60 protein-coding genes and 5 pseudogenes are annotated in these 56,703 nt (G+C 40.7%); 14 read left to right on the forward strand and 51 right to left on the reverse strand.

The features are described 5' to 3' along the window. Positions 1–206 precede the first annotated feature (206 nt). Both ACFOU2_RS16985 and ACFOU2_RS16990 read left to right on the forward strand, forming a co-directional pair. Positions 207–1,466 (forward strand): Y-family DNA polymerase, encoded by a 1,260-nt coding sequence (locus tag ACFOU2_RS16985; protein ID WP_377917178.1) that lies wholly within the window; start codon positions 207–209, stop codon positions 1,464–1,466. Beyond that, positions 1,460–1,804 carry a YolD-like family protein gene (locus ACFOU2_RS16990; protein WP_377917180.1) on the forward strand — a complete coding sequence of 115 codons (345 nt, stop codon included), beginning with the start codon at positions 1,460–1,462 and terminating at the stop codon, positions 1,802–1,804. Before ACFOU2_RS16985 ends, ACFOU2_RS16990 begins: the two co-directional genes overlap by 7 nt. A 400-nt stretch (positions 1,805–2,204) precedes the next feature. Here ACFOU2_RS16990 and ACFOU2_RS16995 read toward each other — a convergent pair whose 3' ends face one another. The 8 genes from ACFOU2_RS16995 to selD all read right to left on the reverse strand — a co-directional run bounded on the left by ACFOU2_RS16995 (position 2,205) and on the right by selD (position 9,814). Continuing rightward, entirely contained in the window at positions 2,205–2,750 is a 546-nt protein-coding gene (locus ACFOU2_RS16995) for a hypothetical protein (RefSeq protein WP_377917182.1), read from the reverse strand. A gap of 154 nt (positions 2,751–2,904) precedes the next feature. Beyond that, on the reverse strand, positions 2,905–4,287 hold the full coding sequence (locus ACFOU2_RS17000) for a DJ-1/PfpI family protein (protein ID WP_377917184.1): 1,383 nt from the start codon (positions 4,285–4,287) through the stop codon (positions 2,905–2,907). A 74-nt stretch (positions 4,288–4,361) separates the two neighbouring features. Then, on the reverse strand, positions 4,362–4,727 hold the full coding sequence (locus ACFOU2_RS17005) for a hypothetical protein (RefSeq protein WP_377917186.1): 366 nt from the start codon (positions 4,725–4,727) through the stop codon (positions 4,362–4,364). Positions 4,728–4,975: 248 nt separating this feature from the next. After that, positions 4,976–6,226, reverse strand: coding sequence for a sensor histidine kinase (locus tag ACFOU2_RS17010; protein WP_377917188.1), 1,251 nt, complete (start codon positions 6,224–6,226; stop codon positions 4,976–4,978). A 106-nt stretch (positions 6,227–6,332) separates the two neighbouring features. Further along, positions 6,333–7,013 carry a response regulator transcription factor gene (locus ACFOU2_RS17015; protein ID WP_377917190.1) on the reverse strand — a complete coding sequence of 227 codons (681 nt, stop codon included), beginning with the start codon at positions 7,011–7,013 and terminating at the stop codon, positions 6,333–6,335. A gap of 172 nt (positions 7,014–7,185) precedes the next feature. Further along, positions 7,186–7,308 carry a hypothetical protein gene (locus tag ACFOU2_RS17020; protein WP_377917192.1) on the reverse strand — a complete coding sequence of 41 codons (123 nt, stop codon included), beginning with the start codon at positions 7,306–7,308 and terminating at the stop codon, positions 7,186–7,188. Between the two features lie 380 nt (positions 7,309–7,688). After that, positions 7,689–8,732: a tRNA 2-selenouridine(34) synthase MnmH gene (mnmH, locus tag ACFOU2_RS17025; RefSeq protein ID WP_377917194.1), complete on the reverse strand. Its 1,044-nt coding sequence runs from the start codon at positions 8,730–8,732 to the stop codon at positions 7,689–7,691. A gap of 32 nt (positions 8,733–8,764) precedes the next feature. Continuing rightward, complete coding sequence (gene selD / locus ACFOU2_RS17030) at positions 8,765–9,814, reverse strand: selenide, water dikinase SelD (RefSeq protein WP_377917196.1); 1,050 nt, start codon at positions 9,812–9,814, stop codon at positions 8,765–8,767. Between the two features lie 239 nt (positions 9,815–10,053). On the opposite strand from selD, the gene ACFOU2_RS17035 reads away from it, so the two are divergent. After that, complete coding sequence (locus ACFOU2_RS17035; RefSeq protein WP_377917198.1) at positions 10,054–11,124, forward strand: permease; 1,071 nt, start codon at positions 10,054–10,056, stop codon at positions 11,122–11,124. Positions 11,125–11,306: 182 nt separating this feature from the next. Here the strand turns inward: ACFOU2_RS17035 and ACFOU2_RS17040 are convergent, their stop codons facing one another. From ACFOU2_RS17040 to ACFOU2_RS17055, 4 genes and pseudogenes are all read right to left on the reverse strand, one after another. Next, a complete protein-coding gene (locus ACFOU2_RS17040; RefSeq protein WP_377917489.1) occupies positions 11,307–11,543 on the reverse strand; it encodes a transposase in 237 nt (78 codons plus the stop codon). A gap of 640 nt (positions 11,544–12,183) precedes the next feature. Next, a pseudogene (locus ACFOU2_RS17045) lies at positions 12,184–12,558 on the reverse strand (SET domain-containing protein); the annotation flags it as partial. Between the two features lie 146 nt (positions 12,559–12,704). Next, the gene (locus ACFOU2_RS17050) at positions 12,705–12,905 is read right to left on the reverse strand and encodes a cold-shock protein (RefSeq protein ID WP_028397784.1); all 201 of its coding nucleotides are present in this window, start codon (positions 12,903–12,905) and stop codon (positions 12,705–12,707) included. A 573-nt stretch (positions 12,906–13,478) separates the two neighbouring features. Further along, a complete protein-coding gene (locus ACFOU2_RS17055) occupies positions 13,479–14,486 on the reverse strand; it encodes a DUF3231 family protein (protein ID WP_377917200.1) in 1,008 nt (335 codons plus the stop codon). A 376-nt stretch (positions 14,487–14,862) separates the two neighbouring features. Here ACFOU2_RS17055 and ACFOU2_RS17060 point away from each other — a divergent pair, with 376 nt between their 5' ends. After that, entirely contained in the window at positions 14,863–15,063 is a 201-nt protein-coding gene (locus tag ACFOU2_RS17060) for an IDEAL domain-containing protein (RefSeq protein ID WP_377917202.1), read from the forward strand. Between the two features lie 370 nt (positions 15,064–15,433). Further along, positions 15,434–15,583 carry a hypothetical protein gene (locus ACFOU2_RS17065; protein WP_377917204.1) on the forward strand — a complete coding sequence of 50 codons (150 nt, stop codon included), beginning with the start codon at positions 15,434–15,436 and terminating at the stop codon, positions 15,581–15,583. Between the two features lie 204 nt (positions 15,584–15,787). Here ACFOU2_RS17065 and ACFOU2_RS17070 read toward each other — a convergent pair whose 3' ends face one another. The 4 genes from ACFOU2_RS17070 to ACFOU2_RS17085 all read right to left on the reverse strand — a co-directional run bounded on the left by ACFOU2_RS17070 (position 15,788) and on the right by ACFOU2_RS17085 (position 18,679). Beyond that, complete coding sequence (locus tag ACFOU2_RS17070) at positions 15,788–16,183, reverse strand: DUF2750 domain-containing protein (RefSeq protein WP_377917206.1); 396 nt, start codon at positions 16,181–16,183, stop codon at positions 15,788–15,790. Between the two features lie 219 nt (positions 16,184–16,402). Continuing rightward, positions 16,403–16,909 (reverse strand): GNAT family N-acetyltransferase, encoded by a 507-nt coding sequence (locus ACFOU2_RS17075; protein ID WP_377917208.1) that lies wholly within the window; start codon positions 16,907–16,909, stop codon positions 16,403–16,405. Positions 16,910–17,284: 375 nt separating this feature from the next. After that, on the reverse strand, positions 17,285–18,163 hold the full coding sequence (locus ACFOU2_RS17080; RefSeq protein ID WP_377917210.1) for an acyl-ACP desaturase: 879 nt from the start codon (positions 18,161–18,163) through the stop codon (positions 17,285–17,287). 315 nt (positions 18,164–18,478) lie between these two features. Then, positions 18,479–18,679: a cold-shock protein gene (locus ACFOU2_RS17085; RefSeq protein WP_377917212.1), complete on the reverse strand. Its 201-nt coding sequence runs from the start codon at positions 18,677–18,679 to the stop codon at positions 18,479–18,481. Between the two features lie 604 nt (positions 18,680–19,283). On the opposite strand from ACFOU2_RS17085, the gene ACFOU2_RS17090 reads away from it, so the two are divergent. After that, the gene (locus ACFOU2_RS17090) at positions 19,284–19,484 is read left to right on the forward strand and encodes a cold-shock protein (RefSeq protein WP_377917214.1); all 201 of its coding nucleotides are present in this window, start codon (positions 19,284–19,286) and stop codon (positions 19,482–19,484) included. Positions 19,485–19,639: 155 nt separating this feature from the next. Here ACFOU2_RS17090 and ACFOU2_RS17095 read toward each other — a convergent pair whose 3' ends face one another. Continuing rightward, positions 19,640–20,008, reverse strand: coding sequence for a hypothetical protein (locus ACFOU2_RS17095; protein ID WP_377917216.1), 369 nt, complete (start codon positions 20,006–20,008; stop codon positions 19,640–19,642). 308 nt (positions 20,009–20,316) lie between these two features. Here ACFOU2_RS17095 and ACFOU2_RS25715 point away from each other — a divergent pair. Then, positions 20,317–20,439 (forward strand): annotated as a pseudogene (locus ACFOU2_RS25715) (DDE-type integrase/transposase/recombinase); the annotation flags it as partial. A 144-nt stretch (positions 20,440–20,583) separates the two neighbouring features. On the opposite strand, the gene ACFOU2_RS17105 reads toward ACFOU2_RS25715, so the two are convergent. The 18 genes and pseudogenes from ACFOU2_RS17105 to ACFOU2_RS17190 form a co-directional block, all read right to left on the reverse strand. After that, positions 20,584–20,706, reverse strand: a complete 123-nt coding sequence (locus tag ACFOU2_RS17105; protein WP_377917218.1) for a hypothetical protein — start codon at positions 20,704–20,706, stop codon at positions 20,584–20,586. A 207-nt stretch (positions 20,707–20,913) separates the two neighbouring features. Continuing rightward, positions 20,914–21,018 (reverse strand): DUF3967 domain-containing protein, encoded by a 105-nt coding sequence (locus ACFOU2_RS17110; RefSeq protein WP_377911753.1) that lies wholly within the window; start codon positions 21,016–21,018, stop codon positions 20,914–20,916. A 767-nt stretch (positions 21,019–21,785) separates the two neighbouring features. Continuing rightward, on the reverse strand, positions 21,786–22,154 hold the full coding sequence (locus tag ACFOU2_RS17115) for a hypothetical protein (protein ID WP_377917220.1): 369 nt from the start codon (positions 22,152–22,154) through the stop codon (positions 21,786–21,788). An 895-nt stretch (positions 22,155–23,049) separates the two neighbouring features. Then, positions 23,050–23,241 (reverse strand): hypothetical protein, encoded by a 192-nt coding sequence (locus ACFOU2_RS17120; RefSeq protein ID WP_377917222.1) that lies wholly within the window; start codon positions 23,239–23,241, stop codon positions 23,050–23,052. Positions 23,242–23,535: 294 nt separating this feature from the next. After that, a pseudogene (locus ACFOU2_RS17125) lies at positions 23,536–24,793 on the reverse strand (molybdopterin cofactor-binding domain-containing protein); the annotation flags it as partial. A gap of 24 nt (positions 24,794–24,817) precedes the next feature. Next, positions 24,818–25,060 carry a hypothetical protein gene (locus ACFOU2_RS17130; protein WP_377917224.1) on the reverse strand — a complete coding sequence of 81 codons (243 nt, stop codon included), beginning with the start codon at positions 25,058–25,060 and terminating at the stop codon, positions 24,818–24,820. Then, positions 25,057–25,539 (reverse strand): hypothetical protein, encoded by a 483-nt coding sequence (locus tag ACFOU2_RS17135; RefSeq protein WP_377917226.1) that lies wholly within the window; start codon positions 25,537–25,539, stop codon positions 25,057–25,059. Before ACFOU2_RS17135 ends, ACFOU2_RS17130 begins: the two co-directional genes overlap by 4 nt. A 291-nt stretch (positions 25,540–25,830) precedes the next feature. After that, positions 25,831–27,213, reverse strand: coding sequence for an MFS transporter (locus ACFOU2_RS17140; protein WP_377917228.1), 1,383 nt, complete (start codon positions 27,211–27,213; stop codon positions 25,831–25,833). A gap of 421 nt (positions 27,214–27,634) precedes the next feature. After that, positions 27,635–28,162, reverse strand: a complete 528-nt coding sequence (locus ACFOU2_RS17145) for a 3-phenylpropionate/cinnamic acid dioxygenase subunit beta (RefSeq protein WP_377917230.1) — start codon at positions 28,160–28,162, stop codon at positions 27,635–27,637. Continuing rightward, the gene (locus ACFOU2_RS17150) at positions 28,162–29,511 is read right to left on the reverse strand and encodes an aromatic ring-hydroxylating oxygenase subunit alpha (protein ID WP_377917232.1); all 1,350 of its coding nucleotides are present in this window, start codon (positions 29,509–29,511) and stop codon (positions 28,162–28,164) included. The genes ACFOU2_RS17145 and ACFOU2_RS17150 overlap by 1 nt, the downstream gene beginning before the upstream one ends. A 548-nt stretch (positions 29,512–30,059) precedes the next feature. Further along, on the reverse strand, positions 30,060–30,833 hold the full coding sequence (locus ACFOU2_RS17155) for an IclR family transcriptional regulator (protein ID WP_377917233.1): 774 nt from the start codon (positions 30,831–30,833) through the stop codon (positions 30,060–30,062). A gap of 582 nt (positions 30,834–31,415) precedes the next feature. Then, the gene (locus tag ACFOU2_RS17160; protein ID WP_377917234.1) at positions 31,416–32,270 is read right to left on the reverse strand and encodes a DODA-type extradiol aromatic ring-opening family dioxygenase; all 855 of its coding nucleotides are present in this window, start codon (positions 32,268–32,270) and stop codon (positions 31,416–31,418) included. Positions 32,271–32,297: 27 nt separating this feature from the next. Next, complete coding sequence (locus ACFOU2_RS17165; protein ID WP_377917236.1) at positions 32,298–32,492, reverse strand: 4-oxalocrotonate tautomerase; 195 nt, start codon at positions 32,490–32,492, stop codon at positions 32,298–32,300. A 26-nt stretch (positions 32,493–32,518) separates the two neighbouring features. Further along, complete coding sequence (locus tag ACFOU2_RS17170) at positions 32,519–33,304, reverse strand: 2-keto-4-pentenoate hydratase (RefSeq protein ID WP_377917238.1); 786 nt, start codon at positions 33,302–33,304, stop codon at positions 32,519–32,521. A 15-nt stretch (positions 33,305–33,319) separates the two neighbouring features. Next, the gene (dmpG, locus tag ACFOU2_RS17175) at positions 33,320–34,348 is read right to left on the reverse strand and encodes a 4-hydroxy-2-oxovalerate aldolase (protein WP_377917240.1); all 1,029 of its coding nucleotides are present in this window, start codon (positions 34,346–34,348) and stop codon (positions 33,320–33,322) included. Positions 34,349–34,362: 14 nt separating this feature from the next. Then, positions 34,363–35,247: an acetaldehyde dehydrogenase (acetylating) gene (locus tag ACFOU2_RS17180; protein WP_377917242.1), complete on the reverse strand. Its 885-nt coding sequence runs from the start codon at positions 35,245–35,247 to the stop codon at positions 34,363–34,365. A 33-nt stretch (positions 35,248–35,280) separates the two neighbouring features. Next, positions 35,281–36,066: a 2-keto-4-pentenoate hydratase gene (locus ACFOU2_RS17185; RefSeq protein ID WP_377917493.1), complete on the reverse strand. Its 786-nt coding sequence runs from the start codon at positions 36,064–36,066 to the stop codon at positions 35,281–35,283. 27 nt (positions 36,067–36,093) lie between these two features. Continuing rightward, complete coding sequence (locus ACFOU2_RS17190; protein ID WP_377917244.1) at positions 36,094–37,569, reverse strand: aldehyde dehydrogenase; 1,476 nt, start codon at positions 37,567–37,569, stop codon at positions 36,094–36,096. A gap of 254 nt (positions 37,570–37,823) precedes the next feature. On the opposite strand from ACFOU2_RS17190, the gene ACFOU2_RS17195 reads away from it, so the two are divergent. Next, on the forward strand, positions 37,824–38,600 hold the full coding sequence (locus tag ACFOU2_RS17195; protein ID WP_377917246.1) for an IclR family transcriptional regulator: 777 nt from the start codon (positions 37,824–37,826) through the stop codon (positions 38,598–38,600). A gap of 30 nt (positions 38,601–38,630) precedes the next feature. After that, the gene (locus ACFOU2_RS17200; protein WP_377917248.1) at positions 38,631–39,587 is read left to right on the forward strand and encodes an amidohydrolase family protein; all 957 of its coding nucleotides are present in this window, start codon (positions 38,631–38,633) and stop codon (positions 39,585–39,587) included. 141 nt (positions 39,588–39,728) lie between these two features. On the opposite strand, the gene ACFOU2_RS17205 is transcribed toward ACFOU2_RS17200, so the two are convergent. Next, positions 39,729–40,502 carry an IclR family transcriptional regulator gene (locus ACFOU2_RS17205; protein ID WP_377917250.1) on the reverse strand — a complete coding sequence of 258 codons (774 nt, stop codon included), beginning with the start codon at positions 40,500–40,502 and terminating at the stop codon, positions 39,729–39,731. A gap of 18 nt (positions 40,503–40,520) precedes the next feature. Then, on the reverse strand, positions 40,521–41,315 hold the full coding sequence (locus ACFOU2_RS17210; RefSeq protein WP_377917252.1) for an IclR family transcriptional regulator: 795 nt from the start codon (positions 41,313–41,315) through the stop codon (positions 40,521–40,523). 262 nt (positions 41,316–41,577) lie between these two features. Here ACFOU2_RS17210 and pobA point away from each other — a divergent pair, with 262 nt between their 5' ends. Further along, entirely contained in the window at positions 41,578–42,792 is a 1,215-nt protein-coding gene (gene pobA, locus ACFOU2_RS17215; RefSeq protein ID WP_377917254.1) for a 4-hydroxybenzoate 3-monooxygenase, read from the forward strand. A 209-nt stretch (positions 42,793–43,001) separates the two neighbouring features. Here the strand turns inward: pobA and ACFOU2_RS17220 are convergent, their stop codons facing one another. The 3 genes from ACFOU2_RS17220 to ACFOU2_RS17230 all read right to left on the reverse strand — a co-directional run bounded on the left by ACFOU2_RS17220 (position 43,002) and on the right by ACFOU2_RS17230 (position 45,282). Then, positions 43,002–43,622, reverse strand: coding sequence for a DUF47 domain-containing protein (locus ACFOU2_RS17220; RefSeq protein WP_377917256.1), 621 nt, complete (start codon positions 43,620–43,622; stop codon positions 43,002–43,004). A gap of 616 nt (positions 43,623–44,238) precedes the next feature. After that, positions 44,239–44,412, reverse strand: coding sequence for a hypothetical protein (locus tag ACFOU2_RS17225; protein ID WP_377917258.1), 174 nt, complete (start codon positions 44,410–44,412; stop codon positions 44,239–44,241). A gap of 330 nt (positions 44,413–44,742) precedes the next feature. Further along, positions 44,743–45,282 (reverse strand): histidine phosphatase family protein, encoded by a 540-nt coding sequence (locus ACFOU2_RS17230; protein ID WP_377917260.1) that lies wholly within the window; start codon positions 45,280–45,282, stop codon positions 44,743–44,745. A gap of 843 nt (positions 45,283–46,125) precedes the next feature. On the opposite strand from ACFOU2_RS17230, the gene ACFOU2_RS17235 reads away from it, so the two are divergent. Continuing rightward, positions 46,126–46,425, forward strand: a complete 300-nt coding sequence (locus tag ACFOU2_RS17235; protein ID WP_377917262.1) for a hypothetical protein — start codon at positions 46,126–46,128, stop codon at positions 46,423–46,425. A 234-nt stretch (positions 46,426–46,659) separates the two neighbouring features. On the opposite strand, the gene ACFOU2_RS17240 is transcribed toward ACFOU2_RS17235, so the two are convergent. The 3 genes from ACFOU2_RS17240 to ACFOU2_RS17250 form a co-directional block, all read right to left on the reverse strand. Next, a complete protein-coding gene (locus ACFOU2_RS17240) occupies positions 46,660–47,064 on the reverse strand; it encodes a (deoxy)nucleoside triphosphate pyrophosphohydrolase (RefSeq protein ID WP_377917263.1) in 405 nt (134 codons plus the stop codon). 155 nt (positions 47,065–47,219) lie between these two features. Beyond that, positions 47,220–48,191 carry a bile acid:sodium symporter family protein gene (locus tag ACFOU2_RS17245; protein ID WP_377917265.1) on the reverse strand — a complete coding sequence of 324 codons (972 nt, stop codon included), beginning with the start codon at positions 48,189–48,191 and terminating at the stop codon, positions 47,220–47,222. 187 nt (positions 48,192–48,378) lie between these two features. Continuing rightward, positions 48,379–49,047, reverse strand: a complete 669-nt coding sequence (locus ACFOU2_RS17250; RefSeq protein ID WP_377917267.1) for a TerC family protein — start codon at positions 49,045–49,047, stop codon at positions 48,379–48,381. 300 nt (positions 49,048–49,347) lie between these two features. On the opposite strand from ACFOU2_RS17250, the pseudogene ACFOU2_RS17255 reads away from it, so the two are divergent. Further along, positions 49,348–49,560: pseudogene (locus ACFOU2_RS17255) on the forward strand (malonate transporter subunit MadM); the annotation flags it as partial. An 80-nt stretch (positions 49,561–49,640) separates the two neighbouring features. Here the strand turns inward: ACFOU2_RS17255 and ACFOU2_RS17260 are convergent. Genes ACFOU2_RS17260 through ACFOU2_RS17280 form a run of 5 tightly spaced genes read right to left on the reverse strand, consistent with a single transcriptional unit; the run spans position 49,641 to position 54,367 of the window. Then, on the reverse strand, positions 49,641–49,787 hold the full coding sequence (locus tag ACFOU2_RS17260; RefSeq protein WP_377917269.1) for a hypothetical protein: 147 nt from the start codon (positions 49,785–49,787) through the stop codon (positions 49,641–49,643). Between the two features lie 36 nt (positions 49,788–49,823). Then, positions 49,824–50,075, reverse strand: a complete 252-nt coding sequence (locus tag ACFOU2_RS17265; RefSeq protein ID WP_377917271.1) for a heavy-metal-associated domain-containing protein — start codon at positions 50,073–50,075, stop codon at positions 49,824–49,826. 3 nt (positions 50,076–50,078) lie between these two features. Continuing rightward, complete coding sequence (locus ACFOU2_RS17270) at positions 50,079–50,576, reverse strand: DUF1641 domain-containing protein (RefSeq protein WP_377917273.1); 498 nt, start codon at positions 50,574–50,576, stop codon at positions 50,079–50,081. Further along, the gene (fdhF, locus tag ACFOU2_RS17275) at positions 50,551–53,532 is read right to left on the reverse strand and encodes a formate dehydrogenase subunit alpha (RefSeq protein ID WP_377917275.1); all 2,982 of its coding nucleotides are present in this window, start codon (positions 53,530–53,532) and stop codon (positions 50,551–50,553) included. Before fdhF ends, ACFOU2_RS17270 begins: the two co-directional genes overlap by 26 nt. Positions 53,533–53,536: 4 nt before the next feature. Then, a complete protein-coding gene (locus ACFOU2_RS17280) occupies positions 53,537–54,367 on the reverse strand; it encodes a formate/nitrite transporter family protein (RefSeq protein ID WP_377917277.1) in 831 nt (276 codons plus the stop codon). 206 nt (positions 54,368–54,573) lie between these two features. Here ACFOU2_RS17280 and ACFOU2_RS17285 point away from each other — a divergent pair, with 206 nt between their 5' ends. Next, positions 54,574–54,792: a hypothetical protein gene (locus ACFOU2_RS17285; protein ID WP_377917279.1), complete on the forward strand. Its 219-nt coding sequence runs from the start codon at positions 54,574–54,576 to the stop codon at positions 54,790–54,792. A 226-nt stretch (positions 54,793–55,018) separates the two neighbouring features. Here the strand turns inward: ACFOU2_RS17285 and ACFOU2_RS17290 are convergent, their stop codons facing one another. The 3 genes and pseudogenes from ACFOU2_RS17290 to ACFOU2_RS17300 all read right to left on the reverse strand — a co-directional run. Beyond that, a complete protein-coding gene (locus tag ACFOU2_RS17290; RefSeq protein WP_377917281.1) occupies positions 55,019–55,375 on the reverse strand; it encodes a hypothetical protein in 357 nt (118 codons plus the stop codon). A gap of 44 nt (positions 55,376–55,419) precedes the next feature. After that, positions 55,420–55,605 carry a hypothetical protein gene (locus ACFOU2_RS17295; protein ID WP_377917283.1) on the reverse strand — a complete coding sequence of 62 codons (186 nt, stop codon included), beginning with the start codon at positions 55,603–55,605 and terminating at the stop codon, positions 55,420–55,422. 23 nt (positions 55,606–55,628) lie between these two features. Continuing rightward, positions 55,629–56,225 (reverse strand): annotated as a pseudogene (locus ACFOU2_RS17300) (YhgE/Pip domain-containing protein); the annotation flags it as partial. Positions 56,226–56,380: 155 nt separating this feature from the next. On the opposite strand from ACFOU2_RS17300, the gene ACFOU2_RS17305 reads away from it, so the two are divergent. Then, positions 56,381–56,560, forward strand: a complete 180-nt coding sequence (locus ACFOU2_RS17305) for an H-type small acid-soluble spore protein (RefSeq protein ID WP_377917285.1) — start codon at positions 56,381–56,383, stop codon at positions 56,558–56,560. Positions 56,561–56,703 lie beyond the last annotated feature (143 nt).

The following is a 56,703-nucleotide window of genomic DNA, read 5'->3' on the forward strand; positions in this document are numbered from 1 at the left end:
TCAAAAGCCATCTATAAATACGCATGTGCAGCATATAAGGCGTTATAGCAAAGAAAAAGGCAGAACGGCTAATGAGGAGCTGCCCTGCCTTTTTCCATAAGCGAATAGTTGGAACGATTTTGTGATAACGCTTGAATAAATGGGAACTTTGCCCATATAATAAATAAGAACAAACGTTCCTATTCTTTTGGAAAATAGGTGATACAATGGACATTGACTACTCAAAAATGCCTCAACGCACTATCATTTTCGTTGATATGAAATCATTCTTTGCATCCATAGAGGCTGTTGAACGAAACTTAGATCCGCTGAAAACCTTGCTTGTCGTTGTAGGAGACAAGAATAGAAATGGAAGTGTGGTTTTGGCCTCTACTCCTGCCATGAAGGAGAAATTCGGAATTAAGACCGGAAATCGCCTATATGAAGTACCCAAGATCCGAGGAATACAGATCGTGGAAGCACGTATGGGATTCTATTTGAAAAAATCCCTTGAAATCACCAAAATTCTCACTAGATTTGCTCCTTGGGATTCCATTCAGCAATATTCCATTGATGAGGCAGCTATCTATATAGGCAATTCTGAAAGGCTTTTTGGTACTCCTAGACAAGTGGCTGAACTCATGAAAAAAACGATTTATGAAGAAACAAAGCTCATCTCTTGTTATGGGATTGGACCGAATAAATTTCTGGCTAAAGTCATTTTAGACACTCTTGGGAAGAAACAAGGGATTGCGGAATGCCAATATGAAGATGTACCGGAGTTGCTTTGGCCCCTTCCGCTTGGTCAAGTCTGGGGGATTGGGAAAAGGCTAGAAAAGAAATTAAATGCCATGAATATTTTCACGTTAAGAGAACTGGCTCACTATCCTCTGGAGCTATTACGGAAAAAATTTGGCGTCATAGGTGAACAATTGTTTTGGCACGCACATGGGATTGATTTAAGCCCTGTTACCTATGAGCAGAATTTCTCCATCCAAAAAGGGATTGGAAAAGGAATCACCTTGTTGAGGGATTATTGTGACATAGAAGAAATAAAAACTGTGATTCTTGAACTATGTGAAGATACAGCCATGCGTGCTCGTGGAGAAAATTTAGTGGCGTGTACGATTTCACTGGCCATTGGCTACTCTCAATATGATGGTGGAGGAGGCTTCCATCGTTCGAAAACGATGGAAATCGCTACAAATATTACGATGGACATTTATCGAGTATGCTTGCTTTTATTACATAAGCATTACTCAGGGCAAATTGTACGCTCTGTCCATGTATCCCTAAGTAACTTGGAAAAGGATGAGATGATACAAATGAGCTTATTTGAGGATGGATACAAGCAAAAAATTCTGGGGTATGTCATGGATCAGATTCGAAACAAATACGGTTCTACGGCTATTTTAAGAGGCAGGAGTTATACAAAAGACGGAACGACCATAGCACGCAGCCATACCCTGGGAGGTCATAAATGGTGAAGATCAATGATCGCGGAAACCTAAAATGGCAGCCTTTTTTATTACCTGAACATCGTTCACTTTTAAAGGAGCTTAAAAAGGAGGAACAAAAAATCGAAGTGCCTATGTTGGATCAACAGCGACTGGAAGAATTCAATCAGACCATATGCGACGCGATGGCTTTCAATCAACCTTTGGAGGTTGCCTATTATCAAAACGGAAAAATAGAACGGGCGATATGCCATGTTCACTACATAGATATCCATCATCGTGAGCTCCGTACGCTTGATAAATCTAATCACATTTGTATCATCAAGATGGATAAAATCATAGATATTCAACTTACGGACGGGGATTAGAATTGGAGGCCTAGAGGTAAAAGTATAAGGCCATCATCTATAATTGATAGAAAAATACTGACATCATGCACGGCTTAGAATCGGTTTAAGCCTGAGATTTCCTTTTTATACTCTACTAAAACACAAAGACAGTCTAACAAACACCTGGTTTTGGGATTTACTTTACCATGAATTTCGATCGTTTGAACCAACTTGTCTGCGGGTGAACGAATGAACATCTGTAGCTGTTGTTCATCCGTCATTTGAATCACCTCGCTTGTTATTTTCAGGAAAATAACACCATAAAAATTGTGGTGAATTGTTAATATAAGGAATCATTAGATGAGCAAGAACAAGTGATGCTGGAGCTTTGTTTATTCTTTGAAAAGCCCCATTCACGTTCGTTCAATATGAAAAGAATCTATGAGCTGGGAGATCGGGATTTTTCTTTGGGGCACCACAAGGGTCCCATAACAGGCTGATAACGGTCTCGCTCCCCCCTAAAATGCCCGATAACCACGGACTGATCGAGACGCGAAAAACGCTTTTCGTCATTCCGTGGGTTCCTGTCCATTTCTTCACGGCTGAACGATGACGAAAGAACGGAAAAACCTGAAACAATGAATCTTCTGTCAATACAGAAGGCTACCAATAATGCTAGTAAACCGGTTAGAAGTACATTGCCGTAAGTTTCAAGGGGAAACGTTTTTTCAAGGTGGATATCATTCGCACGAAATTCGAGTCGTTTCACCGCATGTTTAGCGGTGAAAAGGCCCTCTTGCTTGGCTAAATCTTCATTATTTGACAGATGCCGGATATGAATGATGGGCAAACTTCTTTTTCGCCAAATGGATAGTAATTCAACTATCTTACTCTCTGCATCCAAATTATTACGTTCTGCAAATGTAACGTTTTTAAAAATCTTTTGAACATCAACTATAATTAAAGCCGGATTATTCAGCTCCATGTTGGACCTCCTTGAGAATTTAGCATGGCAATTTTCGCTGTCATATGAATCGTACACTTCATACTAACGATTTTTTGTTCATTCGACTTGATCCGTAAAGCCACCGCCATTAAAGCGATGGCTTTTGAATGTGTTATGATTTGTTCAACGAAGCTTAAGAAGTTTTCAGTGAAGTATCTTTTAATTTAGGAGTTGTCTTCTTCATAATGAATCGTCTGTCAATACAGAAGGCTGCCAGTAATGCTAGTAAACTGGTTAAAAGTAAATTGCCGTAACTTTCAAGGGGAAACGGTTTGCCTTCAAGATGAATATCATTCGCCCGAAATTCGAGTCGTTTCACCGCATGTTTAGCGGTGAGAAGGTCCTCTTGCTTGGCTAAATCTTCAAGTTGAACTTCAAATATAAACCGATCGGGCGAATCGCTGTGAACGAACTGAACTTCCTCGGTATATCCTTTTTCGTTCCATTTTTTTACCTCCTCCACAGCCAACGATTTCGCTTCTCTTCCCGGAACAATCATTTTATCTAATTGCGGGGCATTGCCTATCAAGTGTCTTGAAATCAAGTTCAGACCGTGTTTCGTCACAACAGGATGTTCCGAACTTGAAATGGAAAGAACCTTTGTCGTTCCAGTGTCTGAATAAATATCAAAGACGGAAGCCAATGCCATTTCCTCCACCCCGTTATACAGTAGCACACCTGCTTTTTTCTTGTTCCACTGAAAGGCATTATTCAATGTATAGGTGCGCACATCGACATCAAATGGGTCCATCTTTGGATTTTTAACGAAATGGTAAGATGGATAGTTCATTTCTTTTGCAATTTTCGCTGCCGCAGGTTCGCCTAATCTTTGCGAAATCACATAGAGAACGGCATCGATTCCCGATGAAACACCCGCCGAGGATACTACGTTTCCGTCCTGAATATACCGCTGATCCCATCTCCAGTCCGTTTCAGGAAATTTCTTTTCAACAGCGTCAAAAAGGCGGTTTTGCCAGTGAGTGGCCACTGACTTTCCTTTCAATAAACCACTGGCCGCAAGATTCCCCGATCCCCCGCAAATGCTTAGTAAATTGGTTTTGGAATGTTTTTGCAGCCATTCTTGAACAGGTTGAAACTTCTTTTCGTCACGCATGGTCATATAAGGAATGGCGATAATGTCAGGACTTTTCCCGAGCAATTTATCCATTTCTTTAAAAGAGTAATGCGGTATCACATCAAGGCCGCCGGTCAATGACCTCACCTGATTGTCTGAGGCAACGGCATATACATTGAATGCCCCAGTCCTGGAGAACAATTCGTATGGAATCATAAAATCGGATCCCTCAGTAGTTTCATTCCCCAGCAGTACGGCAACAGTAGGTTTATTCGGATTATAGTTAGGTTTCTCTACTCCTTGTAAAGAAGGAATTGACTCTTGGCGAATCGCTCCGTAAAAATCTTTCTGTGAACGAGTAATTCCGAAAAACCCAACCCCTCCTACAATCACGGTGAAAATACCGATATAAGCAATCAAACGTAGTAATAACTTCTTCATTTCATTTTCCTCCTTGTAATTACGTTTCTTTTACCATACCTGTGTAAGGTATGAAAAGTTGAAAAATAATCAGACTACCATCCTGTTTTAACTAATGTCATAATCACATAACCTACCGACATGATCGTTGAAATAGAGGTCATGACTATCATGCCTTTACTTTTAAATCCATCCTTAACTAATTGGTAAACCGACCATAGGACTGTTACAAGAGAAAGGACAATCATCATTCGCTGAAACCCTATCATACTATCCATATTCATGCTCATCATCCCGCCCGCGGACCCTCCCAGAAAGATAAAAAGAAGAAGTCTATGCAACCAGTGTTGGGTAGCTAAAAAAGTTATAATCATCGGCAAAAATGCTGATACTTTTTGTCCTGTTTTCGGTTTTGTTGATACCTTTTGCCCTGTTTTCATCTTTGTGCAGCAGATTTTCATTATTCTTTCCTCCTGTAAAATTTTAGAATTAACTTCCGCTAAGGATAAACCAGTTTTGTGAACTCAATATGAACTAAGCCATAGTATTTTTCCTCCTGTGAAAAATTTTGTAAAATTAACTTCCTGTAAGGATACTATAAACCCGCTTTGTGAACTCAATATGAACGGAACGAACAATTTTCAAAAAAAAGAAAATACTGCCAAATGGCAGTATTTCTATGATTTATTGTTGATTCAACATACCTGAATCACTTCGGCAGTGTAACTTGAAAAGTTGTACCTGTTCCCAGTTTTCCTGATACTTGAATATCCCCTTGATGCATGTCTACGATTTGTTTCACAATCGATAAACCGAGACCGTTTCCTTTGACAGAAGAATTACGGGCCTTATCCACTTTGTGAAACGGCTTGAAAATATCCGCACGTTCTTCTTCTGGAATTCCAATCCCATTATCTGTGATGGATATGATATTCTGATTATCTTTCAACACGGCTTCGATCAAAATCTTTCCGCCTACTGGCGTGAATTTTATACTATTGCTCAGTAAATTGATCCATACCTGACTTAGTTGGTCTTCATCCGCTTGAACAGTTAAGGGCTCGAGCTGAAGATCGATGTCAATTTCTTTCGCTCCCCAGTGCGGCTCCAACGCAATCACAACTCTTCGAAGTTGCTCATCCAACCGGTAAGTACTCATTTTTAATGGCTGATTGTCATGTTGCAGATGGGATAATCGCAGCAAATTTTGACTTAACCGGGATAATCTCTCGCTCTCCTCTTCGATGATGGTCAAATAGCGGAGGCGGCTTTCCTCGTTCATTTGCTTCTGCTTTAACGCCTTGGTAAACCCGGAAATAGAAGTTAATGGCGTCCCAATCTCATGCGAGACGTTGGAAACAAAATCTCGACGCATTTGATCCAGCTTAGCCAGTTCTTTTGCCATCTCGTTAAAGCTAACGCTTAAAACACCGATTTCGTCCTTGCGTTTGGTAGGCAACTCCACATCGAATTTTCCTTTCGCCATCCGCCTGGTTGCTTCCGTCAAACGAAGAATAGGATTTACGATATAACGAGCAGCAATTAGGATCAGAAAACTTCCGAAAAACAGAATAATAACGTACATTAGATGAATGGAATTCATGAGCTCCTCGTCCACACTGTTCTTCTCCAACGTTATAAATAGGGCATAAGGCTGCCCATCCACCTGAAACGGAAGGCCGATTACAGGCAGTTGAGCATTGTCAGAATGAGGACGGGCTGCTTTATTCATATCACTAACCTTTTCGCCTGCGAGCACACGCTCAATATCATTAGGGTGAACCTCCAGAGGCCAATCTTTTTCGTCAAGAAGGGGCTTACTGTCCTTATTGTAAAGTTGCAGAGTGATATAGGAAAGTCCGGATATGTTTTGCATAAACGGGATTAATTCAGCAGAAGGTGCCGATTGATAAGTTTGTATCAGTTTGTTGCCATTCGTGATTAGAAGGTCTTTTATCATGTTTTGTGCTCGGCTTTCATACATCAAGGAACTAACAATAAACGCCGTGAACAAACTCAACATGACAATGCCGACAAATATCAATACAATGCGGGTATATAGTGACTTAATCTCGGTACACCTCCAATCGATAACCGAGACCACGGATAGTCACAATACGGAAATCGGACTCAAATTCAGCAAACCGTTCCCTAAGTCGCTTAATATGAACATCCACCGTCCGCTCGTCCCCTTCATAATCGATGCCCCATATTTGTTCAATGAGATTATCCCGTGTAAACAACTGCCCGGTATAGCTGCCCAATTTGAACAGCAATTCAAATTCTTTCATCGGAAGTGTCATCGTTTTACCATTCTCATATATAACCTGATAACTCGAGCGGTCTAACGATACGTTTCCAAGTTTAATGATATTGGAAGTAGAAATACGATATCGTTTTAGCAGAGCCTTCACGCGAAGAACAAGCTCCACCGGATCAAATGGCTTTACCAAATAATCATCCGTTCCAAGCTTAAATCCATGAATTCTATCCTTCGCCTCCCCCTTCGCGGTAATCATCAAAATAGGCATATCCCCAAACTCCCGGAGTTTCGTGCATAAAACCCAACCATCCATTTGCGGCATCATGATATCTAGAATCGCTAAATCAAAAGCATGATTCTCCGCATATTCTAACGCATCCGCTCCATTCGATTTTTCAACGATATCAAAACCTTCGTCTTTCAAGTACAACGATACTAACTCACGGATGTGAGCTTCGTCATCTACCACTAATATCTTGGGCATTTTTATGTTCTCCCTTCTCCTCATCATCAAAGGAAACGATATACTCGCAAATATATACCATCCGTAGCTGCGACGAGTAACGGTCCATCGCTTGGATGGTGAACCAAATCCAAACCAGCGAGTTGTGCTTGCCGATTGTCTTTTGGAGCCAGTAGCACGACATTATTTCCTGTTATCCATAGGTAATTCCTTCTGTAATATAAATATCTATCTGACTATTATCCGAATCTATACACTTAGCTGAAATCCCCGCCACTTGAAACATATCTTTTGTAACAATCTTTGGCTCGTACATCACACACACTCCTCTTAGAATTAGAATCAATATAAAACGTCAACCAAATTTTAACATTTATTCCGGTATTTATACATTAATTTAAAATTCTATAGTCTATAAAATTTTAGTTAACATAATGTTCTTTAGAGGAACTCAAAAATCCTTAGATTTCATAGAATCTAAGGATTTTTTGTGTTTATAGAAGTGTGCTTTTACGAACAATACAAGTCTTAATGAAGTTTAGTTAAATTGTAAAAAACTTAAAAAACATAAAAAAGAAAAATATGAAATTTTCCAAATTCAAAATATAGCTACCCTGTCAACATATCAAACATCCGTTTGGCTAATAAGTAAAAAGTAAACAAAAAATATGAGTGTTGCCTTGCTTCTTCTCTGCTTTAGATTTGCTTTGCCGGGATTGGGAGAATATCCTGAATGGCCTGCATCGCTTCATCTACATTTTGCACTTCTATGGTTAATCTGCGTTCCTCTGGATACTGTTTCGCCGCGTACTCATAGCGAGGATCATAATAGTACTCGAGTAGCAACCGCACTGCCGAATCAAAATCGCCTGATTGCAGATCGGTGTCAATCTTCGACGCGATCGGCGTGTGGATACGGCTCTTGATTTTCCGAAAAGCCTTAATGCATTCCTCTTGGTGTTCCCAAGGACGATAATCCTCCAAAATGTGTTTAACCCGCTCTTCTACAGGTATATCGATAAACAATTGTGTTCCCTGTTCTTTTTTCTCCACAATAAATTCGGGAAGGACCGCTTTCCCGACCCGCTTGCTCTCTGCTTCAAATAACACAAATGGAGCTTGCTGCAACCGGAGCACTTCTTGAAGAAGAAGAGAGTCGAACGTTTTCTGATTGTTCGGTTCAAGTCCGATCTGTCCGAAGATGGAACCTCTATGATTGGCCATTCCCTCAAAATCAAGAACAGGGTATCCCTCTTCCCGGAGGCGTCGCAGAAGGAGGGTCTTGCCTGATCCCGTATATCCGTTTAGAACGTAAGCCTCTGGCTTGAATTCTAACTTTTCGAGCGTTTGGACAACCCACTGGCGATAAGCACGGACGCCGCCCTGTAGACGGTAAGTATGGATTCCCATTAAATCGAGAACGGTGGCTGACGTTTTGCTGCGCATGCCTCCGCGCCAGCAAAAGACAGCCTTCTGCCCGTCAATTTGCTTAAATTCTTTAATAAAGTCAGGCAACTTGGCCGAGACGATTTCCAATCCGCGATCTTTGGCAGCCTGAACGCCGACTTGCTTGTAAATCGTGCCGACTTCAGCCCTTTCCTCGTCGTTAAACAGTGGAATATTTAAACTGCCAGGGATAGTGGCATCCTTATATTCGGAAGGGGACCGTACATCAATCAGCACAAGCTCCTTTTGATCCTGCAAAGCTAATAATTTATCTATGGTGATATCTTGGAACAATGGTCTTTCCGCCTTTCTACAACATACACTGCTTATATAACGACAATATGTCCCGGTTGATCTTCTGTCACTTCACCGATCAAGCCCGCTTCCACGCCGGCTTTCTTTAGGTCCGCAAGAAGGGATTCCGCTTCTTCTCCGGCTACAGATATTAAAAGTCCGCCCGATGTGACCGCATCGCACAAAATCCATCGGTCGATTTGATCCATTGTCTCAGGAAAGGTCACCGATCCTTGAAGATGAGCGAAATTATTTTTCGTTCCTCCGGGAATAACTCCAGCTTCTGCAAGTTCTCTTACCCTTGGCAGAACAGGCACCTGATCTTTGATAATACGCAGTCCGACACCGCTGCCCTTAGCCATTTCCGATGCATGGCCGAGCAGACCGAACCCGGTAACGTCCGTGCAAGCATGTACATCATAAGATTCCATCGTTTCCGCCGCCGTTTTATTCAGTGTCGCCATCACCTCGGTAACACGGGCTATTTCTTCATTGGCTAACAGGTCACGCTTAATGGAAGACGTCAAAATACCGACGCCGATCGGCTTGGTTAGGATAAGCTTGTCACCGGGCTTTGCTCCAGCATTGGTTCGCACCTTCTGCGGATGAACGAGCCCAGTTACGGCAAGTCCGAATTTCGGCTCCTTATCATCAATAGAGTGGCCGCCGACAAGCGTCGCTCCCGCTTCTTTAAGCTTATCACCAGCACCACGCAAAATGTCAGCCAAAATCTGCTTGTCCAATGTTGCGATCGGAAAAGCGACAATATTAAGCGCGGTCAGCGGCTTACCGCCCATCGCATAAATATCGCTGATGGCATTGGCAGCCGCCACCTGTCCGAACGAATATGGGTCGTCCACAATTGGAGTAAAGAAATCAAGGGTTTGCACAAGTGCAAGTTCATCGTTGAGACGGTATACACCCGCATCATCACTTGTATCAAGGCCTACAAGCAAATCAGGATTCGGAACGGCAGGAGGGAGCGTACGGATTACCTGCGCTAAATCTGCAGGACCGATTTTACAGCCGCAGCCTCCTTTCGAAGATAATGAAGTAAGTTTAACTGAATCAGACTGTGTCATATGACACCAACCTTTCTATAAGACATCTTTATTTATTATAGACCACAATTTTGGAAAATGCATATCGGAAGCAATGGCGGAAAAATAACGAGCAGGCAGAAACCCATATAAACAGCGTTTTTTTCGCATTTCCGATAAATTCTATCGGCTTTTTTGAAAAATCTCCCGGATGTTTACAGATTGTGATATAATTTTAAATTGTCTTGATATAATTTCTATTTCATTTAAGGGGGGTTACCATGTCTCAGCTAAATAGTCCGCTTCCCCAAGAACAGCCAAACAGCAAAAAGACGGCTTGGTTTATTGCCATTTTTCTATTGATTACTACAGCCGGACTCATGTATGTGAAATGGTGGCCTTATTATCATAAGGTCATCACAGCTGCTGCTACACATTCGATCGGCGAATCCATTTTAGGAGATCCGTCAACCTCCGTATCTCCGTCATGGAGCAGTGCATGGGAATATGCGTCAGCTTATTTTAATGCGGTCTGGAAAGCTGCCATCCTCGGCGTTGTTCTCGGATCATTGCTTCAAGTGCTCCTGCCTTCAGGCTGGCTTTTGAAGGTTCTCGGGAAAACTTCTTTCGGCAGTACGGCCGCCGCTGGACTTGCTTCTATTCCTGGCATGATGTGCACGTGCTGCGCTGCGCCGATAGCTGTAGGTCTCCGGAAAAAGAATGTCTCTGTCGGCGCTGCACTGGCGTTTTGGCTCGGGAATCCGGTCATTAATCCGGCAACGCTCGTGTTCATGACCTTTGTGCTTTCATGGAAATTTACGTTGCTGCGTCTTGTATTTGGCCTCATTTTAACCTTTGGGGTCAGCTATCTTGCTAACCGCTTTGCACCGGATGCAGAACCTCTTGACATCGATCAAGTGACAGCTGATACAGAACAAGAGATTACCGGCTCTTTTTTATCGAGATGGCTTAAAAGCATGGGAAGCATGATTCTTTATGTGGTGCCTGCATATGTTTTATCTGTGCTTCTGCTTGGAGCGGGCCGTGTTTGGTTGTTTCCGCATATCAGCGAGGCAGCGGCAAACAGCCTGCTCGTTGTGATCGGCTTTGCGATAGCAGGCATGCTCTTTGTTATTCCAACAGCAGCGGAAATACCCATCATTCAAACGTTTATGTCCGTCGGACTAGGCGGGGGCCCGGCCGCTGCACTTCTGATTACATTGCCTGCGGTCAGCCTGCCTTCCCTGCTCATGGTTGCCAAATCGTTTCCTAAACGGGTACTCGTGTTTGTCATCGCTTCTGTTGTCTTTCTTGGTATCCTAAGCGGAATTGCAGGTATGCTGTTTCTATAAAATCTAGTACGGTATTACTTATATGTTTCTTAAAAAAGCAACCTTTAAAAGAGCTGTTAACAGATACCTTATGGTCGTTGCTTTAGATAACATATTGAATCATAAAAACCGATAAATAACTACATTTAGTAGAGATTTATCGGTTTTTTCTTTTCATTGGAGACTTAGTTTGTCAGCAGTTCTTATATCCTGTTCTCTAATTGCCTTTCTATGCAAAGAAATTCACCATTTCGAATGTTCACGCAGCTGAATAAACTCACCATCGCATGATGACCATACATGGGGATTTGTTTTTGTTTCCCTTTGACACTCCACGTGGCACGCAGCGTTTGGTCATCGCGAATGTGGCTCTCATCTTCATATAACAGAACTAGATCGTCTGAGATGTTTTTTTCACCATGTCGAGTTCCCGTTGAAATGCTTCTTGTTTCTGGCGATTGGCACGCTTGAGAGTGTACGTTGAGGCGTCCAGCCCACCACGATTAAATTTCCGGACATACCCTGAAATCGTTTCGCTTTCCCATCTTGATTCGCTCCTTCATTCGTTCTTTTAGGAGCAGGATAGACAAGAAAGATAAGATCTTAAACGTATCGAAGAATTAAGTCTGATTTATATATTATGAAATTGATTCACTATTAACAGTAAACAAAATCGCTAAAATGTTTAATCAACGTTCAAAATACAGACCGATCAAGCGAAGCAAAATTACTCCACCCTTCTTCAACGAACATGGCAGGTTTAGTTGAACAAGTCGGATATCTTCATATGTTTCACCCCAATAAAAAAGCACCTGATTATTCGAATGCATACTTAATTATTCCATGTAAATAAATTGAGAATTTTCGCTGTACACACTCTCTTAATTTGATTTTCCCTTCCCTTTCTAATTCTTTAACCAATTCTTCAATCTTATTTTCATCTTCTTTAGTAGCCTTAGGAACTTCTATTGAAAACAAATTATTTCGACTGGCATTCTGAAATTTTTTTAAAAGTCTATCTTTATTCATTGGATCATTCCCTTTATCTACAATTGGTTCATCTTTGTCATTATCAATTTCGTCCTTATTAAACCATAGTGGATCTTTGTCATCAACATCGCCATTATAGTTGATTAGTATTTCTTCTCCTGCTTTTATATCTGTGTAAGCATAGAAGTCAAACGTGTGGTTCGTAAAGTTAATATCATAAGTGGCATTAGGCTTGTACGAATGGTTAAACAGCATACCATATCCTAAGACGACCGCCGTGTGGTTTTTACCATACTCAAACACGTAATCAGCAAGAATGGTTTGCTCTATGAAAACATGCTCCTTATTAGGATAAGGAATGACCGGTGCTTCATGTATAAGCTCACCTTTTGCTATATCTTGTTTCGCGAATACCCCTCTATTGAACTCTCCATTGCTGAGTGTGGAAGTCTTTATCTCAATCATGTTAGTCACCTACGCGTTCTTTCCTATGAAGTCTCTTATCTTCTTAAGTTTGCCAGTTGATAAGGATAAAAGCAACTGTGATAACCAGAAATGATGATTATAAAAAAAGACTCCACATGTGGGAGCCTTTTTATGATTACTTTAAATTATGCTTTGCGAACGTTAGCAGCTTGTGCTCCACGTTGACCTTGTTCAATATCAAAAGTAACTTTTTGACCTTCATCTAATGATTTGAAGCCTTCTCCTTGAATAGCACTGAAATGTACGAATACATCTTCTCCGCCTTCACTTTCGATAAAACCGAAACCTTTGTCTGCATTAAACCATTTTACTGTACCTTGTGCCATAATGTTTCCTCCTGTTGTGGAATATTCCACCATTGTATTACTACCCTTGCTCAAACATAATATTTCAAGACGAAAACTTCTATTTAAGACATTTCTCTTCTATCAATTCTATACCGAACAAAAATAATTATTTTTATCATAACAGAGTAAAAGAACAAAAGTAAATAACCGAAATTGAATAAATATTTTTAAAAAAACTTTTTAGCTCAGACAAAGGGGTAATTTAGCCAGCCAGTAAAGGTTTTTCTGGTTGTGGTGTAAAAACTCCCCATAAACTAACTTATGCCAAATCCTCTTGAGCGGCAGCAAGAGGATTTTTTATGCTTCGTCTTGTTGCACGAACGGGGCAGGATAGTGGAAAAGACTCAAAAAATTAAGCAGGTTCGAAAAATAGAAACTACTTTTTGAGTTAGCTTTTTAATAACCTTTGAACTAAACAAATGTACCCCAGTACATTTGTTGTTGCTTTGCTAAGAACCAGACCTAGACACCATTCCCTTTTAAATTTTTCATATGTAATGAAAACCTATCGCCCCCGTTGAAAAATGATAAGTAGTGAATTTTTTCCTAACTTTATTTATCTTTAGCAATTTCTTTTCTGTTAGGGGCAAGTGGAGGCTGTTCCAACCATTTATTTTTCACCATAATATCAAACCATCCTTTTGTCACGGTTAAATTGTTTAATATAACGGTTTCGTAGTTCATAGCGAGGTCTGTTCGCATGGCTGATGCAAGACCTGTGCCGTGATATACTTGTGCAGCTTGAAACAAGAATCCAATATGATAGAGTATCAATTTATCCGAGAAAGGTGATTCCTGGGAAGCAGTTATTTCTGTCTCTAATGACATAGGAACCGGAAGATAATCATCCTGCATTATTTTTGAAAGTGATTGTATCTGCTGATTTGAAGTTTTTTCAGTTTTCATTAAAAACTTTCTGACTTCTTTTGATTGAGTTACTTGGCTAAAGGCGATAGAAAGGGTTTTAGCCATAATGCTCTTTTTTAAGTTAAAAGAAAGACTTATGATTTCGGTTGCAGCCAGAGGGCGTTTATTACCAAAGAATCCATCGGTAAAATCTTGGCTAGAAATAAATGTAGGATTTTTATCAGGATAAAAATAGGGGTCTCTTTGGAACTTCCCTTTTTCAAGCAATAATTCAGTAGTTAGATGGTACATCCTTTTTCCATCGTTATCACAGGAATCAAAAAACTGGCGTAAGTCCTTTCTAACTGAAACGCTAAGAGAAGTTATATGACCTATTAATCCGTGCAAAGTCATGATATATAAGTAATTTAAACAGAATATATCCGAAAACAATCTTTTAGCGCCTTTATTAATAAGATCAGATTCATTAAATCCAATAGGAACTGGAAATCCATCGTTCTCTATAAATGTCATGATTTGTTTCTTTTGTTTATCGAAAGTCTTTATAGCGTCTTCAAAAACAGTTTTTATTGAATCATCCTCAATAATGGACAACATATATCTATTCACTGTATCTGTCATAGTACCATTTACATACTGTGCCCAAAGGGATCCAATTTCCGCACTTGTTAGTTTTATGTCTTCTTTTTCCATGAGATATCACCTCTTTTGTAAGTTGCCCGTAAAGACGGCAGAATATTACTAAAGGAACTTCGTTTTAGACTAGCAGAAGTGTTGGCTTTATTTATACTTCTACGGGATGGCAAGGTAAGCATATATTAGTCGTCATGGTTGATCATGAAGTGGCTACCGTCGTAAACCAACTTTGATATAAAAACAACTGGATTCCAGAAGATGGAGAGAATAGAATGAACTTTGTCCCATATGTATTTGAACAAACAAGAACAGGCGAACGAGCTTATGATATCTATTCACGGTTCTTACAGGATCGTATTATTTTGCTGAAGTGAATATTTGAATAATTCAAAAACTCTTTGATATAATAGAAAAAAGGACAAGGAGTTGGTTTTTGTTGGAAAAATATTTGCTTCCTGCACCACAACAACCTGAAAGAAAAGTCCTGGATTCTATATTTGCTGAAATGGTGTTAAACAAAGCCCTTCGTGATTTCCGAAAAGAGCAAATCGGAAAAGAGATCGACCAGTCATTACGGGATCGAAACAAAGAAGAATTCTTACGATTAACAGAGGAATTAAAGAATATTTCTTAAAACTGCTGTATATGGGAACGACTTTGAGATAAAAAGAAACAAACTTAACACATTGAAGTTATAGGAAATAAGGAAGCCCAATCCTCAATTTGGATATGGGCTTCTTTGTTTGAAAAGGTGTACTTTTGCGAACAGGTTATAAGTTCCAATTTTATAGTAAGACTCTTTTAATGGCTATTGTTGATGATAATAGTTGTCTTTAGTATATCCAGTTTATCAAGAAAACCATACAAGTAAGTATCAGCAGTAAAGACCAACATAGCCTGTTAACGACTTTTTCCCCGTTCCGAAGGAGTAAATTGAAACTGCTGATAGAGTTATAATAAAGGTAAACCGGCTCTATTCAGTAACATAAGGGTGGTGACTTTCTATGAAAAATCGTGATAAAAGGCGAAAAAAGAAACGTGACTTTTTAAAGGATTACTTGAAAAACAAGTTGAAAAATTGGAAACCTAAACTTGGTAAAGAACCTGCATCTAACCTTAAAACGTCAGAACAACAGAATAGGGACCTGGATTAAAAAGCAGTTAATTTAGCCAACTTCTTTTTTTACCATCCAATATATTTTATTCAACAAAACAATTACATCCAATATGTTTCATTCACAACTTTTCTATACAAAAATCAAAAACTCCTTGATAATCAAGGAGTTTCTCTTATTCTATATGGTTCTGGTGAATGCAACATAATAAAAAGCATTATGTTGCATTGATAAAAGAACTATTTAATGGATCATTCCATATTTTGAGAGTTGCCACTTTAAATCAAATAATAATTGATCCACCTCTATTATAGTGGTGTCAAATCCATTCCAAAAAACAGATGATAAGATTCCCTCTTTTTTCATGGCTATTAGAAACTCATTCATGAATTGATCTAAAGGGATAGCTATAATCTTACAATCATCCATATCTTCTTCCAAGCAGCACTGAGCATACTCTTTAAAAGGCCAAACAGGAACCAAGATTTTATCTTCTTCATCTCCAGCCATCTTAATATGATTGCTTTGATCTAATACTATCCAAACCTCCTGAGACTTAGAAACTCGTTGAATAAAGTATTCATAACGGATTTTAGCAGGAGCTTTAACAAATTGCTGAAATTCTCTTGTTTCCAACATATCGTTTCCCTCCTTTTCATTCTAAAAATTCGGAATATTACATTCATTATAGCTATACCGGCGAAATATGTATGCAAAAATTTCATTCTTTTTCCCTTTTAAAAAAAGAATAGTATCTTTGATTAAACGATTACCAAATATATGTGTGTCAAGAGTGTTTCTGATTGCGTGTCATATTCACCCTGGTTAACATAGCAATCGTTAAAGGAAGTTGACGTATCAATCTAAAAATAAAGACATATTAATCAGATCAGCGTATTCGCCCTTACTAAATTTGATTTGTTTCTTTAACCTTCCTTCCTCTTGAAATCCCATCTTTTGATATAAAGCAATAGCTGCATCATTTCCTGAAATAACTTGTAAACAAATCTTCTCAATTTCTTTTGTGCTCTTAGCCCAAGTGATTAAAGCCCGAATCATCCGTTTTCCAATTCCTCGACCACGGTATTTGTCTTGGACTCCTACAGCAAATTCTCCCGTATGTGAATTTCTTATCTTTCCCCCACGTACAAATAGTAAATCTCCAATAATTTCGCCTTGGTCTTCAGCTACTATAATAAGATTCCGTTGTTGATAGATGTCTGCAATCCATTTTTCTTGAGATTCTTTAGTAGCTTTATACTCCTCTAATGTGGTCAGGGTAAAATAGCTGTTTTCTAAAACAGTTCTTGCATGTCCTATAAGCCCTTGTGCATCTTCTAAAGTCGCTTCTCGAATTTGTATCATCCTTAGTCTCCCCTTTTCTATATTTTTCTTATCTAATTAGAGAAAGTATGACGTCTCAATCCTTTTCTGAAATGAATACCATATACAAGCCTAGTTAACATAATCAATTTTATCAGAAATACACGACCCCGGATTTTCATTGAATCTGAGGTCGCTGTAACATAATATAATGTCCACTTCATTGCACTTGTAAAAAGAGGTAATCATGGTCAACACATTGTTAAAGATTATTATTTACCACGAATCTGGATTGACTCAAAAGGGAGAGAATGGGCAGCCATGAATAGTATGTTTAGTCCATCATCAGCTTTTATACTAATTATTTATGTTTCACTAAACAAAGTCCCCTCTTCATCATGGAGCAACTTTAATCTGCTAAAAACGATCTCTCACACGTTTAAGCCTTGCATGGTACTTGAGTATATCCTGCCGTGCTTTCTCAGCTTCAGGAGCGATTGGCCTTAGCTTCTCCAATTCCCAATACTCAACAATCACATCTAATACTTGGTCGAAATATTCCAACGGCCCATAATTGGCTTCTTTTGCGATGATGGACATTCGATCTTCGAAATCAGGCATAACAGTACCCGGCATTTGGAAGTTCTTAATAACATGACCAAGATAATAACAATAATTCGGTTCCAATCGCAGGTGGAGTTTTATGACATCTCGATAAAAAGCGTAATGAAGAATTTCGTCTTTGGCCAGCCTTCTAAGGAGGGTGGCCAAATCTTTATCATGTTCTCCCGCCACTTTCGCCACATTATTATAAAAAACCATTGTTGCCAATTCTTGAAGTGAAGTATACACCATCGTTTCAAACGGAGTATGAAAATCCGGCTGCCACCCTCCTTCTACCGTTTGCTTATGCAATTGGCGAAGGCGTTTAGGGTCTACGTTTCTCGTGATCAAAAGGTAGGTCTCCAAAAGGTTTGAATGCTGGTCTTCTTCCGCTGTCCATGTATGGACAAAATCCTGGATGACAGAGAGCGATCCTTTAAAGGTTTGGTCTAGATGGGATGTGAACCAAGGCAGATTGACTTCGGTCAAAAGAGCGGTCTCTACTGCGGTAATCACTCCCTGGGGAAGTGTCACTTGGCTTGGATCCCATGGTACTCTTCGGAAATCCTGTGCCTTGTCCCAAGGCAAAAAGTCGTGGTATCCCCAATCTATTTTTTCCACTCTTTTCTTGTGTTCATCATAAAGTTCCTTCAACTTTGGTTCAAGCCTAAAGTCTAAATGGTTCGTTAGCAAATGTCTTCCTCCTCTGTTTCTACTATTCCTAATAAATCTATTAGAGTCGAAAAATAAGATCATTTCCGACAAATTTTGGGACAACTTGGAAATCACATCAATCGTTTTCACATACATAAACTCCAGTTAAGTTATCGAAATATGGACATGATCGATTCTTTTTAAAGTATGTTTAGTCGATCGTCAGCTTTTATACTAATTATTTATGTTTTACTAAACAAAACTCCTTCTTCATCAAGGAGCAAATTTAATCTGTTTTTGTAATCGTCAATCATAATATAAAGATTGGATCGTTGTACAAGCCATAGATATCAATCAGCTTCGATGGGGATTAGGAGGTAACTTTTCTAAAAGACGTTCTCCAGCTCTCATTTTATGACCACATAAAGGACAATTTTGATGATTCTCATAAGAGAAATCTTTTCTCATCCAACCAATACAGTCTTCTGATTCACATTCCCAAACCTCTATTTGTTCTTTAGGTAATGGTTCTTGATTCTTTCTACTATAATACATGATGTCATCACTACTCCTCTTATATATTATTCTATCTCAAAAACCAATATAGAACCCTACTTATATTTCCACATTACTCTATAAACTGATTAATTTGATAAGAGAGTGACTATGTATACGCTATACAAAACTAATTAACATCATGATTTTTAGAGGATCTAACCAACAAAAGAGCCCTTATATAACGGGTTTAAGGAAGAGTAGAGGCATAAAAGACAATGCAACATAATAATCATCATGTTTTATTCGATTATTCATAAAAAAGAATTAGAAGCCTTCTCTTTTATTTGCAGACTCATGCTCGCTTAGCTACTAAGCATTCACTTTTTTGATCCTCACTATCGCCCATTCCAAATTCATCAGCAACCTTCTTTCATAATTAAAAAGAGAAATTAGCTTTTTACCTTTATCTAAATTAATTAAAGTTGGCCTTTTCAGTTAATTGCTATTGTTTCCTCCATCTGTTATAATAAAAGTAATTATTTTTGTTCGGTATAGGTTGGATAGCAGAACTGTCTTAAAAAGAAGGTTTCGTCTTGAAAAATTATGTTTGGGCAAGGGTAGTAATACAATTGTGGAATATTCCACAACAGGAGGCAATATTATGACACAAGGTACAGTAAAATGGTTTAATGCAGAAAAAGGGTTTGGATTCATCGAAGTAGAAGGCCAAGACGATGTATTCGTACACTTCAGCGCTATCCAAGATGAAGGTTTCAAATCATTAGACGAAGGGCAAAAAGTTACTTTTGATATTGAACAAGGTCAACGTGGAGCACAAGCTGCTAACGTTCGTAAAGCATAATTAAAAGTGATTATAAAAAAAGACTCCCATGTGGAGTCTTTTTGTGTTCACCTTTAATCCAAACTAACTAAATAAAGTCACTTACTGTTATGCACTCTTTTTTCCGAATAAGGTCTTTCCTTCCATTATGTTACATAGCGATTATTATACTGCCTTTAGTCGAAGAACTGTTCCACTCTGTCTAAGACTTTACGATCCTCCGACGTCAGCCTCTTAGGCTTCATTGGAGAAGCGATTTGAATAAGATTTAATGGTTCGTGTGATAAAATTTCAAGATAGAAAGGATTAGAAGCACGGTTCCCAGCTAAATATCCTTTCAAAATCTTCAGCTTTTTGGTCGAACCTGTAATCAATCCATCATAATTCCATTCGATTTCGTTTTGATATTTTGCGTCTAGTCTTTCCTTTAAGGCCAGTGCCTCCGACACAGCCTCTTGTGGTGTGCTAAAGAAAGAATTAGCCCTCTTCATTCCCGCTTTTTTGATTCCATCGCCTGCTTTGGCTTGATATACTTTTACTGTCATATTGGTCATCCTTTCCGTGTTGGTCTCACGCCTTCTGCCGGTGAGTATACACACCAGAAGACCAAAGAAATCGATTCCTTCTCTTTTAGTATACAACTTATTCCTAGTTATTGCCAATTTTTCAAAGGAGTAGAGATAAGGGATCATTGATTTTAGCTTTGTATAAATTATTCAAATTTAGTTACCATAACATCTGTTAGAGGAAGTCAAAAAAGAGCTATCAGATTCCATGTTAATCTGATAGTTTCCCAGTGTAATATTCCTTTTGGTTATATTAAATGCCCGCGTTAGCCGCCCATGAGAAGATAAACGATTCGTGGAGAATCGATGAATCTAGCATTAAGGCGAATGCAGAATGGATGTACCTGTACTACGCAGTGGACTCTGAGAGAGGTACCATTGATTTTTCCTTAAGCAAAACAAGAGAAAAAAGCTGTAAGGCACTTCGTGAAAAAAACTTTGTCCTAGACTTCATGGCTTTGCAATCCATAAGACCTGGCTTACCCTGGAGTGATTAAAAAGTTAAAGAAAGAAAAAGCATGCCTGAGAGCATGCAAATTAGATAAATTCGATATTTAAGCAATACCGTAGAGCAAGATCATCCATTCATCAGAAGGCGTATTCACACCATGTTCTTCTGTTTCTTCACACAATTCTAAACAAATTGTTTTAATATCGTCGAAATCGGCACAGGACATAATTTTCCCTCCTTTTATAATTAATTAGAATTTTCTGGTATTATTATCCAGCTTTTATCGAATGGTGTAAAGGACTGAAATTTACACATATAAGGGGTTGATTCTGATGTGAAAAATTTATCAGATTTGGATATAGTGGATTTTGTTATGAACCAGACATAAAAAATGTAGAGACGGAAATGCATAAATGGTTGCTACCGCCTCTTTTCATGATTCCTGGATTTCATGCACAGCGTGCAGCAACTTTTGATCACGTTCCTCTACTTCTACATCAAAAAATGCCTGTAAAAAATGGTTTACAGCCTGGAGCAATCATTTATGTATGATTGCTTTTTTTGTATAGGAATAATCATTATGTGTTTTTAGGGACATGTACCTTTCCCTAAAGAATCAATTTTTCATATATCTATTAAAGAAAAGTCATATAAGGATTCCTCTCATCAATGTATTAAAGGGCTCCCATTGCCATTAGCCGAATGTTTAAACGTACAAATACAACAAAATATGGATTGGACAACCCCAATCAAATGAGGCCCCCTTAATCATTAAGGGGGGCGATCTTTACCAAGAAAAGATGTATTCACAGATTTCATATAATGTATATAAGTCCCACTTAATTTTTTAACCTCTGTCACCAGGCCTGCTTCTATTTGCGTCTTTCTGTTTTTTCACCTTGAACAAGCTTACAAAGGTTCTCGTATAAGCGGCTGACAAGAACCCGCAAGGCAGATTGGCGGCCGCTTATGCGTAAAGAATTTAAAATGAGGGGTTTTGCCCATGTTAAATTCTTTATGTGGATTTATATATACAAGTCCTACTTAATTTTTTAACCTCTGTCACCGGGCCTGCTTCTATTTGCGTCTTTCTGTTTTTTCACCTTGAACAAGCTTACAAAGGTTCTCGTATAAGCGGCTGACAAGAACCCGTAAGGGAGATTGGCAGCCGCTTATGCGTAAAGAATTTGACATAAATGTTTTTTATTTATGTCAAATTCTTTATGTGGATTCATATATATATATGGGTTGCATTAAATTTTTTATATTTGTTATATACGATCACATTTAAGAAGCTATCCCATTCTAGTGATTTGAAATAACTCCCATACCTTCTAATATTGCTTTCGCATCCTTATTTAAATATTCTACGACGTCTTTTCTTAAAAATAATGGCGCTTTCTCTTTGATGATCATCTTTATCTGCCTCAATTCAAATTTTGAAGCATAGGAATTTATAGCGCTAATGGTTGCCATTTCTTGTCTTGTAAATGGTTCATAACCAGAGTTTAATCTATGAGTTAAGAAATCGAGTAATTCTCTCGCATTACCCGTTAAAATATGTTTATTCTCATTTAGGATCGTTAGATTCTCTTCAATATATTTCCTTGCAGTAGCAAAATCCAAGTCCTCAACACTTTTGTTAATTTGTGTAATTAATTCTCGAAATGTCATAAAGTTCATTCTCCTCTTAATGCTATCATTTACAAATTATCTTTCCTTTTCTCTTATCTATAATCGGCCAATAATACAGAAAATGAAATCAATACTCAATTAAAGTATAAGACTACATGATTAAGAGGATAAGGTCTTTTTATAACGGGGGTGCCTCCATAGCGGGCATTAAATAATTGTACAGTAATTAATTCAGTAAGATCAAACTATTATATAGAATCTGTTTGATTACTAGAACAGTTGGAACTTAATAAAGTAAGGAAAATGACATTTTATGTTCGGTATGGACAACTAACTAGATTAATAGAAAATGTGCTACTTAGCTGGGTATTTAACCGTTACAAATTAGATTGGACAAACATAGTATACTGTACCTTTTATGAAAGGAGTGAATATAAACCATGGGTATTAAAAATTTCTGCATTTACGAAGTTAAATCCGTATGTGGATCGTCCGGGGGATATGGAGGCCAATTTCAAATAGGAGATTTAGTCTGTCTTCCATGTCAGATACCTTGTCCCCTTGTTAAAATTTGCGTTGATTACAATCAAAGATATACTCTTGTTCTAAAGAGAAAATCTGAAGATTGCCAGCTGTGTCCTACAAATGCGAAAACACTTCCGGGAAATTTTTCATACTGTGATATTCATAGTTTAGATGGTTAACAATCTCAAGAGTAGTTCTCATGTGCTGCCAATCGTACAAATAGCCATTCATTTCGTTCGAGTTTAAAGACTGCACAAAATTGTTTGTATACTATATACAAATCTAGTTAACACAATGTTCTTTATCGGCAATTGAAGAGGCCGGGTACCTTTTGGATACCCAGCCTCTTTTTGTTGACATAACATTCGTTTATTGGAAGTAAAAGTTCAGACAGTCGATTGTCTGAGCCTCAAACTCCATGTCGCTGCAACAGAGCTATAGCTTCTATCGTGTATTGGGCATTACAATTTGGATAAATGCTTGTCCAGATTCCGTCTTCGTTTCTTCTAGAAGCAAGTTCAACAAGATAGAGGTTCATCATTGGATGTTCTTTCGGTATTTGAGCATTTGACCATAAAATTAAAGGCCATGTCAACTCCATTACGTCAAACCAATCCTTATACTTATTTTCTTTTTAAAAAAATTGAGACCGTTTCATGTATTTTTCACTGGTTTGGTAATCTCCTTTTTACTTGGACAAGTTGATCATTGACGTTCAGACGAATGTTCATTTCAATCGGTGAAGGCGGGGAGTCTTGCATTTTCACTATTTTTTTCACATCCATACGCTCATCTCCTTCAAACCGACTGTCTTTACGATCTCTTCAGCTGACACAGGCAAACGACAAACCCAGCATCCCGCTGCATCGCGAATGGCTTTGGCGATAGCAGGAGCCACGGCCACGGCACCGAACGAATAAAGGAAATGCCCGCCGTTGACGGCATCCGGGGTTGTCGGGAAATGGAAGTTTGTATTGACCACAATTGGATGTTCTTTCGCTAGTTGTTTGTACGTAATGCACGGCCCACTTGCTGTCGGGTCTTCTTGATTCCACACTCCCCCCGTTCCAACCCGTAATTGCCTGGAAGAAATGCCGGTAAGCTGCGAAGCCTTTTCCAGAAGCTGCTGACGGAATGAGCTCTTCATGCGCTGAACCGCCTGCCACACCATGCTTGTTCCCCTTGATGCGGTGGAAGAACCGGACGGCGGCACTAACGCCGTGTCGCCAATCACGATGTTGATGTCTTCGGAAGAACATCCGAGTTCCTCTGTCATAATCCGTTCAATCACAGACAACAGGCCCTGACCGCATTCTTCAAACCCGAATGCCGCTTTAAACCGGATCTCACTGATTCCCGCCTGTTTTGATGGATTTTGACGGGACATCCTGTCGCAATGACCAGCAGCGCCCCATAAGGCTGAATGTTTAATTCATCTTTCCCTCCGAAGGAACCCCCCATCGGACTGGATACCACCCGTATATCTGCCTCTGGTACTGCAAGAATACGCGCTAATTGAAAGCGGTCTTTATAGCCGTGCTGCGTTCCGGCATATACGGTAAGACGGCCGTCTTCTTCCGGTACGATGACACCTCCCTCTGTTTCCATATAAGCATGCATTTGGCGGGGCAGCTCATATGTTTCTTCCACCACAACCGCACATTGGCCGAATCCTTCTTCCACATTTCCTCTTTGATAACCGGAACGATGCAGCACATTGCCCCCGGGATGAAGCTTCGGAGCATCAGGGAAAAGGGCTTTTTTCGGATCATCGACTGCGGGAAGCGGCTCGTAAACGACTTCAATTAACTTTAAGGCTGCTCGGCAATTTCCTCTGTTTCGGCCGCTATAGCAGCAATCGCGTCCCCTGTATAGCGAACTCTTTCTTCACAAAGCACCGGCTGGTCCGGAATGACGATTCCGAATCGATTCATGCCTGGTATATCCTCATGTGTCACAACTGCCCTTATCCCGGACAGCTTTCTGGCGCGTTCTGTACAAATCGAGAGAATTTTCGCATGAGGATAAGAGCTTCTTAATATTTTCCCATACAGCATATGAGGAAATGACAAGTCCGTTAAATATTTCAACTCCCCTGTAACTTTCCCAAGGCCATCCGGCCGAACCTGTTTTTTTCTTTCTGTTAAACGCACATGACCCCCGCCTTTCAAACTCTTCTAGTCTACTAGCCTCATAAGCTCAGCCATGATGATATTCGCTGCTGCCCACTTTCGATATTCGGCGGAAGCAAACGCATCGGAAACAGGCTGAAACTCCTCGGCGATTCCCCCATAAAGTCTCTGCCAGAGCTCCTTGTCAGGAACAGAGCCCACAAGCAACTGTTCACACGCCTTCAACCGCTGCGGGCTGTTATCTCCGCCCCCTGCCAGGTAAATCCCGACCAATCGTTTTCGCCTCACACTGAAACCGCCTTAGCGATATCCTGTTTTCTATAAAGCTGGATCAATTGCGCCACAATGCTGACGGCGATTTCTTCCGGCCCTTCCGCTCCAAATACGATTAAACGCGGCTTTGGCTGAAAGCAATGAATATAGAAAGAAGCATCTAACTCTGGAACAAAGGTGATGCCGCTTTTTCGTCTAAAATCCTTCACTTCATTCGGCACCTTCCCCTGCCATTCCCCGAATGGCCGCTTTCCATCTACAAAAAACAAATAATCTGAAACAGTGAAGTTGTCCGTAAACTTTTTTACCATCATGACCGGTTTTCCGGCTTCGAGGTATGACTTGAGTGTATACAAATGGCGACGCATCCGAACATCGACCGGTTCCAACAATACATGAATAACGCCATTACATCCTGCCCCCTGTCCCCATGACAAATCATCATAGCTTCTCATATCAAATGCGATTGTTTCTGTTTTCCCTTCATCCCGCATCTTTGGAGGGTCTTCTCTTTACCTTCTTGGTTAGATTATGTTACATAACATAACATGCAGTCCATAGATGCGTCAGAAGCCCTAACATTAAAAATTAAAAGATAGATTGGGGAACTAGTGAAAACAAATACTTAGTCGACTTAAAACAAACAAAAGCGATTGGAACAAAACCAATCGCTTTTTATCCTGTTTATATTCCTCTGTTCTGACATCCTGAATAGAATGAAAAGGTTCTCGTGTAAGCCTTCGACCAGGGCACGTAAGGGAAACGGGCGAAGGCTTATTCATAATTCATATATTCACTGGTTTTTCCAGTTGTCCTTTAGGTTCATCCTGTACAGATACCTTATCAAAGCTTCCGAATTTTTCTTGTATAAATAAGATAGCGGTAGCGGCTACAATGCTTGGAACGGCAAATGTGATAAAGACTTTTTGTGGATCAAAACTTGTTGCTAAAAACAAACCTATTAATGTAGGAGCCATAATCGACCCGATCCTGCCCATTCCTATCGCATAGCCAACCCCTGTTGCTCTTATTTCTTTCGGATAATATTCGGAAATGTAAGGGTTCGCGATATTTTGCGCTCCAACTGTACAAGCTCCTCCTAAAGCAATGAGTATGTATAGAACAAATGGATTAGAAGTCAAACCTAATGCGACAAAACACAAGGCTCCTAAGATGTACAAAGACGCCAGGACTTTCTTATGGCCAATTTTATCAGCAAAATAGCCGCCAATCAGAGCGCCTCCCACTTGCCCTACACATAAAACGAGATTAAACGACAGGCTTGAAGTAAGACCAAATCCAGCTTGTTGCATAATTTTCGGCAGCCACGTATTAAGACCGTAAACCATAAGAAAACAGCTGAAAACTGAGAGCCAAAACGCAAATGTACTAGCTGCACGTTTGTTTTCAAATAATTTCTTAATCGGGGAGCCTTTTGCGCTTTCTTTAGCACTGGCAAATTGATAATCATCTGTTTCCTTATAATTTCCAAAAGGATTGATTTGATTGAGAATGTCGGCTAATTTTTTAGCTTGATTTCGAACGATATAAAATGAAAGGGACTCAGGAAATTGTTTTATAAAAAACGGCAATGTCAACAGCGGAATAACTCCGATCCAATACAAAACTCTCCAACCAAATAAAGGGATAATATACATGCCGATTAAAGAAGCTAAAATGCCGCCTACCGAATACCCGCAATACATGGTAGCAACAATGATTGCCCTATTTTTTTTCGGTGAATACTCTGTCATTAATGAGATAACATTAGGCATTAAACCTCCCATTCCCAAAGCGGCGATGAAGCGCATGACTGTAAAAAAAGTAGCATTTGGAGCAAAACCTGCAAGTAAAGTAAAGACACTAAACAAAAACATACAAACAGCTAAAACTTTTTTCCTGCCAATTTTATCTGCAAGAGGCGCTAACACCAAAGCCCCTACCATCATTCCTACTAAAGAATAACTTCCGATCGCTCCTGCCTGAACGGCCGATAAATTCCAGTCCTCCATCATCCAAGGTAAGCCTACTCCATACATGGCAATATCATATCCATCGAAAGCGATCGCAAAAAAACACCAGAGATATACCATTAAATGAAAACGATTAAATTTGCTGGCAGCCACTACTTCCGAGGCATTAATTGTACGCAATATGATTCCCCCCATTTAAATGTCACAAGTATTTACCTACACTCTTCATTCAATCTGTATCTTTTCTGCCTATCATTCAATATTTGTAAGCGTATTCATTTTACTATCTTGAAAATCCAGGGTGGTTCTAATAACCCCTCTTTCTCTCAACCCGGTATTGATGAAACTTCCTTTTACGTAAGAAGGAATCGACCACCGCATTTTCACCTCCCATATTTGCGGTCCTTCTCTCTTCTGGTTCGAAAACCCTTTCAATTCTACTTTAAATTAATCATACGGTCACAGTGTTCCTTATGCAATATCAGCATTCTTCTATGTGGAATAATATATTAAAAATTATGAAAACTTTAAAAATATTTTGTGCTTGGTTTTAAACGGCGGGTTCCTTTTAAGGGGAATCAAAACGGGTGATTTCCACTTTTGATTCGCCCTCGCTTCACAAAAACATACTCATATTCATAGTCGTGATCACAGTCTGATCCGGATAAATGGTTCGTGAAGCAATTTTCCATTCACCATTTTCTTTTCGGATAATATCGTTCCGTTCTCCAAACATTTGTTCAATATCATGGGTTGAGCCTCTGCTGCGCTGAAATAGGAAATAACTTCTTACTTTGTATTCATCAGGGTTAGAAGTTCCGTCAATCATAATGTTCGTAATGAAGTGCCGTTGTCGGGTAGCGGGGTTTTCGACCCATGCAGATTTAGTATAAAGTCTATTCACCCTTGTTGTGAGGGACTTTTTCGTTTCTTCGAAATAAGCCATCTCTTCGACAATATTCTTGGCCTCTATCCCCCCCTCAACAGTCTCGCGTAAAGGCATTCTGTATATGAGGTCATCCGTTAGCAGTTCCAGCCATTCCTTAAACTTCCGGTTATCCAATAAATAAGCTTCCTGGTAAAGAAGCTTACTTATTTGGTATTGTAATTCAGGTGTTATTTGATATTGCAATTCAGTGCTCATTACACTTCCTCCTTTACAAGAAGGTCTTTGGAAATTAATTCTAACCAGTATTCATGCATACTCCTTGATAAGGCATCAATGTAGGTTGTTGGGTAAGCAGCCCCAGGTCCCGGGAAAGACTGATCGGGCTCGACTCGATTGAATCCCATTAAGTAATTAGAAACACTGTTATAGCTCAACTCTTTATCTCGGGCCATCAAACCCTTACTAACCTCAACTATACGCGCCCACGTTTCCGTGTCATCTTGTTCCAATGTTCCGGAAGGCCCAAAAGACCCAAGATAGCCTTTGTATGCTGCCTCTTTGTACTCTTCAGGGGCCGCCTTATCAATCATAAACCAGCACCAAACTTCCACTTTATCGGGTCCTAAAGGTCTCCAAAGTCTAAAATTCAAATAGTTATGTAAATGTCCCTCCGTTCCATGAATAGGACTTACAAAGGAAAGATTAGGATAAGCCCCTCCCACAAAAACAGTCGTTTTCGATAAGATTTCAAGTTGCTCTGGACTTAGATTTCTTTCAAACATCGGCCACATCGATTCAGGCGTTCCTTGAAATGGATTTTTAGATCGGCCTGTAGCTGACGTGATCACATTAATTCCGTGTCCATTTCCTAAAACGACTTGATGTCCATATCCAGCATAAAGCGGGTCTTCTGGACTGATTCCCATTTCTACGGTGGATCGATGGGTCGTTTGTACATGATAAGGATCTGCGGCGAAATTTTCGGCTGTCGCTTTCCAATTTGCTTTCGCTACCCAACGCTGGGGAACACCTCTCACTTCCATTCCCCCATCGCCTCTGCCTAATAAAATATCAAAATACCATTTCATGTCCCCCAAATAATCTTCCAAAGGCATGGCATCCGGATCTAAGTTTCCAAAAATCATCCCTTGATAGATTCCAATCTGCGGAATTGGTCGAAGACCCCACTCAGCTTTACACATCTCCTCACCATACACCTTATTCCCTGCAACGATTCCGATCAGATCCCCATCAAGGTTATAGCTCCATCCATGATAAGGGCATGTAAACGCTTTCTTATTTCCGCGATCTGCGGTACATAATTGTGTACCACGGTGAGTACAGGAATTGAGGTAAGCCTTGAACTCCCCTTCCTTGTTTTTAACAAGCAATACCGGATCGTTCACCATCCAGCGTGTCACATAGCTTCCCGGCTCCTTTAATTCAGACTCGTGCGCTAGAAATTGCCAGGTGCGTCCGAATATCTTTTCCACTTCTAATTCATAGATATCAGGATCCGTTATCACCCATTGAGGGAGTAGTCCTTCCTCCATTTTTTCCTTTAGCATTTGAAATGTCTCTTCATTTAAGCTATTTTTTCTCATGAATTCTTCCTAACCTCCTTATACTTTAAAACATTCATCTTCATTTTCACCATATTTGTTGCCCTTGCAGCTTCACTATGAACATAAATCCATTCATGAATCGACTTGTGGTGTAAAACGGATAAATGATTGTCATCGACTCTTCACCTATAAGACCTTCCCCCAGCCTCCTATCTGACCAAAAACAACTTCAAAGATAACAGAGAAAAAGAACGTGCCATCAGCGGCCAGATTTACTGCCGGGACTATTTGGTAACGCTTCCATTTATGTGTAAACCATCTCTTCCCGAAATCGAGAAATTCACCCATAAGCATATATATCGGTGATAAAACGTTTTGCTGATATCCCCCCTTGTGAGGTCAATTCTATTCTTGTTGTTCTACATAAACTCCTATTATGTAACCCCTCTTTGATTCATCTAGTGAATTAATAAATCACTAAATGATTTATTAATTCAAATATAGATTAATTTTTTAAAATTGTCAAAATATTTTTAGTATAATAAAAAAGTCACTCCTATTTGATTGGAGTGACTAGATATGGATCATTAAATAATGTGTCCCATACGCTGGGATACCTTCATTGCCGCTTCTTTAATCTGTTTTATTAACCGCTCTCTTGACTCTCCTTCCATTTTAAAGCTTGGCCCTGAAATGCCGAGTACCGCAATCACGTTATCTTTTCCGCCATATATCGGGACAGCAATGGCTGTAAAACCAATAAACGTTTCATCTACATCAACAAAAATACCTTCTTTCCGTATTTCTCGAAGTCGGTGTAAAAACTGCTCCTTATCAACTACCGTGTTAGGTGTATGGGGTTCAAGCGGATAGCGATTCAATAACTCCTCTATAAAATCTGCTTGCATATAGGCCAACAACAGGATTCCAAGTGCGCCATTATGTAAAATGCGCCTTCGCCCGATAAAATTACGAGGTTGAAAGCCTTCATCACTATCATACCTTAAGAGATACTGAACTGTGTCACCTTGACGAACAGCTAAAATAACAGAATGACCTGTTAACTCATGTAACTCGTGCAAGTAAGGGTCCGCTTCCCTGCGAATATCCAAGTTTTCCAACACGATTCCGCCATACTCCAAAGATTTATATCCGAGACGGTATCTGTTTTCTTTCTGGTCATATTGAATAAGACCATTCCGCTCCATTGTCCAAAGAAGGCGATAGACGGTTGCTTTAGCTAATTTTGTTTTTTCGATAATTTCTTCAATAGATAAATCCGGCCGCTCAAAACTAAAACAATTCAATATTTGAATGGCACGTTCCACTGCTCTGATCGGTTCTATATTTAATTCCCTCATCTTTAACCCTCAATTCATTCATATCTTATCAAGTAAAATAGTCGATAGCCTTTAAAAATAGAACTCCAACTTAATTTTTTAACCCCTGTCACCGGTCCTTCTTCTATTTGCGCCTTTCTGTTTTTTCATCTTGAACGAGCTTGCAATGGTTCTCGTATAAGCGGCTGACAAGAACCCGTAACGTCGATTGGCAGCCGCTTATGCGTAAATCATTTGCGTGGATGTTTTTTATCCACGTCAAATGATTTATGTGAAGTCATATACTTTTAAAATTATTTTATAGTACTCGCCAAAAATAATTCAACCTATTTTGAAAATAACAACTTTTCAGGAACCGGTTTGGATTAAAGACATTTTACATGACCGCTCAGATTTTGCGTGCATATGACGAAAAAGGACACACTCACCAAATGGTGAAGTGTGTCCGGCGTGTACTTGGATTCATGCTCATGCTCTCTATTAATCTATCCATAAATGTATTCGTTTACAAAATAGAAACATAGTAAACCTCGGCAACTCTGACAACCACTTATCATGACTAGCAGAAAAAAGGGACTTCAGCTATTCATATGACTTCTGTTTTTATTTTGCCTCTACGGTTTGAGATGGATTGCTACTATTAAGCTTTGAATATTGAGGATCAAAAGTCATGATCACATTACCGCTTCCTGAGGATTGTCCATAGCCGTAGTTCTGGATCTTGTAATGGTCTCCTTCTAATACACCTAGAAGCATGGCCAGGTGGCGGCCGCCTGATTCAACCCCAGCGGTTTTCGCATACTGCGAAAGCATGTTCCAAGCGGACTGGAGGTCGTTATTGCTCACATATTCTATAAATTGACGATCGAGAGCCTGTTCAGCCAAAGTCGGCATCGCTTCCGGTCCCCTTACGAGATTATGAGCAAGTGCACCGCTGCTGCCAAAAATCACTCGCTTATTGCTTTCCCTTAATACCTTCCCTACCTGCTTGCCCCAAAAATAAGTTTCTTCCAAATTGGCTGCCCAAGTTACTGAAAGATCAATGATCGGTATATCTCCATTAGGAACAAGATAGCGAAGAGGCACAACCGTACCGTAGTCCCACACGTATGTCGGGTCGTTAACCTTCACAATCGGAAGACCTGCCGCTTTTCCGGCTTCAACCAGCTCGGTGGCCAATTGTTCATCTCCAGGATAGTGGTAAGGAACGTCCGAAATCAGTTCCGGACACTCGAAAGCTGTTAAAACTCCTTTATGTTCAGGTGTCGCATCCACAAAATGATGAAAACTGGACATCCAATGACAAGAAATAAGAACAATCGCATCTGGTTGGATGCTCTCAATTACTTTCGCCGTTTTATGCATACCTTCTACCAGCTCTTTTTGAAATTCCGGAGCTTGATCCTCAAAACACATTCTTGGCGTGTGCGGTACAAGCATTCCCAGTTCAAGGGTCATTTCCACTTCTCTCCCTTCCACTTACGATTATCGATTTGGTATGTCTGATACAGGCGTGCCTCCGATTCCCCAATGCGTTTTTGGAACCTCTGACACAATGACGCGAACTCTTTCTTTCGGAACATCCAGTGTGACGGATACAGTCTCCGTCACATTCTGAATTACTTCCTTGACCTTCTCTTCAGGTCTTCCCTGCATGATCTGAATATTTACAATCGGCATAATAACCTCCATTAATTAAGCATTTTTTACTCTGTCACCTTAAAGGAGACTTCTCCTAAACCGTCGAGTTTAGCCGAAACCGTATCCCCGGCGGACAACATGACCGCACCTGTTACGCCTCCGGTTAAAATAACATCTCCTGCTCTTAATTTTTCTCCCTTTCTTGCCAGCATATTGGCTAACATCGCCACTGAATTGGCCGGGTGGCCGACTACGGCAGCTCCTGCTCCTAAATCTTTGATCTCCCCATTAATAGAAAGTGTGACCCCGACCAAATCCAGCTCTAATTGAGCAGGATTTGTTAAGCGGTTGCCGATCACCACCCTTGATGAGGAGGCATTATCGGCGATAACATCAGGCAACGTAAATTTAAAGTTTTCATAGCGACTATCAATGATTTCAAGTGCAGGCACCACATATTCCGTAGCCGCAAGCACTTGAGCTCCTGTAATACCAGGTCCCTCGATATCCTTTCCTAAAACGAAGGCGATCTCCGCTTCCACTTTAGGATGGATTAACTCTTGAATCGATATGGATCCGCCTTCGGGTATGACCATATAATCGAATATATACCCATAGATGGGTTCTTCAACGTTCATTTGCTTCATTTTAGCTTGACTCGTTAAACCCATTTTTGGACCGATGATTCGATGCCCTTGTTTCAGCTTAATCCCGACTAGTTCTTCTTGAACTTTATAGGCGTCTTCAACCGTCATTTCCGGGTAATCGGCTGTAATTCGAATCACTTCACGTTTTTCTATTTCAGCTCGATGTAAAAATTCAGCTGTCGATTTATAATTAACCGCGTTCATCTATTTTTCCTCCCCTTACCTGGCAGCTGGTTCAAGTTTTTTCTTGGCAATTTCCGCTGCTACGTCCACAATCATATCTTCCTGACCGCCGACTACTTTACGCTTGCCAAGTTCAATTAAGATATCGCGAGAATCGATTCCCAATTTCTTGGCCGCCCGCTGAGCATGAAGCTGGAAGCTCGAATAGACGCCGGCATACCCTAACACAAGGCTGTCCCTTGTAATCTCTTGCGGCACTGGAAGAATAGGTGCCACAATGTCCTCTGCCAAATCCATCATCTTGTAAAGATCTACTCCTGTTTCAATTCCCAGTCGCTCCAGCACGGCAACGAGCACTTCGGTTTGAGTATTTCCTGCTCCGGCTCCTAAACAACGGACACTTCCATCAATCCGATTCGCTCCTTCTTCAATGGCAGCTAATGTATTGGCCATGGCCAATGATAGATTGTTATGGCCGTGGAAGCCGATCTCCACTCCTATATGCTGCTTTAGGGCACGAATTCTTTCTCTTACTTGATGAGGTAAAAGGGCACCCGCGGAGTCTACCACATAGACGATGTCTGCTCCGTAGCTTTCCATTAATTTTGCTTGTTCCACCAATTTCTCAACAGGTGCCATATGGGACATCATGAGAAATCCGACCGTTTCCATTCCCAATTCCTTCGCTAAGCCAATATGCTGGGCTGAAACATCCGCCTCTGTCACATGTGTGGCAATTCGGGCCATTTTGGCTCCAAGGTTGGCGGCCTGTTTTAAATCTTTCATCGTCCCGATTCCCGGAAGAAGCAAGACGGCGATTTTGGATTGTTCACAAACCGATACGGCCGCTTCAATCAATTCGAATTCATTTGTACGGGATAATCCATACTGCAAAGAAGAACCAGCTAGACCATCTCCATGCGATACCTCGATATATGGTACACGGGCTTCATCCAACGCTTTGGCCACTTTTACGACTTCATCCACTGTATATTGATGGGCCACAGCGTGACTGCCGTCACGCAAGGCCACTTCAGTAATCAAAATGCTACGTTCTTTTGTCATCAATGGTCCCTCCTCTACACCGTTTGTGCAGCTAACTTATGTTTGGCAAACTCTTCCGCAACCTTTACAGCAGCGGCCGTCATAATATCAAGGTTTCCTGAATATTTCGGTAAATAATCGCCCGCTCCTTCCACTTCAAGGAAGACTGTGACCTTATTTCCGTCAATCATCGGTTCTGTCCGCAAACGGTAACCCGGCACATACGATTGGACCGTCTCCACCATGTCCTGAATGGATTGGATGACGGCTTCCTCATCCATGCTTCCTTCTTCTACCAATGCATAGACCGTATCTCTCATTAAAATAGGCGGCTCTGCCGGATTTAAAATGATGATGGCTTTCCCCTTTTTCGCTCCGCCGATCACTTCGATTCCGCGTGAGGTCGTCTGGGTAAATTCATCAATGTTTGCACGTGTTCCCGGTCCTGCACTCTTACTGGAAATCGTCGCGACGATTTCAGCGTAGTCTACCGGGCTTACCCGGTTAATCGCATGCACAATCGGAATCGTTGCCTGCCCGCCGCACGTAATGAGGTTGACATTTCCTTCTTCTATGTGTTCACCCAAATTTACCGGGGGTACAACTAAAGCCCCGACTGCGGCCGGTGTTAAATCAAGCACCGTTTTCCCCGCTTCCTTTAATAGCTTTGCATGGCGAATATGGGCTTTGGCAGATGTCGCGTCAAACACAATATCAGCCAATTCCGCTCTTTCTAAAAAGCCTTTAATTCCTGTATCAATGACCTCATATCCTTTTTCTTTTGCACGACGCAAACCGTCTGATTCAGGATCAATCCCAATCATCGTGGTTAATTGCAAGATAGTAGAACGCTCCAACTTCATCATTAAATCCGTGCCGATATTACCTGATCCAAGAATGGCCACTTTTACTTTGGACATGGATTTTCACTCCTCTCCTATCATCCTATTTATTTAGCGTTTATCAACAAATCGAACGTTCACTTCGCCTAAATGGGCAAAGCGCGCTTGGAAATGATCCCCCGGTTCGCCGTTAATAGCAGCGGAAAGAGCACCTGAAAGAATCACTTCTCCTGCCTTGAGCGTAATGCCGTATTCGAACAGTTTATTGGCTAACCAGGCTACACAAGTAGCGGGGTGTCCTAAAGCGGCTGCGCCGACTCCCGTATTCATGATCTCGCCATTTTTGTAAAGGACCATCCCGACTTGAGCAAGATCCAGTTGATCAACGGAAAGAGGTTTGCCACCTAAGACATAAAGTCCGGAAGAAGCATTATCGGCAATCGTATCCTGTAATTTGATGTTCCAGTCTGCTATCCGGCTGTCTACAATCTCTAAAGCCGGAAGTACATAATCTGTGGCTTGCAAGACATCCATTTCCGTCACGCGCGGTCCTGCTAAATCTTTCTTTAATACAAAAGCGATCTCTGCTTCTACTTTTGGCTGGAGAACTTTATCTGCTGATATTTCTCCCCCATTTTCAATGACCATCCCATCCAACAGATGGCCATAATCAGGTTGGTTTACCCCCAATAAATTTTGCATCGCAGCAGAGGTCAGTCCTATTTTCTTGCCTACCACCCGCTGTCCGGCTTCTATTTTCTTTTGAATGGTCAGCAGTTGGACTTGATACGCTTCCTCGATGGTTATATCCGGATTCAACTCGGTGAGGGGGGATACCCCTCGACCGTGAATTTCTGCCTGAGCCAGATGCTCAGAAAATTTTTCTGTTTCCTTAATATCCGTTAAATTCAACGTTACTCCCTCCTATAACTTGATACAAATATTTGATAATTCACTGTAGAATTCGAAACTATGCATACCGCCTTCACGGCCGATTCCGCTCTGCTTCATGCCGCCGAACGGTGTGCGCAAGTCGCGTAAAAACCAAGTGTTTACCCAAATGATTCCCGCTTCGATTTGCCCTGCGACACGATGAGCACGTCGTAAATCATTCGTCCAAATGGAAGCGCTTAATCCATAATGTGTATCGTTTGCCTGCGCAATGACTTCTTCTTCTTCGTCAAAAGGAATAACTGTCACTACAGGTCCGAAAATCTCTTCACGAACAACACGGCAGTTGCGATTTAGTCCTGTAATAATGGTTGGCTCAAGATAATATCCTTTCTCTAACCCTTCCGGACGTTTACCGCCAATTAAAATTTGCCCGCCTTCCTCTAGGGCCAATTGAATATAGCTTGTGACACGTTCGTAATGTTCTTCTCCGATAAGTGCCCCTACCTTGGTTTTTGGATCAAAAGGATCCCCGACAACGAGTTCTTTTGCCTTCGCCGCAAACTTTTGTAAAAACTCTTCATATACAGGACGTTCAACATAGATGCGCGAACCGCAAAGACATACTTCACCTTGGTTGATAAAACTGGATTTTAGAGTCGTTTCAATGACCTCATCTAAATCGGAATCGGCAAAAATGATATTTGGATTTTTACCGCCTAATTCATATGAAAGTTTCTTTAATGACTGTGCGGCTGCCTTCATAATTACTTTTCCGGTTGTCGTTTCTCCAGTAAAGGAAATCGCGTCTACATCAGGATGTTCTGTTAATGCCGAACCAGCAGAATCAGGGCCGAATCCGTGAACAATATTCACTACTCCATCCGGCACACCAGCATCGCGGCATATTTCACCAAGTAAAGTAGCCGTCATTGGCGTCAATTCAGCCGGTTTGATTACAGCTGTATTTCCAGCTGCCAGGCATGGCGCTAATTTCCAGGTTAATAATAGAAGAGGAAGGTTCCAAGGATTAATCAATCCTACAACACCTACAGGGCGGCGAACCGAATAATTGATGGCCACATCATCCGTTTGATACGCCTCTGTTCCTAAACTTCTTAAGTAGTCTGCAAAGAAATGAAAGTTATACGCTGCCCTTGGGATATCGATTGTACTTGAAAGCCAGTAAGGCTTCCCGGTATCTAACGATTCTAATCTTGCCAGTTCATCTTTTCTTTCTAAAATGATATCCCCGATACGTCTGATAACAGAAATTCGATCGTGTGAAGTCATCTTTTTCCACGGTCCGTTTAAAGCTCTTCTTGCTGCTGCCACTGCAAGATCAATTTCTTCCTTTCCTCCCTCTGATACTTTACCTAAAACTTCCTGTGTTGCCGGGTTAATGTTGTCAAATGTTTTTCCGCTTTTTGAAGTAAGATATTGACCATTAATAAAATGTTTACAATCAAACGCTTTTACACTTTTCTCCAATGTTGTTTGACCACTCATTTGCAAATCCTCCTTAAAATGTCAAAAGTTATAATTGACTGAATTTTAATTCTTTTCTTGTTATTTATGGTAAATGACATTCGTTGTTTATACAACATCATAGTTCTTCTATGTGGAACAATATGAATTTTTTTAAAAAAATTAATTTTTAAAGTATTTTGTTTATTTTGGTTTCCATGCTACAATGAGAAATATATTTTATAGAAGAACAGCGTTCTGTTATAAGCAACTTTAAAAAGGAGGTACTTGCTTTTATGGGAACGAGTACAAATCAAGATTATTTGCTCTCCTCCGTAAAAAATGCTCTTCGTCTGTTGCGCAGTTTTTCCATGGATGAACCAGAAAAAAAAGTAACAGACCTGGCCGCTTCATTAGGACTGGGAAAAAGCACGGTCAGTCGCTTATTGGCCACTCTTGCAAGTGAAGGGTTCGTTATCAAAGATCCTGAGACACAAAAATACCGTTTAGGGCTCTCCATCCTTAATCTGAATACGATTGTGACGTCAACACTTGAAATTAATCGCGAATCACAACCTGTGCTGCAACAATTAGTTAATGAAATTGGCGAAACAACACATATTGCTGTTTTAGAAGAGATGGATGTCGTTTACTTAAATCGGGTTGAATGCAAACATCCCGTACAGATTTTGTCTCATGTTGGACGGCGGAATCCCCTTCACTGTACAAGTTCAGGAAAAACCATCTTAGCTTATCAAGAAGAAGAAATGATCGAACGTTTCATTGAAAAAGGACTGCATAAGTACACCTCCAACACGATAGTGGATCCTGTTGATTTTCGTTCTACTCTAAAGACTGTACAGGAACAGGGATATGCCATTAGTACTGAGGAGCTTCGTGAAGGTGTCGCCTCAATTGCAGCCCCGATACGCGATTATACCGGAAAAGTCATTTATGCAGTTAGTGTGGTCGGCCCGGTTCACCGAATGGATCCCTATGAACCTTCTATTATTAATAAAGTTAAACGGGCTGCCAATGAAATTTCTGAGAGATTAGGCTACTGGAAACATTAAAAAATAAAAAAATAAAGGAGCGTGATTAGTGTGTTTGATATGCACACTCACTTCATTCCATCAGATGTATTGCTTTGGCTTAAGGATAACCAGCATTTAGTTCATGCCAAATGGGAAAAGAAAGCACCGCATCAAGCCGAATTTCTCACTGTAAACAATAAGTGGGGGTTTGAACTGAAGGAATCATTTACCCATTCCGAATTATATTTGCATGAACAAGAGAAAGCCGGCGTTTCTCACTCCCTTGTCTCACCTATCCCTCAACTATTTATGTATGATTTTCATGAGGACCTTACAAGTGAGCTCTCAGCTGTTTATAATCGTTCATTGGCAAATTGGATTCATGACAATAGCAAACGATTATCAGCATTAGCCACTATTCCATTGAACAATCCTGTTTTTGCAGCAAATGAATTAAGACAAGCAATGAACCTTGGCTTAAAAGGAGCGATTATTGGACCCGGACTATCAAATGTTATGTTAACAGACGAATTTTTCACTCCTTTTTGGGAGGAAGCTAATGCTCAAAAAGCAATTGTTTTTATTCATCCGCTGCTTTGTGAAGATTCCCGATTAAAGAAAAGAATGATGCCTAATCTTATTGGGGTTCCATGGGAAACGACCGTCTGTGCAACAGATTTATTGTTAAGTGGTTTACTAGATAAATATCCGGATGTGAAAATCTTATTGGCCCATGGCGGCGGATTCCTTCCTTATCAAATCGGCCGAATGAACAAGGGGTATGAGAAATGGACTGGTGTTTCCGCTTCCTTACAGGCTCCTCCAGAGGACTATTTGCGTCGCTTCTGGTTCGATTCCGTCCTCTGGAATGATTCAAGCTTGAAGTATCTAATCGAAGTAGTCGGAGAAGACAAAGTTGTACCGGGATCCGATTTCCCTTTTGACCTTTGCTCTTGGCCTCCCGTCGCATATAATGAACGGGGCGTTCACTCCCTTCTGGGCATCAATGCAACCAGCCAACTATAAGCATTATTAATAAGAAAAGCGCTGGAGCTGGACAATTTCAACGAGCAATCTATACTTTTCTATACAGAAATAAAGGAGTTACAAATTCGGTCATTACCGGTTGTAGCTCCTCTTTTGTTGGATATTTGCAAAAAACCATAGTTAAACAGAGTTTAAAACATGGGAGATAGCATTAGCAGATTGTGTGACAAGTTCAATATGCTTTGGAAAAGCACGACCGTTCATACGTTGTGTAGGACCGGCAATCGTGACAGCTGCAATCACTTCGCCTTTGGGATTTCGAACGGGTGCCGAGATGGAGGCGACTCCTACATGCAATTCCTCAACACTCACAGAATAACCCAGCTTCTTAATTTGATTCAAACAGGCGAGTAATGCGGTTGGATCGGTAATCGTTTTTGATGTATAGCGTTCCAGCTTTTTTTGCAAAAACTCCTCTATGAAGTTTGGTGATTGGTAGGCGAGTAATACCTTCCCGGTACTCGTGCAATGAATGGGATTTCGCTTCCCTAGATAGGAAAGTAAACGAACAGGGTGGAAACATTCAATTTTATTAAGATAAATCATTTCAAATCCTCTTAGCACACCGATGTGAGCGGTTTCATTAGATTGATCGACAAGGGCTTTTAATACGGATTGGGAAACCATATGAAGCTTGGATTGTCTTGTTACAATATTTCCAAGAGCCAGGATGGGTGTTCCCAAACGGTATAATTTGGTATGTATATCTTTCGTAATAAACCCTTCGCTCATCAAGGTTGTGACTAAACGATGAACGGTGCTGTTGGCAATCCCCAGCTTATCCGCTATTTCACTAATCCCAAGCTCAGGCTCGTCCAAAGAAAATAAATCTAGTACACGTAATGCATTTTCTAAAGTCGTAAAACGCTTTTCACTCTTTTTATCCTTGATCATATAAAGCTCCCCTTATATTCATGGGTTATTTTTCAGCTTAACAGGCTCGATAAACCCCAGCTGCCTGGAAAGCTTCTGTCCAGCGGTATGGAGAATTTGAATGTAATTCGGAAACTTATGAGCGGGCATTCTTTGTTTAGGGCCGACAACACTAATAGCAGCAATGACCTCTTCCGTGTAGTCCCTTACCGGAACGGCGATGCTAACGACCCCTTCATGCAGTTCATCAATAGCGATCGAGTAGCCTTTACGTTTAATATCCATCAAATTTTCATGAAGTTTTTCCGGATCGGTGATGGTGTTTGGACCATGAGGCAATAATTCGGATTGCAAAAAAGAATCGATTAATTCTTTGCTCTGATAAGCAAGAATCACCTTTCCGGCACTTGAACAGTAAGCCGGATTTCTTTTCCCAATGTCAGAAAGGAGCCTAACAGGCTGTTTGCATTCTACTTTATGCAGATAAACTACATCATTTCCTTCTAATACGTTAATATGGACCGTTTCCCCTAGTTGTGCGACCAAGTCTTGAAGGAAAGGCAGAGACTCCCTGTGAATCTCCATATGATTCATAATCACTCCCGTGAGTCCCAATAAAGACAGCCCCAGACGGTACCTATTATTCTTTTTATTTTTCTCTAGATACCCCTGTTTTACTAAAGTCGAAATTAAACGGTGAGCAGAACTTTTACTCAATCCAATTCTAGAAGCAATTTGAGTTACCCCCAGTTCAGGTTCATCCATTGAAAACAAGTGAAGGATTTGCATGGCATTTTTGACAGATTGAAGAAGATAATCTCGATTTTGCCTCATATGGCCACTCCCTACAAAAAATTTCTTTTTGTTCCGCATATAAGAATTTTTGTCTTCTATTCGGCACAATCATATTATAGCATAATTAACAGAAATATTAAAACGCTTCCATTTTTAAAATTATTCAAAATTTTCATGAATATATACAAGGATAATCAGTACTATGTTCACTCCCCAGTAGAGATTGAAATAAAATCGGGATTTATGGAAGCGTTTTCTTGCGTTTTTCAATCAAGCTCGATCAAAAAAGGAGGAAATAAACATGAGAACACAAGTTGGAATTATTGGAGCTGGTCCAGCAGGGCTGATGCTCTCACACCTTCTGCATCTTCAAGGGATTGAGTCAATTATTATCGAGTGCCGCAGCCGTGAAGACATTGAGGGAACAATCCGCGCGGGGCTGCTCGAACAAGGTACGGTAGATTTAATGAAAGCGACAGGTGTTGCCGATCGAATGATGCGGGAGGGACATTTCCACGAAGGAATCGAACTGCGGTATAATGGCAAGGGTCACCGAATCAATCTGTATGAGCTTACCGGCGGGAAGAAAGTTACGGTATACGCGCAGCACGAGGTCATCAAAGATTTGATCGCTGCTCGTCTTAATGCCGGTGGGGAAATGATCTTCAATGTTGGCGATGTAAGCCTCCATGATCTTGATACTTCGGCGCCCAAAATCCGCTTTCGTAAAGACAAGGACGGAGAGCTTCAGGAAATTACCTGTGACTATATTGCAGGCTGTGATGGCTTTCATGGCCCAAGCAGGCCTTCCATCCCAAGCTCTATTCGTAAGGAATATCAAAAGATTTATCCTTTCGGTTGGCTTGGTATCCTTACCGAAGCACCGCCTTCAGCGCCAGAACTGATTTATGCATACCACGAGCGTGGTTTCGCCTTGCTCAGCACGCGTTCACCGGAAATCCAACGTCTCTACATCCAAGTTGATCCTAACGATCATATTTCCAACTGGTCCGATGACCGAATCTGGGAAGAGCTTCATGCAAGGCTTGCAACCCGCGATGGGTGGAAGCTGATTGATGGTCCAATCATCCAAAAGAACATTGTCGCGATGCGCAGCTTTGTGTGTGACCCAATGCAATACGGCAGACTTTTCCTTGCGGGGGATGCCGCTCACATCGTTCCTCCTACCGGCGCAAAAGGACTCAACCTGGCGATGGCGGATGTTCAAGTATTGGCACGTGCCCTTGATGCCTTCTACACATCCGGAGATGCAGAACCGCTTATGCGATATTCGGAGACCTGTTTACGCCGCGTTTGGAAGGCAGAGCGATTCTCCTGGTACATGACGTCCATGCTGCACCGTCACCATGATTACACTCCGTTTGAGCATCAAATCCAGCTGGCTGAGCTGGATTATGTGACTTCCTCAAGAGCAGGATCGACCAGCCTTGCGGAGAATTATGTAGGTTTACCGATGGAATGGAAAGAAAAGGAAACGGTTGCAACATTAAGATAGAAATGATTACATCCAACATTCAGAAACAAAAGGAGCAGACCAACAGTCCAGTTAGACTATTGAGTCCGCTCCTTTTTGCCTTCCTTATACATCACATTAAACAATAAAAGATTGAATTTGCAGGCCGTCTTATCGGCTTCTGAAAGGGGAAACGAATCCCTTGCCTGCTTAATATAGGCAGCCTATAAGTCCCCTGAGCAAATGTTGCTTTATGCATTGCGCATGATAATCGTCTCAATCGTATTCGCTACATCTTGGCAGCTATCCGCAATCCCCTCAAGCATTTCATAAATTTCTTTATGCTGAATAATTTTGATTGGATCTTTCTCTGTCACAAACAGCTGTTTAATTGAGGTTCTTAGTAATTCATCACATTTTGATTCATAATCTTTAATTTGGATGGCATGCGTTCTCATCTCCAGTAACTTTTTCTTTTGTAAGAGTTGGAGAGCCTTAGAGATTTCAACTGTGCTTTGGTATATAAAATCAATAAACTTCTCGATATATTCATCAATATTCCTAAACGAAAACATTTCATAATAAGCTGTACATTCTTCAAGACCATCAACGATGTCATCCATTTTCATGGCAAGCTGAAGAATATCTTCACGTTCAATTGGCGTAATGAACGTTTTGTTTAACAATACAATTAATTCATGAATATAGGTATCCCCTCTGTTCTCGTATTCCTTCATAACAGAAGAAACTTCTTTTAGTTTGGTGATATGATCAATTTCCAAATTATTTAAGTAGTAAGCCGATTCTTCTACATTTTTTGCAATAGAAGAAAGCAACTCAAAAAACACATCTTTTTTGGATCCAAAAGGCATAAAAAAACCCCCACAGAAATATTTTCGCACTTTATCCATGCCTAATTTTAAACCTAGTTGTGAAAATTACAATAAAAATGCTTTCTGCAGATAATGAACGCGTGTTTTTGGATTTTATGCAAATCAATAATTTTAAACAAAAAATAAACAAAAAGTTCCCTTTTATCTTCACGGACGTTTCAGAAACAGGTAAATAAATGGATCAAACAGGGTACAGAGGGAAAGCCCATTTCACTGCCTGATATTGAAAGAAAAGCAATCAAGCAATTAATCGTTGCGTTACAGCACCATAAAGGCCTGACTCTAGTAGAAGCAAAAATTCAAGACGGAATGGAAGTCGTTGTTCAGTTATAGTACCTTATCACTCATCATCCATCTCCTTTTGACATAATTTATGCCAATTATAACCATAGACATAATTTATGTCTTGTATAGGATGGAGGATTTTATACATCGCCATTCGTTAGCCGAAAAGTAAGATAAAAAAGTCTGTCCCACCATTTCTGAATAGACCGCAAAAATGACGTTTATTGAAAGGACCCGTCACCAAATCCCTTGATTTTTTCGGATTTTCATGACGGGTCCTTTTAGGAGGATGGCTCAAATGGTATGCCTTTTATACCTTTTGAGCCATCATCTTACTTATCTTTGCAGCAGTATGCTCCCCCTGCTCGATAGGACCACTTTTCATTGATGTAGGTTCATTCGCTTGATGATTAAGAAAGATAAATATGGCTATAATGATGCAGGTAAGCAATCCCCATATCAGCATAATGGTACCTTTATTCACCTGGATTCCTCCCAAAATCGTTTTGTTAGAGTGTATGTCCCATTAAACTGAAACATTCAATTCTTTACGTATAAGCTCGTTCAAGATGAAAAAAACAGAAAGGTACAAATAGAAGAAGGACCGGTGACAGAGATTAAAAGCTTAAGCTGGATTTATTTAGAATAAAAAAGCATTACCACTTGTTGTGGTCATGCTATTAAGTCCTGCAGGTAAAGGATAACCCATCCTTTTTCCGATTTTGCCCATCATCCAAACATGCCGCGCTTTGCGGCACCACAAATTATAGAAGAAATTCTGTTCTTCCATGGGAGCTAATAAGATCATTTTCACTTATTTTTCAAATACATAAAGCTTTCCGTTCTCTGGCGTTTTCATCTTAGGGCCTTTAAATCCCCTTTTTAAAAGTTCCTTCCTCATGAACATCATCAAAGCGCCATGGCTCACAATAAGGATATTTTCGTCGCTTTGTGACAGGATATCGTCTAAAATAGCCTTTACCCGTTTTTCAACGTCTGCTTTCCTTTCTAATTGTGACTTGTGCTTTAGCAGCCATGCCATTCTTATTAAGATTGGATACAATAAAAAAGGTAATTTGATATCTCTCTTAAAGAGGGGATATATCTGAACCTCCCTTAATTCTTTCATTTTAATAATGTTGCCGTCATAGATGGTTTCAGCCGTTTTTGCCGCTCTTGGCAAATCGCTTGCAAAACATCTTTTCCACTCGATGCTGCCCAAACTCGTTTCGCCAACTTCTATATCTGATGCTTCATATTCATCAAGCCATTGAAACAATTCCTTTTGTGTGACAAATCTTTTTTCCGGGTATCCCCTTTTCACTTTAAAATGCCGCACTAAACCTATTTTCATCATTTTTCTCCCTTCCTACAGAGAATAAATCTAAAATTTTCACTAGAATAATAGTATGTCACCCTCTTATTAATCAAAGCTACGTCGAGTTATTCCCCATATTGCCGAATGCACGCATTACATACTTATCGTTCTTCATTCCTAAAACCGCCTTTCTGAAATAGTTATAACTTTACATGGAACAATCATTCGTCATTTAACGATTCATGATTCCCACCTCCTTATATGTAACCGCAAAAAAGCATAAAAAAAGCGCAGAGACACTATTCTCCCTGCGGCATAAAATGTATAAGGATAACAATGCAGTTACTTATTCATCTCCACGGCGGTCGAATATAGGGGCATATAAACTTGTGAATAAGACATCAACTTTTTGTGTCATCATTTTATCCGACCCCCTTTTTGAATAATTCGCAAAAATGGTAATTATATACATATTTTAAAGTAAATGTAACATATTTTCATTAACAAGTTCAATATAAAATCAGCAAATCCTCATTTGATCACTGACTGAACGAGGACAAAAGAAACCAACAAACCACAAGCGGAAGCGCTATCACATCATGTAAAACCGGTATGGCAACCTGTGTAGCTCCATATAGAAAAACAGCCGGAATCCCAAAGTAAAAACAACTTTTTAATACTCCTATTTGCCGCACATCAATATATGTCAATATTTCCAGATCAAAAAGGGTATTGTTTTTCCTGAATATGTAGCTTTTTGAATCGGGGAATTAACTTAAATGAGACAAATGCCTATCTTTATATAGCCTAGCTTCCTTGCTTTTTCCCACACATACCTTATAAGAGCCAGGTACTTCGAAAAGAAAAGAAGGTGAAAATATGCGCTTGCCGGTTCCTGTTGTCTCTGTTTCTGCCCCTGTAATCGTAGCCCCGGTGATCGTGCCTCCTGTAGTTGTACCTTCAGTTCCTGTAAGTCCGGTCATTGTACCTCCCGTTCCGAAAGCTGCCGCTCCAATCCCCGGTCTTCCTTTCAGCGCGGTTCAAACATATCCTTATATATATCAACAGGGATACCCTTTTACCCAGTCTGATTACGGAACCGTCATTTACCCTGGCCACGGAAGCTATGCTTACGGAACGAATGTCACTTACTTCCCGGACATGATGTTTCCTATGTGAAGGATTCTCTTCTTTGCCCTCCATCCTCCATATGGAATATCATTAATCGATCATACGTTCACTAAAAGAAAGGGATGTACTAGTGAATCCAGTAAGAAACATTTTTACTGAAAAAAACCGGCATAAAAATCCTTGATTTTAGATTTCTCACGCCGGTTCTCTTGGAAGAGATGACTCAAAGGCATCGTTTTCTATCTTTTGAGTCATCTCCATTCGTCTTTATATGATGGAAGGCTACATATCAACTCCGCCCGATAACAGCGCCTCCACTGTCGGCACATCCGCAGGTGCCCACTCTAATGTTTTTAACTCCTCAAGAGGTACCCATTTCAATCGTGCGTGTTCTTTCGCTTTGGGAATCCCCTTTGCAATTTTTGTTTGATATGTAAGCAAATTCACAATAACTCCGGGATATTCGTGGACCACATCTTCAAGTAGTCCGTGCACTTCGACTGTACATTCTAGTTCTTCTTGAATTTCTCGAACAAGAGACTCTTCAGGTGTTTCTCCGTCTTCGATTTTTCCGCCTGGAAATTCCCATAAGTTGGGGAGGGACATTTGCGGCGAACGTAATGCACACAACACTTCCCCTTGATCGTTTATCGAAACGGACCCGACTACTTTTATTATTCTTGTCATATCATACGACCCTCCCATCGCTGCAACATTGATAAGCCTGTTCAACCCTTTTTGAATTTCCTCATGCTTTGCCTAATATTTGCATCTCCGCCCCTATTATACAATCATTTATCAGAAATGTTCGTTAAACAGCCCCTCTGTTCCATTGGAAATCATCACATTCCCCCATGGATTGCATTGTTTTGTATGGATTTGTGGTAGTACCGGTGCAGCATATGACCGTAAAATGAGGCCAGCACCTGTTGAAAGAGAATTCCAAGCACAACAGGAACAGCTACCGCGGCAGGAAAATAAGATACAGCCAGGACAGCCCCTGCACTAATGTTTCTCATTCCGCCCGTAAATGTTAAAACGACAATTTCCTCTCTCCCCCTTTTCAGCCACGTACCGACCAGCCAAGAAAACAAATAACCTGAAAAAGAAAGCATGAATACAACACAAGCAATGGAGACAATTTTTTTATCTATATGGCTTAAATATGGTGCAACGACTGCACTATTCAACATCACAACAGCCGCAAGCCCGATTTTAGAGAAGGGAGACAATCGAACTCCGAGCCTATCTTTCACCTCTCCATCGGTAACTTGGTTTAACACCATGCCCAAAATCGAAGGCAGCACGACCATAAAGAACAAGCCTTGCATCATCCCCCAAACATCCATATGGACTTTCTCTCCTGCCACTAATGACAAGCTGTACGGCACAATGAAAGGGGAAAGAAAGGTATCAATTAAAATAATGGTCAAGGCCAGCGGAATATTTCCCTTATGAATGGATACCCAAATGAAGCTTGTAATTCCTGTCGGGATCACAGCAGCCAAAAACAATCCCGTGATCGTGAACATATCGCCGCTGAACATGACATGACCCAGCACCCATGCCCAAAGAGGCATAAAGATATGTAAAATAAACAAAGCGACGAACATCGAAAAAGGATGAGAAATAACCCGTGTCAGCGCTTGGAAATTGGAACTTAAACTTCCTGTAAAGGTCATAAAGGCAAAAATCCATGGAACTAAAAAAGCATACGCTTCAAACCCATCGGCAAGCAAAACGCCGATCACCAGACTTGCCGGTGTAATAACTGGCATGGCCCTTTCCAGTAGATGATTCATTTTTTTCAACATTGTTCTCACACTCCCGCCAGCTCATTCCAACTACAAAAAAGCGGAACATCCCGAAATAATAGATGTCACAATTTTACATCAAATTTCGGACATTGGATAGATTCTATTTCCTGTCCCTTGCAGTGCAACGTTAAGGGGCTGAGAAACCTTGATGATTTCTCAGCCCTTAAAAGAACCTTTTTACATCTTAATTATGAACTTCTTTTCCTGAATGGCCGCTAAATTTGCCAATAACAATCACTAAAACAGCAAAGACGATCGGCAAAGCAAGATGAAGGTTAGGGTTGATTCCCTCAATGATATGCCCGATTGCCTTGTCTTTTAACATCATTTCCCCAGCGGTATAACCCAATAATCCAGCTCCGATGATGACGATAATAGGGAACCTCTCCATAATCTTCATTAAAAGCTGGCTTCCCCAAATGATTAGCGGAATACTGATAATCAATCCGGCAATAATGAGAACAATATTTCCATTAGCTGCGCCAGCGACAGCGACGATATTATCAAGGCTCATAACTAAATCAGCCATAATAATGGTTTTAATAGCGGAAGCAAGACTTGAGCCTGCTCTAACATTCTCTCCCTCTTCGTCCTTTAATAATTTAATGGCAATCCATAGAAGCAAGAGTCCTCCTATGAAATTCAAGAATGGAATCGTTAATAAAAATACAGCTACAAATGTTAAACCAACCCTTAGCACAACGGCCCCTAATGTACCGAAAAAGACCGCTTTCTTTTGATGTTTCTCTTCTAGGTTTCGACAAGCCAACGCAATCACAACGGCGTTATCACCGCTTAGAACGATGTTAATGAGAAGAATTTCTAGAAGATTTAATATAAATTCACTAGCCATAACACAAATCACCTTAATTCTTTTTTATTATGTAAAGTCAATAAATATAGATACTGTACTCGACATATACCCTATTATACATTAATTTGTCATCCCTTTCTCTCACATATGTACATACTAAGTATTTCCTTTTTCCATTCCGAAAGTTTCAACATATATCCCCTTAAAAAGAATTTACATATATGCTTTTTCTCTTTGTAAAAGATAAGCTGGCCATGGATCAATATAAGGAACACCCATTATAACGAAAGAATATCCTAAAAATCGGAAAGCCAGCTAAACAGCTGACTTTCCGATTTTTTTGTCGCCAAATACATAGGGCTTAACAACCCTCAAACAGCCATTGTTTACGGTGGACTGCTGGGAACAATAAGCGGTGTGGCCGGTGGATTGGCAGCAACGGATCCTAAACTCGTGCCTTACGGTGCCATGACAGCTACATTTTATACAGGTCCGGGCTGTCTTTTAGCGCCATCCGTGTTATTCCTCATTACGAAATCGATATTTGGATAAAGCCTGTGATGAAAAGAGAACAAATGCAAGAGGGTGTCCCAAGCTATGGCACCCTCTTGCATTTAGGAACATTCACATTATTACAGCTCTGACGAATCGTTACCCATGGAATGGAATTGACGATCATGTTGACAGTTTTCACATAGATGAAGCGAGCTTGTCATCATTGATTCATTCTCTTGGTTTTCCATTTCTTCCTCACGTCCGCAAACTTCACAAACTCTCATCCATTCACCTTCTTTCTATCAAAGATAAAAATGGTTTTAACTTTTTATATCCCTTGAACCTTCCTTCTGGTCGATTTTGAAACCGATATCGGCAATGGCCTGTTGAAAATCGTGGTAAGATGCCGCTTTTTCATCATAACTGAAGATGGCTTCACTATCGTTTAAACTTATGTGCGCTCCCCGTACTCCCCACACTTCATGAAGGGCACGGAGAACCTTATCAGCATCATGCTGGGTGACCATTCCACCTACTTTAATAACCCCTGTTTGCAATTTTGATTCATCCATTCCTTAATGAACCTCCCTCTGCTCATGGTGAAACACTTCACCCATTCCTTGCAAAAATTCAACCATTGTGGACAATGATGCCCTTACGTCGGGATTGCGTATGCTTTTTCCAAGCTGCCATAGACTAGCATCCTCGCCTTTCTTAATATTTTCCGCTGATCGTTCAAGGCCATGGCTGAGTCCTTGGAAAATGGTTTGTAATTGATCGGGATTTACTGAACCTAAAAATTTGAATGCGCCCATGGCATTTTTAATCGTGTTATGCATCGACGGCTGATTTAACTGTTGAATGGCAATATACGCCACATCACTGCGTGCCTTCAATAGTCCATCTACGGCATTTAGAGCTCCCATTTCATGGAGATTTTTCAAGATGTCCAGTGTGACCATGATTGCTTCACGGTTATCGGCAAGCGCTTTTACGATATCCGTAATCGCCTGTGCCTGTTCTTCTTCCTTGTTTGGAGCTTTTTTGTTAATTTGCCTGATAGCCTTCGCCATATTCATCCCCCCTTACTTCAAACAATTCTGGAATTGGCGTGAAATCCGAACGTTTCCACTTCTCCTCGACCTTGACGCTGATTTGCGGCATACGGTTCCCGAAGCGGTGGTTTTCCCTTGGCAGCGGCGGCTCTCCCTGAGCTTCCAGGATTTCCATTTTCACACCCATTTCCTTATAGTTCGGTGTATGTGTAACCTTGTCGTGATAGCTGCTTGTTAGGCGGTTAACAGCTTCACGCTCCTCCCGTGTATTCATCGTTAAATACAGTTCGTTTCCTGCTACTCGATCTGTGACGATCGCTCTTACCTCAACATGGCCGTACGGTGAGGTTAGGCGCACTAAAGCACCATCTTCAATACCGCGTTCTTTTGCCAGCTCATGGGAAACCTCCAGCCATGGTTGAGGTACTTTATGTGTAAGCCCTTCAGATCGGTATGTCATGTTTCCTTCGTGGAAATGTTCAAGCAATCGGCCATTATTCAAATGTAAATCATATTCTGCACCCGCTTCAAAAGGCGGTGTCCAGTCAACAGGATGAAGCCTTGCCTTGCCATCTGGTAAAGCAAACCGTTCGGTATATAAAAGCGGAGTGTCTGTACCGTCTGCAGCAACCGGCCACACTAAACTTCCCCACTTTTCCAACCGCTCATAGCTTACACCGGCAAAGATAGGAGCAAGGCTGGCGGCTTCGGCCATAATTTCACCCGGGTGCTGGTAATTCCAATTTGCCCCAAGCCGGTTCGCCAGCTCCTGGAAAATCATCCAATCCGGCTTTGAATCTCCAAGCGGCTCAAATACTTTATAAAACCGTTGAATCCGGCGTTCCGTATTGGTAAACGTTCCATCTTTTTCAGGGCTTGGAGCCGCAGGCAACACGACATCGGCATATTGGGCCGTTCTGCTGAAGAATATATCCTGTACGACAAAAAATTCGAGTTTTTCAAACTCCTCCTCTACATGATTCGAATTAGAATCAACAAGGGCCATCTCCTCCCCAAACAAGTACATTGCTTTTATTTTTCCATTTTGGACCCCTTCGATCATTTGGTGGTTATTCAATCCGGGTTCTGCAGGAAGGGAAACACCCCACGCTTTTTCATACCGCTCCCGAACCTTTTGATCTTGAATAGGCTCATAACCCGGGAACCATGCCGGCATTGTCCCAAAATCACAGGCTCCTTGAACATTATTATGTCCTCTTAATGGATAGGCCCCAGTCCCGGGGCGACCAAAGTTCCCTGTAATTAACAATAAATTACAGATGGCAGTACTCGCGTCTGTTGCCCCCATATGCTGGGTAATCCCCATCGCCCATAACACGCAAGCTGATTTCGCTTCATGAATCATTGTTGCAATCTTAATTAATTCATCTTGACTCAAACCGGTTGTTTCTTCTGCATAGCTTAGTGTAAATTTCTCCAATGATTGAATATATTCATCAAGGCCATTGACTCTATTTTTCAAGAATTCTTTATCTTCCCAGCCCTGATCCAAAATATATTTCGTCACGGCAGAGAGCCATATCAGGTCAGTACTAGGTTTAGGGCGAAGAAAGAGATCGGCTCGTTGGGCCAATTCATGTTCCCTTAAATCTACGACAAGTAATTTTTGCCCGTGCAGCTTATGAGCTCGTTTAACCCTTGTCGCCAACACAGGATGGGACTCGGCCGGGTTGGCGCCTATCACGATGACCAAATCTGATTGCTGGATATCCCTCATTGTTCCGGAGTCTCCCCCGAGCCCGACTGTACGCATGAGCCCTGCCGTTGCCGGAGACTGACAGTATCTGGAGCAGTTATCCACATTATTCGAACCCATGACAGCGCGTGCAAACTTTTGGAACAGGTAGTTTTCCTCGTTTGAACATTTTGATGAAGCAATATATCCGATTGATTCGGGGCCGTGTTGTTCCTTGATTTCCGTAAGCTTTGTAGCAATTAAATTAAGCGCCTCACTCCATGTTGCTTCAACAAATTCATCCCCTTTACGAATCAGAGGTTTTGTTAAGCGTTCCTCGCTGTTGACAAAATCCCATCCCCATTTTCCTTTTACACAAGTGGAAATTCCATTGACCGGTGCATCGACTGTAGGCTGGATTCTTAGAATTTGACGATCCTTTGTCCACATCTCAAAGCTGCAGCCGACACCGCAATAGGTACAAACCGTTTTCGTACGTTTAATACGCGCTTGCCTCATTGCCGCTTCCATTTCTGAAATCGCAAAAATCTCTCTATAGCCGGGCTCTACTTCTTTTGTTAAGTCGATCATCGGCTCTAAAACTTTGGGAGGAATTGCCGTTAAATAGCCTGCTTCCCCCAGCATCGATTTTTCCATCAGGGCATTACAAGGGCAGACATTCACGCAATGTCCGCACGACACACAGGAGGATTCATCAATCGGAACATCATTGTCCCAAATAACCCTTGGAACCTCGCGATTCCAGTCGATCGTTAACGTTTCATTTACCTGCAGATCCTGGCAGGCTTCGACACATCTGCCGCACAAAATGCACTGATCCGGTTCGTAGCGATAAAAAGGATGCGAATTATCGGGAGGATATGGTTTGGCTTCGAATTTATATGCCTGATGTTCAATCTCCATATGTTCCACTGTATTGTGAAGAGTGCAATTCCCATTGTTATTATCGCAAACCGTACAGTACAGCTCATGATTTTTTAAGATGCGGAACATTGCTTCATACTGGGCATCCTTAACCGGTTTGGACAATGTATCGATTTTCATCCCCGGCTCCACCTTTGTCGTACAGGCACGGACCAGTTCCCCTTCTGCATTTACAAAGCATGTATCACATGTTTGAATCGTTCCAAGATTCGGGTGATAACAAATGCTTGGAACAAAAAAATCCTGGGACTGGGTGACATCTAAAATGGTTTGTCCAGATTTAGCTGTATATTCTTTTCCATTAATCTGTATCTGAAATGATGATTCGTTCATATTCTTACCTCCTTATTTTCCGATTTTTCATCTGATGAAGCTTGTTCTCACTCGATGCAGCTGGCGTTGTATACCCTAAATAGGCTATCCAATATGCCATCGCCACAAACATGCTCCCTCCTATAGCATTTCCAATAAATACTGGAATAAAATTAGAAATATAGTCTGCCCAGCTGAAATGACCGGCAAAAATGGCGGCAGGAATCACAAACATGTTTGCAACTACGTGCTGAAAACCGATGGCAACAAATCCCATAATCGGAAACAATATAGCAAGAATTTTCCCGCCGATATCTTCTGCACCATATGCCAACCAAACAGCTAAACCAACCAACCAGTTGCACCCAATGGCAGAGAATAAACTCTCCCAAAAATCTTCTCCCAATTTTGCTTGGGCAATCGCGACAGTTTTCGTTAAATATGGACCTGCTTCTATCAATCCGGCGACATGCCCAAAACAATACGCCACAAACAGAGCTCCAATAAAGTTGCTAATCGTGATCCAAAACCAATTTATCAAGAGTTGTCTAATAGTCACTTGTCTTGATAAGCATGCTATCGACACAGCCATCATATTTCCCGTCAACAATTCCCCTCCTGCAATAATGATTAAAATAAGACCCACCGGAAAAACTGCCGCACCTAAAAATGTGCCAAATGTTCCCCATTCTTCCGGTAAATCAGCTACAACTCTAATATCTAAGAGATAGCCCAGTGAAATAAATGCTCCTGCTAGAAACCCTAAAATGAGCATACTGCCAAGCGGCAGGGTTGCTTTTCGAGTACCAGCTTCCACCGCTAATTGTGCAATACGCTGTGGGCTGTGAAATGCCATATATTTTCCCTCCTATCTCATTCCATTATTAATATTTACCTTTTTAAGAATTTAATAAATGGGAGTCCATATAAATTCTTCAGATGAGGATATTGGACCGCCTTAAGGCATGGGAACGATGAAGTTTTGTTATAAATTTTTATGAAAGCTCCTCTATTTTGGAGATACTATTAGAGAAAGAAATGAAGAAAGAAGGTGTTCGTATAATGGAAAAAGAAAAACTATTCCAGCGTATACAATCCATGATTATTTCCTCGTCAAAAAATCCAAAGTATATGTCTGTGTCTACGGTAAAAGTGGCTGACATATTTGGTGTTAAACCATCTGAAATCGAGAAAGGATTACAGGAGCTAATTGATGAAGGCCGGTTGCGTAAATCAAAAATAACGGAATCTCCGAACCATGAGGTTTATTTGTTGCCGTGAAATGCGGATAAGCATCCCAAAGTGGTGAGAAAAATAAATGATATAAATCCCATTTAATTTTTTAACCTCTGGCATCAAGCCTTCTTCTATTTGCACTTTTCTGTTCTCTCACCTTAAGAAGGCTTACAAAGCTCAAATCATTCGACATAAATGCTTTTTATTTATGTCGAATGATTTGGTTTATGTGGATTTATATATTTTGCAGCCTAGAAACCAGCCCTGCTTTTTATGAACCAGGGATATTACCGAAAACCGATACAAATGTATACACAATAAGCATGAAAACAAGACTGTTCAACAATGCAAACAACACAAACCATTCTTTATCCACGACGTATGTTTTTAACAAAAATAAATCGCCGAGCGTCAGAATCAAGGCCTGTCCTAAACCAATCGTCGCGAAGATTAGAAAGCGGCCGAAATAGATTTGATAATTTCTGTACATTTTTTCTTTGTCTACTACGTCCGCTGATAAAAGAGAAGAAAGAAGCAGCGCCCCTACCCATAAAGATAAAGTTGTAAAAAACGGTGAAATGGCCGAACCATAGTTTGGAATATGATAGAGTGACGTTTCTTTTAACACAACAGGCTCCTTAAAGAAATCACTTTGCCTTTCTGTATCATTTTTCAAAAAGTCAATAAAAGGCTTGACTCCCTGGCTGTTGTTTTGGCTTTTTCAACTGCTTGCTTAATGTTAGGGGTAATTTGTGTATCGTACCTGCTTAAAACATCTTCAAGCAAGGAAGCCGTGTTGCTTGATAATTGATTAAGTCTGTCAAGGATAGTCGCAGCCGGTTGTTGTCCTCTGCTCAAAGCCGTTGATACTTGTGTACCGATCTAAAAATGAGTCCCTTCACTCGTTCAATGCTCGGCAAATTCCGCTCAAGCTCAATCCCAAGCTCATTAAAGATCGTAAAAATCGTTCGTGTTGATGTTTTTATAAAATTTTTCGAGATGGTCTCGACAATGCCTGTTGCTCCCTTTCCTGTTATTTTCGGAGCAACCGCGTTGATTTTTTCATTTACATAGTAATAGAGTACCGGTTTTTGCGGCTCATCTGTTAAAATGGTTGTGATTTTTTCGGAAAAATCTTGAGGAATGACAATGCTGGCATAATAGTCGCCATGCTTGACTCCCCTGATCGCTTCCTTTTCACTGACAAACGTCCAGCCGAGAGCCTTGTTTTTCTTTAACGATTGTACAACTTCCTTACCGATGTTAATCGATTGTCCTTGAAGTGTTGCGCCTATATCCTGGTTGGACACGGCTACAGCTATCCCCTTTGTATTGCCATATGGATCCCAGGAAGCTTTAATATTGAACCATGCATACAAGGACGGCAAAATCATAAGGCCGATGATAAGAGCGGCTGCAGCCCAGTTCGTGAAAATGTTCCGCAAATCATTTTTATAAATGTGAACAATATGTCCCATCATTGAATCACCTATATTTATGTTCTTCAACAATGCCCTTCCTCATTCTCTGATCCATTCATTATTTCACTCCCATGGCTCTCTCTGTAATTAACAAGCATAAAAATCTTCATTCTTCAAAAACTAAAATGACTACGTTTAGGGAGTGAATAAACATGGATGCAAGAAGAGTAAAGCAAATCCTCTCATCACCTGCCGATATTGAAGTCAAGTATAATGGGACACCTGTTTGGATCGACAAATTGAATGAAGACGGAAGAACGGCCACTGTCCATTTAAGAGGTCCGTTAGAAGAGCGCACTATGGTGGAAATCGGCGAGTTGACAGAAGGGTAAACACAACACAAATCCGAACAAAGAAGGAAACCGCCCTGTTGATCCGTTACATGGCCAGGATGGCTTTCTTCTTTCCATTTAATTCTGCATCCTGCTTAATTACTATATCCCGCCTTTTTGTTTACATCATTTAATTATCGTAA

Origin of the sequence: Bacillus songklensis (assembly GCF_042649685.1) — a bacterium.
In the GTDB taxonomy this organism is placed as follows: Bacteria; Bacillota; Bacilli; order Bacillales; family Bacillaceae_H; genus Bacillus_BA; species Bacillus_BA songklensis.

Excerpts from the sequence above, each read along its gene's own strand:
- ACFOU2_RS17270 (WP_377917273.1), bottom strand. The coding sequence starts at position 50,576 with ATGGCGAAGGCTATCAGGCAAATTAACAAAAAAGCTCCAAACAAGGAA.
- ACFOU2_RS17280 (WP_377917277.1), bottom strand. The coding sequence starts at position 54,367 with ATGGCATTTCACAGCCCACAGCGTATTGCACAATTAGCGGTGGAAGCT.
- ACFOU2_RS17035 (WP_377917198.1), top strand. The coding sequence starts at position 10,054 with ATGTCTCAGCTAAATAGTCCGCTTCCCCAAGAACAGCCAAACAGCAAA.
- ACFOU2_RS17170 (WP_377917238.1), bottom strand. The coding sequence starts at position 33,304 with ATGAACGCGGTTAATTATAAATCGACAGCTGAATTTTTACATCGAGCT.
- ACFOU2_RS17265 (WP_377917271.1), bottom strand. The coding sequence starts at position 50,075 with ATGGATGAATCAAAATTGCAAACAGGGGTTATTAAAGTAGGTGGAATG.
- ACFOU2_RS17050 (WP_028397784.1), bottom strand. The coding sequence starts at position 12,905 with ATGGCACAAGGTACAGTAAAATGGTTTAATGCAGACAAAGGTTTCGGT.
- ACFOU2_RS17305 (WP_377917285.1), top strand. The coding sequence starts at position 56,381 with ATGGATGCAAGAAGAGTAAAGCAAATCCTCTCATCACCTGCCGATATT.
- selD (WP_377917196.1), bottom strand. The coding sequence starts at position 9,814 with ATGACACAGTCTGATTCAGTTAAACTTACTTCATTATCTTCGAAAGGA.
- ACFOU2_RS17160 (WP_377917234.1), bottom strand. The coding sequence starts at position 32,270 with ATGACCCTTGAACTGGGAATGCTTGTACCGCACACGCCAAGAATGTGT.
- ACFOU2_RS17195 (WP_377917246.1), top strand. The coding sequence starts at position 37,824 with ATGGGAACGAGTACAAATCAAGATTATTTGCTCTCCTCCGTAAAAAAT.
- ACFOU2_RS16990 (WP_377917180.1), top strand. The coding sequence starts at position 1,460 with ATGGTGAAGATCAATGATCGCGGAAACCTAAAATGGCAGCCTTTTTTA.
- ACFOU2_RS17150 (WP_377917232.1), bottom strand. The coding sequence starts at position 29,511 with ATGAGAAAAAATAGCTTAAATGAAGAGACATTTCAAATGCTAAAGGAA.
- ACFOU2_RS17180 (WP_377917242.1), bottom strand. The coding sequence starts at position 35,247 with ATGTCCAAAGTAAAAGTGGCCATTCTTGGATCAGGTAATATCGGCACG.
- ACFOU2_RS17120 (WP_377917222.1), bottom strand. The coding sequence starts at position 23,241 with ATGGAGTTGACATGGCCTTTAATTTTATGGTCAAATGCTCAAATACCG.
- ACFOU2_RS17260 (WP_377917269.1), bottom strand. The coding sequence starts at position 49,787 with ATGAGAGTTTGTGAAGTTTGCGGACGTGAGGAAGAAATGGAAAACCAA.
- ACFOU2_RS17235 (WP_377917262.1), top strand. The coding sequence starts at position 46,126 with ATGCGCTTGCCGGTTCCTGTTGTCTCTGTTTCTGCCCCTGTAATCGTA.
- ACFOU2_RS17005 (WP_377917186.1), bottom strand. The coding sequence starts at position 4,727 with ATGAAAATCTGCTGCACAAAGATGAAAACAGGGCAAAAGGTATCAACA.
- ACFOU2_RS17230 (WP_377917260.1), bottom strand. The coding sequence starts at position 45,282 with ATGAAAATAGGTTTAGTGCGGCATTTTAAAGTGAAAAGGGGATACCCG.
- ACFOU2_RS17210 (WP_377917252.1), bottom strand. The coding sequence starts at position 41,315 with ATGAGGCAAAATCGAGATTATCTTCTTCAATCTGTCAAAAATGCCATG.
- ACFOU2_RS17140 (WP_377917228.1), bottom strand. The coding sequence starts at position 27,213 with ATGGGGGGAATCATATTGCGTACAATTAATGCCTCGGAAGTAGTGGCT.
- ACFOU2_RS17020 (WP_377917192.1), bottom strand. The coding sequence starts at position 7,308 with ATGTACGAGCCAAAGATTGTTACAAAAGATATGTTTCAAGTGGCGGGG.
- ACFOU2_RS17135 (WP_377917226.1), bottom strand. The coding sequence starts at position 25,539 with ATGCGGGATGAAGGGAAAACAGAAACAATCGCATTTGATATGAGAAGC.
- ACFOU2_RS17250 (WP_377917267.1), bottom strand. The coding sequence starts at position 49,047 with ATGGCTAGTGAATTTATATTAAATCTTCTAGAAATTCTTCTCATTAAC.
- ACFOU2_RS17015 (WP_377917190.1), bottom strand. The coding sequence starts at position 7,013 with ATGCCCAAGATATTAGTGGTAGATGACGAAGCTCACATCCGTGAGTTA.
- ACFOU2_RS17205 (WP_377917250.1), bottom strand. The coding sequence starts at position 40,502 with ATGATCAAGGATAAAAAGAGTGAAAAGCGTTTTACGACTTTAGAAAAT.
- fdhF (WP_377917275.1), bottom strand. The coding sequence starts at position 53,532 with ATGAACGAATCATCATTTCAGATACAGATTAATGGAAAAGAATATACA.
- ACFOU2_RS17190 (WP_377917244.1), bottom strand. The coding sequence starts at position 37,569 with ATGAGTGGTCAAACAACATTGGAGAAAAGTGTAAAAGCGTTTGATTGT.
- ACFOU2_RS17000 (WP_377917184.1), bottom strand. The coding sequence starts at position 4,287 with ATGAAGAAGTTATTACTACGTTTGATTGCTTATATCGGTATTTTCACC.
- dmpG (WP_377917240.1), bottom strand. The coding sequence starts at position 34,348 with ATGACAAAAGAACGTAGCATTTTGATTACTGAAGTGGCCTTGCGTGAC.
- ACFOU2_RS17070 (WP_377917206.1), bottom strand. The coding sequence starts at position 16,183 with ATGTTGGAAACAAGAGAATTTCAGCAATTTGTTAAAGCTCCTGCTAAA.
- ACFOU2_RS17155 (WP_377917233.1), bottom strand. The coding sequence starts at position 30,833 with ATGAGGGAATTAAATATAGAACCGATCAGAGCAGTGGAACGTGCCATT.
- ACFOU2_RS17165 (WP_377917236.1), bottom strand. The coding sequence starts at position 32,492 with ATGCCGATTGTAAATATTCAGATCATGCAGGGAAGACCTGAAGAGAAG.
- ACFOU2_RS17105 (WP_377917218.1), bottom strand. The coding sequence starts at position 20,706 with ATGTCCTGTGCCGATTTCGACGATATTAAAACAATTTGTTTAGAATTG.
- ACFOU2_RS16985 (WP_377917178.1), top strand. The coding sequence starts at position 207 with ATGGACATTGACTACTCAAAAATGCCTCAACGCACTATCATTTTCGTT.
- pobA (WP_377917254.1), top strand. The coding sequence starts at position 41,578 with ATGAGAACACAAGTTGGAATTATTGGAGCTGGTCCAGCAGGGCTGATG.
- ACFOU2_RS17055 (WP_377917200.1), bottom strand. The coding sequence starts at position 14,486 with ATGGAAAAAGAAGACATAAAACTAACAAGTGCGGAAATTGGATCCCTT.
- ACFOU2_RS17285 (WP_377917279.1), top strand. The coding sequence starts at position 54,574 with ATGGAAAAAGAAAAACTATTCCAGCGTATACAATCCATGATTATTTCC.
- ACFOU2_RS17075 (WP_377917208.1), bottom strand. The coding sequence starts at position 16,909 with ATGATACAAATTCGAGAAGCGACTTTAGAAGATGCACAAGGGCTTATA.
- ACFOU2_RS17245 (WP_377917265.1), bottom strand. The coding sequence starts at position 48,191 with ATGTTGAAAAAAATGAATCATCTACTGGAAAGGGCCATGCCAGTTATT.
- ACFOU2_RS16995 (WP_377917182.1), bottom strand. The coding sequence starts at position 2,750 with ATGGAGCTGAATAATCCGGCTTTAATTATAGTTGATGTTCAAAAGATT.
- ACFOU2_RS17220 (WP_377917256.1), bottom strand. The coding sequence starts at position 43,622 with ATGCCTTTTGGATCCAAAAAAGATGTGTTTTTTGAGTTGCTTTCTTCT.
- ACFOU2_RS17090 (WP_377917214.1), top strand. The coding sequence starts at position 19,284 with ATGACACAAGGTACAGTAAAATGGTTTAATGCAGAAAAAGGGTTTGGA.
- ACFOU2_RS17115 (WP_377917220.1), bottom strand. The coding sequence starts at position 22,154 with ATGACATTTCGAGAATTAATTACACAAATTAACAAAAGTGTTGAGGAC.
- ACFOU2_RS17240 (WP_377917263.1), bottom strand. The coding sequence starts at position 47,064 with ATGACAAGAATAATAAAAGTAGTCGGGTCCGTTTCGATAAACGATCAA.
- ACFOU2_RS17085 (WP_377917212.1), bottom strand. The coding sequence starts at position 18,679 with ATGTATTATAGTAGAAAGAATCAAGAACCATTACCTAAAGAACAAATA.
- ACFOU2_RS17095 (WP_377917216.1), bottom strand. The coding sequence starts at position 20,008 with ATGACAGTAAAAGTATATCAAGCCAAAGCAGGCGATGGAATCAAAAAA.
- ACFOU2_RS17065 (WP_377917204.1), top strand. The coding sequence starts at position 15,434 with ATGAAAAATCGTGATAAAAGGCGAAAAAAGAAACGTGACTTTTTAAAG.
- ACFOU2_RS17010 (WP_377917188.1), bottom strand. The coding sequence starts at position 6,226 with ATGATAAAAGACCTTCTAATCACGAATGGCAACAAACTGATACAAACT.
- ACFOU2_RS17145 (WP_377917230.1), bottom strand. The coding sequence starts at position 28,162 with ATGAGCACTGAATTGCAATATCAAATAACACCTGAATTACAATACCAA.